General features: G+C 73.5%; 47 protein-coding genes and 1 riboswitch (1 of these 48 running past the window's edge). Of the genes, 28 read left to right on the top strand and 19 right to left on the bottom strand.

Annotated features, from left to right (window positions below):
* On the bottom strand, positions 1 to 62 hold the beginning of the coding sequence (locus DEF28_RS12420) for a LysR family transcriptional regulator (protein ID WP_114399002.1). The gene continues 904 nt to the left of window position 1, outside the view; the window shows 62 of its 966 coding nt (coding positions 1–62); its start codon is at positions 60 to 62; its stop codon lies off the left edge, out of view.
* Positions 63 to 199: 137 nt separating this feature from the next.
* Between DEF28_RS12420 and DEF28_RS12415 the strand changes: the two genes are divergently transcribed.
* A complete protein-coding gene (locus tag DEF28_RS12415) occupies positions 200 to 1,486 on the top strand; it encodes a pyridoxal phosphate-dependent aminotransferase (protein WP_114399003.1) in 1,287 nt (428 codons plus the stop codon).
* On the opposite strand, the gene DEF28_RS12410 is transcribed toward DEF28_RS12415, so the two are convergent.
* On the bottom strand, positions 1,446 to 2,651 hold the full coding sequence (locus DEF28_RS12410; protein WP_114399004.1) for a glycosyltransferase family 4 protein: 1,206 nt from the start codon (positions 2,649 to 2,651) through the stop codon (positions 1,446 to 1,448). The two genes, DEF28_RS12415 and DEF28_RS12410, sit on opposite strands and share 41 nt — an antisense overlap.
* 1,461 nt (positions 2,652 to 4,112) lie before the next feature.
* Here DEF28_RS12410 and DEF28_RS12405 point away from each other — a divergent pair.
* From DEF28_RS12405 to DEF28_RS12390, 4 genes are all read left to right on the top strand, one after another.
* Positions 4,113 to 5,648, top strand: a complete 1,536-nt coding sequence (locus tag DEF28_RS12405; RefSeq protein ID WP_233515259.1) for an OFA family MFS transporter — start codon at positions 4,113 to 4,115, stop codon at positions 5,646 to 5,648.
* Between the two features lie 42 nt (positions 5,649 to 5,690).
* Positions 5,691 to 5,948: a DUF6457 domain-containing protein gene (locus DEF28_RS12400; RefSeq protein ID WP_114399006.1), complete on the top strand. Its 258-nt coding sequence runs from the start codon at positions 5,691 to 5,693 to the stop codon at positions 5,946 to 5,948.
* Between the two features lie 181 nt (positions 5,949 to 6,129).
* Entirely contained in the window at positions 6,130 to 7,557 is a 1,428-nt protein-coding gene (locus DEF28_RS12395; protein ID WP_114399007.1) for an alanine/glycine:cation symporter family protein, read from the top strand.
* Between the two features lie 146 nt (positions 7,558 to 7,703).
* Positions 7,704 to 9,107 carry an alanine/glycine:cation symporter family protein gene (locus DEF28_RS12390; RefSeq protein ID WP_233515258.1) on the top strand — a complete coding sequence of 468 codons (1,404 nt, stop codon included), beginning with the start codon at positions 7,704 to 7,706 and terminating at the stop codon, positions 9,105 to 9,107.
* A gap of 31 nt (positions 9,108 to 9,138) precedes the next feature.
* On the opposite strand, the gene DEF28_RS12385 is transcribed toward DEF28_RS12390, so the two are convergent.
* The 5 genes from DEF28_RS12385 to DEF28_RS12365 all read right to left on the bottom strand — a co-directional run bounded on the left by DEF28_RS12385 (position 9,139) and on the right by DEF28_RS12365 (position 14,791).
* Complete coding sequence (locus tag DEF28_RS12385) at positions 9,139 to 9,573, bottom strand: hypothetical protein (RefSeq protein WP_114399008.1); 435 nt, start codon at positions 9,571 to 9,573, stop codon at positions 9,139 to 9,141.
* A gap of 133 nt (positions 9,574 to 9,706) precedes the next feature.
* Positions 9,707 to 10,513, bottom strand: a complete 807-nt coding sequence (thiD, locus tag DEF28_RS12380) for a bifunctional hydroxymethylpyrimidine kinase/phosphomethylpyrimidine kinase (RefSeq protein WP_114399009.1) — start codon at positions 10,511 to 10,513, stop codon at positions 9,707 to 9,709.
* Positions 10,503 to 10,599: riboswitch (TPP riboswitch) on the bottom strand. Its footprint overlaps the gene before it by 11 nt.
* Positions 10,600 to 10,855: 256 nt before the next feature.
* A complete protein-coding gene (locus DEF28_RS12375; protein WP_181874366.1) occupies positions 10,856 to 11,323 on the bottom strand; it encodes a DUF6228 family protein in 468 nt (155 codons plus the stop codon).
* 124 nt (positions 11,324 to 11,447) lie between these two features.
* Positions 11,448 to 12,974: a serine/threonine-protein kinase gene (locus tag DEF28_RS12370; protein WP_147280170.1), complete on the bottom strand. Its 1,527-nt coding sequence runs from the start codon at positions 12,972 to 12,974 to the stop codon at positions 11,448 to 11,450.
* A gap of 95 nt (positions 12,975 to 13,069) precedes the next feature.
* Positions 13,070 to 14,791 carry an AMP-binding protein gene (locus DEF28_RS12365; protein ID WP_114433362.1) on the bottom strand — a complete coding sequence of 574 codons (1,722 nt, stop codon included), beginning with the start codon at positions 14,789 to 14,791 and terminating at the stop codon, positions 13,070 to 13,072.
* 423 nt (positions 14,792 to 15,214) lie between these two features.
* Here DEF28_RS12365 and rocD point away from each other — a divergent pair, with 423 nt between their 5' ends.
* The gene (gene rocD / locus DEF28_RS12360) at positions 15,215 to 16,492 is read left to right on the top strand and encodes an ornithine--oxo-acid transaminase (protein WP_114398473.1); all 1,278 of its coding nucleotides are present in this window, start codon (positions 15,215 to 15,217) and stop codon (positions 16,490 to 16,492) included.
* A 319-nt stretch (positions 16,493 to 16,811) separates the two neighbouring features.
* On the opposite strand, the gene DEF28_RS29070 is transcribed toward rocD, so the two are convergent.
* Positions 16,812 to 18,347: an alpha/beta hydrolase-fold protein gene (locus DEF28_RS29070; RefSeq protein ID WP_199493246.1), complete on the bottom strand. Its 1,536-nt coding sequence runs from the start codon at positions 18,345 to 18,347 to the stop codon at positions 16,812 to 16,814.
* A gap of 100 nt (positions 18,348 to 18,447) precedes the next feature.
* Here DEF28_RS29070 and DEF28_RS12345 point away from each other — a divergent pair, with 100 nt between their 5' ends.
* Positions 18,448 to 19,059, top strand: a complete 612-nt coding sequence (locus DEF28_RS12345; protein ID WP_114398464.1) for a TetR/AcrR family transcriptional regulator — start codon at positions 18,448 to 18,450, stop codon at positions 19,057 to 19,059.
* Between the two features lie 221 nt (positions 19,060 to 19,280).
* On the opposite strand, the gene DEF28_RS12340 is transcribed toward DEF28_RS12345, so the two are convergent.
* On the bottom strand, positions 19,281 to 20,015 hold the full coding sequence (locus tag DEF28_RS12340; RefSeq protein ID WP_114398471.1) for an IclR family transcriptional regulator: 735 nt from the start codon (positions 20,013 to 20,015) through the stop codon (positions 19,281 to 19,283).
* A gap of 459 nt (positions 20,016 to 20,474) precedes the next feature.
* On the opposite strand from DEF28_RS12340, the gene DEF28_RS12335 reads away from it, so the two are divergent.
* The 3 genes from DEF28_RS12335 (at position 20,475) to DEF28_RS12325 (ending at position 24,078) form a co-directional block, all read left to right on the top strand.
* Positions 20,475 to 21,713, top strand: a complete 1,239-nt coding sequence (locus DEF28_RS12335) for a DUF6986 family protein (protein WP_114398470.1) — start codon at positions 20,475 to 20,477, stop codon at positions 21,711 to 21,713.
* 270 nt (positions 21,714 to 21,983) lie between these two features.
* On the top strand, positions 21,984 to 23,360 hold the full coding sequence (allB, locus tag DEF28_RS12330) for an allantoinase AllB (RefSeq protein WP_114398463.1): 1,377 nt from the start codon (positions 21,984 to 21,986) through the stop codon (positions 23,358 to 23,360).
* 406 nt (positions 23,361 to 23,766) lie between these two features.
* On the top strand, positions 23,767 to 24,078 hold the full coding sequence (locus tag DEF28_RS12325) for a hypothetical protein (RefSeq protein ID WP_147280144.1): 312 nt from the start codon (positions 23,767 to 23,769) through the stop codon (positions 24,076 to 24,078).
* A 98-nt stretch (positions 24,079 to 24,176) separates the two neighbouring features.
* Here DEF28_RS12325 and pucL read toward each other — a convergent pair whose 3' ends face one another.
* The 4 genes from pucL to DEF28_RS12305 all read right to left on the bottom strand — a co-directional run bounded on the left by pucL (position 24,177) and on the right by DEF28_RS12305 (position 26,652).
* Complete coding sequence (gene pucL, locus DEF28_RS12320) at positions 24,177 to 25,070, bottom strand: factor-independent urate hydroxylase (protein WP_114398461.1); 894 nt, start codon at positions 25,068 to 25,070, stop codon at positions 24,177 to 24,179.
* A 36-nt stretch (positions 25,071 to 25,106) separates the two neighbouring features.
* Positions 25,107 to 25,442, bottom strand: a complete 336-nt coding sequence (gene uraH, locus DEF28_RS12315) for a hydroxyisourate hydrolase (protein WP_114398469.1) — start codon at positions 25,440 to 25,442, stop codon at positions 25,107 to 25,109.
* An 11-nt stretch (positions 25,443 to 25,453) separates the two neighbouring features.
* The gene (gene uraD, locus DEF28_RS12310; RefSeq protein WP_114398460.1) at positions 25,454 to 26,020 is read right to left on the bottom strand and encodes a 2-oxo-4-hydroxy-4-carboxy-5-ureidoimidazoline decarboxylase; all 567 of its coding nucleotides are present in this window, start codon (positions 26,018 to 26,020) and stop codon (positions 25,454 to 25,456) included.
* A gap of 254 nt (positions 26,021 to 26,274) precedes the next feature.
* Complete coding sequence (locus tag DEF28_RS12305) at positions 26,275 to 26,652, bottom strand: winged helix-turn-helix transcriptional regulator (RefSeq protein ID WP_114398459.1); 378 nt, start codon at positions 26,650 to 26,652, stop codon at positions 26,275 to 26,277.
* A gap of 283 nt (positions 26,653 to 26,935) precedes the next feature.
* Here DEF28_RS12305 and DEF28_RS12295 point away from each other — a divergent pair, with 283 nt between their 5' ends.
* From DEF28_RS12295 to leuA, 6 genes are all read left to right on the top strand, one after another.
* Complete coding sequence (locus DEF28_RS12295) at positions 26,936 to 27,598, top strand: DsbA family oxidoreductase (RefSeq protein ID WP_233515257.1); 663 nt, start codon at positions 26,936 to 26,938, stop codon at positions 27,596 to 27,598.
* Between the two features lie 368 nt (positions 27,599 to 27,966).
* Positions 27,967 to 28,767 (top strand): hydroxypyruvate isomerase family protein, encoded by an 801-nt coding sequence (locus DEF28_RS12290; RefSeq protein WP_114398457.1) that lies wholly within the window; start codon positions 27,967 to 27,969, stop codon positions 28,765 to 28,767.
* 42 nt (positions 28,768 to 28,809) lie between these two features.
* Positions 28,810 to 29,625 (top strand): NAD(P)-dependent oxidoreductase, encoded by an 816-nt coding sequence (locus DEF28_RS12285; protein WP_114446142.1) that lies wholly within the window; start codon positions 28,810 to 28,812, stop codon positions 29,623 to 29,625.
* Positions 29,626 to 29,835: 210 nt separating this feature from the next.
* Positions 29,836 to 31,572 carry a glyoxylate carboligase gene (gene gcl, locus DEF28_RS12280; RefSeq protein WP_114398455.1) on the top strand — a complete coding sequence of 579 codons (1,737 nt, stop codon included), beginning with the start codon at positions 29,836 to 29,838 and terminating at the stop codon, positions 31,570 to 31,572.
* Between the two features lie 6 nt (positions 31,573 to 31,578).
* On the top strand, positions 31,579 to 32,745 hold the full coding sequence (gene alc / locus DEF28_RS12275) for an allantoicase (RefSeq protein WP_181874327.1): 1,167 nt from the start codon (positions 31,579 to 31,581) through the stop codon (positions 32,743 to 32,745).
* Between the two features lie 215 nt (positions 32,746 to 32,960).
* The gene (leuA, locus tag DEF28_RS12270) at positions 32,961 to 34,670 is read left to right on the top strand and encodes a 2-isopropylmalate synthase (protein ID WP_114398454.1); all 1,710 of its coding nucleotides are present in this window, start codon (positions 32,961 to 32,963) and stop codon (positions 34,668 to 34,670) included.
* A gap of 76 nt (positions 34,671 to 34,746) precedes the next feature.
* Here leuA and DEF28_RS12265 read toward each other — a convergent pair whose 3' ends face one another.
* Positions 34,747 to 35,604 carry a CAP domain-containing protein gene (locus DEF28_RS12265; RefSeq protein ID WP_114398453.1) on the bottom strand — a complete coding sequence of 286 codons (858 nt, stop codon included), beginning with the start codon at positions 35,602 to 35,604 and terminating at the stop codon, positions 34,747 to 34,749.
* A 226-nt stretch (positions 35,605 to 35,830) separates the two neighbouring features.
* On the opposite strand from DEF28_RS12265, the gene recO reads away from it, so the two are divergent.
* The 4 genes from recO to DEF28_RS12245 all read left to right on the top strand — a co-directional run bounded on the left by recO (position 35,831) and on the right by DEF28_RS12245 (position 39,122).
* Complete coding sequence (gene recO, locus DEF28_RS12260) at positions 35,831 to 36,562, top strand: DNA repair protein RecO (RefSeq protein ID WP_114398466.1); 732 nt, start codon at positions 35,831 to 35,833, stop codon at positions 36,560 to 36,562.
* Positions 36,559 to 37,383: an isoprenyl transferase gene (locus tag DEF28_RS12255; protein ID WP_114398452.1), complete on the top strand. Its 825-nt coding sequence runs from the start codon at positions 36,559 to 36,561 to the stop codon at positions 37,381 to 37,383. Before recO ends, DEF28_RS12255 begins: the two co-directional genes overlap by 4 nt.
* Complete coding sequence (locus DEF28_RS12250; RefSeq protein ID WP_233515256.1) at positions 37,380 to 38,195, top strand: SGNH/GDSL hydrolase family protein; 816 nt, start codon at positions 37,380 to 37,382, stop codon at positions 38,193 to 38,195. Before DEF28_RS12255 ends, DEF28_RS12250 begins: the two co-directional genes overlap by 4 nt.
* Before the next feature lie 117 nt (positions 38,196 to 38,312).
* Positions 38,313 to 39,122, top strand: a complete 810-nt coding sequence (locus DEF28_RS12245; protein WP_114398451.1) for an SGNH/GDSL hydrolase family protein — start codon at positions 38,313 to 38,315, stop codon at positions 39,120 to 39,122.
* Between the two features lie 16 nt (positions 39,123 to 39,138).
* Here DEF28_RS12245 and DEF28_RS12240 read toward each other — a convergent pair whose 3' ends face one another.
* Genes DEF28_RS12240 through DEF28_RS12225 form a run of 4 tightly spaced genes read right to left on the bottom strand, consistent with a single transcriptional unit; the run spans position 39,139 to position 41,662 of the window.
* Positions 39,139 to 39,534 carry a Fur family transcriptional regulator gene (locus DEF28_RS12240; RefSeq protein ID WP_114398450.1) on the bottom strand — a complete coding sequence of 132 codons (396 nt, stop codon included), beginning with the start codon at positions 39,532 to 39,534 and terminating at the stop codon, positions 39,139 to 39,141.
* Entirely contained in the window at positions 39,531 to 40,430 is a 900-nt protein-coding gene (locus DEF28_RS12235) for a metal ABC transporter permease (protein WP_114398449.1), read from the bottom strand. Before DEF28_RS12235 ends, DEF28_RS12240 begins: the two co-directional genes overlap by 4 nt.
* The gene (locus DEF28_RS12230; RefSeq protein ID WP_114398448.1) at positions 40,423 to 41,244 is read right to left on the bottom strand and encodes a metal ABC transporter ATP-binding protein; all 822 of its coding nucleotides are present in this window, start codon (positions 41,242 to 41,244) and stop codon (positions 40,423 to 40,425) included. Before DEF28_RS12230 ends, DEF28_RS12235 begins: the two co-directional genes overlap by 8 nt.
* Before the next feature lie 46 nt (positions 41,245 to 41,290).
* Positions 41,291 to 41,662: a DUF6703 family protein gene (locus DEF28_RS12225; RefSeq protein ID WP_114398447.1), complete on the bottom strand. Its 372-nt coding sequence runs from the start codon at positions 41,660 to 41,662 to the stop codon at positions 41,291 to 41,293.
* Between the two features lie 533 nt (positions 41,663 to 42,195).
* Here DEF28_RS12225 and DEF28_RS12220 point away from each other — a divergent pair.
* The 3 genes from DEF28_RS12220 to DEF28_RS12210 all read left to right on the top strand — a co-directional run bounded on the left by DEF28_RS12220 (position 42,196) and on the right by DEF28_RS12210 (position 47,902).
* Positions 42,196 to 45,903: a bifunctional glycosyltransferase/CDP-glycerol:glycerophosphate glycerophosphotransferase gene (locus DEF28_RS12220; RefSeq protein WP_114398446.1), complete on the top strand. Its 3,708-nt coding sequence runs from the start codon at positions 42,196 to 42,198 to the stop codon at positions 45,901 to 45,903.
* A 68-nt stretch (positions 45,904 to 45,971) separates the two neighbouring features.
* A complete protein-coding gene (locus DEF28_RS12215) occupies positions 45,972 to 46,271 on the top strand; it encodes an antibiotic biosynthesis monooxygenase family protein (RefSeq protein ID WP_114398445.1) in 300 nt (99 codons plus the stop codon).
* Between the two features lie 242 nt (positions 46,272 to 46,513).
* Positions 46,514 to 47,902: a glycine--tRNA ligase gene (locus DEF28_RS12210; RefSeq protein ID WP_181874326.1), complete on the top strand. Its 1,389-nt coding sequence runs from the start codon at positions 46,514 to 46,516 to the stop codon at positions 47,900 to 47,902.
* Between the two features lie 83 nt (positions 47,903 to 47,985).
* Here DEF28_RS12210 and trhA read toward each other — a convergent pair whose 3' ends face one another.
* Entirely contained in the window at positions 47,986 to 48,732 is a 747-nt protein-coding gene (gene trhA / locus DEF28_RS12205; RefSeq protein ID WP_374058162.1) for a PAQR family membrane homeostasis protein TrhA, read from the bottom strand.
* 390 nt (positions 48,733 to 49,122) lie between these two features.
* Between trhA and ppdK the strand changes: the two genes are divergently transcribed.
* The 5 genes from ppdK to araB all read left to right on the top strand — a co-directional run.
* Entirely contained in the window at positions 49,123 to 51,801 is a 2,679-nt protein-coding gene (gene ppdK, locus DEF28_RS12200; protein WP_114398442.1) for a pyruvate, phosphate dikinase, read from the top strand.
* A gap of 287 nt (positions 51,802 to 52,088) precedes the next feature.
* Positions 52,089 to 53,078, top strand: a complete 990-nt coding sequence (locus tag DEF28_RS12195; protein WP_233515255.1) for a YdcF family protein — start codon at positions 52,089 to 52,091, stop codon at positions 53,076 to 53,078.
* Positions 53,079 to 53,127: 49 nt separating this feature from the next.
* Complete coding sequence (locus DEF28_RS12190; RefSeq protein ID WP_114400650.1) at positions 53,128 to 54,372, top strand: deoxyguanosinetriphosphate triphosphohydrolase; 1,245 nt, start codon at positions 53,128 to 53,130, stop codon at positions 54,370 to 54,372.
* 513 nt (positions 54,373 to 54,885) lie between these two features.
* Complete coding sequence (locus DEF28_RS12180) at positions 54,886 to 55,941, top strand: LacI family DNA-binding transcriptional regulator (protein ID WP_233515254.1); 1,056 nt, start codon at positions 54,886 to 54,888, stop codon at positions 55,939 to 55,941.
* A 56-nt stretch (positions 55,942 to 55,997) separates the two neighbouring features.
* On the top strand, positions 55,998 to 57,671 hold a 1,674-nt coding region (gene araB / locus DEF28_RS12175; protein WP_114446144.1), incomplete at its 3' end, for a ribulokinase.

The following is a 57,671-nucleotide window of genomic DNA, read 5'->3' as shown; positions in this document are numbered from 1 at the left end:
CCCGCGATCGTGCCGCGGTGGGAGAACTCGCTGAGCAGTTGCAGCCGGCGAAGGTCGAGCATAAGGAAAGTTTACGCTGTCCATCGAAAAGACTCGCTTGTACTGATGGCCGGGAGTGGGCAGGGTTGATGGCGGGCCGGCCGCGCCAAGCGCCTGACCGGCCGTAACGTCCACCGGATCATGCGGAGCTGATCTCTCCATGTCTGTCACCGTGTCCGCCACACTCGCCGTCAACGAGGCCCTGAGCGAGCGGCGGCGCCAGGGGCTGCCGGTCCTGCCGATGGGTTTCGGCGAGGCCGGACTGCCCGTTCACCCCGCCATGCGGAACGCACTCGCGGCGGGGGGTGACAGGAACGCCTACGGCCCGGTCGCCGGGTCCCCGGAGCTGCGCGCCGCCGCGGCCGGGTACTGGGAGCGCCGCGGTCTGCCCACGGAGCCGGACCTGGTGGTCGCCGGGCCGGGCAGCAAGCCGCTGCTGTACGGACTGCTGCTGAGCATCGGAGGCGACGTGGCCGTCCCGGCGCCCAGCTGGGTGAGCTACGCGGCGCAGGCCCACCTGGCCGGCCACCGGCCGCTGCCGGTGCCGACCCTGCCCGGGCAGGGCGGCGTCCCCGACCCCGACCGGCTGCGGTCCGCGGTCGTCGAGGCCCGCTCCGCCGGACGCGACGTCCGCGCCGTGATCGTCACGACGCCCGACAACCCCACCGGCACGGTCGCGGCGCGCGACACCGTCGAGCGGCTGGCGCTGGCCGCGCGCGACCTGGACCTGGTGGTGGTCTCCGACGAGATCTACCGCGACCTGGTCCACGACGCCGCGACGACCGTGCACAGCGCCGCCGAGTTCGCGCCCGAGCGGACGGTCGTGACCACCGGCCTGAGCAAGAACCTCGCGTTGGGCGGCTGGCGGATCGGCGTCGCGCGGCTCCCGGACAGCGCGCCCGGCCACCGGCTGCGCGCCGAGCTGCTCGGCGTCGCCAGCGAGATCTGGTCCAGCCCGGCGGCGCCCGTCCAGCAGGCAGCGGCCCACGCCTTCACCGAGCCGGCTGAGATCACCGGGCACGTGCGGCGCAGCGCCCGGCTGCACGGCATCGTGGTGCGCGAGGTCGCCGCCAGGTTCGCCGCGGCGGGCGCCCTGGTGGCCGCGCCGCGGGCGGCGTTCTACCTCTACCCCGACTTCGAGGGCGCGCGGGAGCGGCTCGCCGCCGACCACGGTGTCGCGACCGGCCCCGAGCTCGCGCGGCTGCTGCTCGACCGGTACGGCGTGGGGACGCTGGCGGCCGCGGAGTTCGGCGAGGGCCCGCACGCGCTGCGGCTGCGGGTGGCCACCAGCCTCCTCTACGGCGACACCGAGGCGCAGCGCCACGGATCGCTGGCGGCGGAGGACCCGCTGGCGCTGCCGTGGATCCGGGCACACCTCGACCGCCTTGACGAGGTGCTCGCCGAGGTCACGCAGCCGGCGGCGGCCCCGCTGCCCGCAGCGCGTTGACCGGCACGCCGGCCGGCTGCGCGGCGCCGCCGGCGATGACCGCCTGGTAGTGCCCGAGCAGTAGGTCGTTGACCGACTCCCAGGTCCGCTCGCGCACGCTGCCGCGCGCGGCGGCGGCGAGCCGGCGCCGCAGCTCGACCTCCTCGGCCAGCCGGCGGACGGCCTCGCGCGGGCCGTCCGCCGCGTCGGCCGGGAACAGCAGGCCGTTGCGGCCCGGGGCGACGAGGTCGAGGGGCCCGCCCGCGGCCGGCGCCACCACCGGCACCCCGGAGGCCAGCGCCTCCTGGACGGCCTGGCAGAACGTCTCGTCGGCGCCGGTGTGCACGAAGACGTCGAGCGCGGCATAGGCCCGCGAGAGCTCGGCACCGGTGAGCAGGCCGAGGAACCGCGCGCCGGGCAGCGCGCGTTCGAGGCGGCCGCGCTCGGGGCCGTCGCCGACGACCACCAGGCGTACGCCGGGCAGCCCGGCGACATGCGCGAGCAGGTCCACCCGCTTCTCCTTGGAGAGCCGCCCGACGTAGCCGACGAGCAGCTCCCCGCCCGGCGCCAGCCGCCGGCGGAGCTCGGGATCGCGGTGCCGCGGGTGGAACCGCTCGCCGTCCACCCCGCGCGGCCACAGCCCGAGCCGCGGGAAGCCGCGGTCGGCGAGGTCGCGCAGCGTGGCCGACGACGGGGCGAGCGTCCGGTCCACCGCGGCGTGCAGCCGCTGGAGGTAGGACCAGATGAGATCGGTCCGGGGGATGCCGTGCCGGCGGGCGAACCCGGCGAGGTCGGTCTGGAAGGCCGCGACGGTCGGCCATGCCCACCGCTGCGCCGCCACCACGGCCGCGTGCCCCAGCAGCGCGGGCGACGCCAGGTGCACGACGTCGGGGGCGAACCCCCGCAGGAGCGCGGACACCAGCCGCGGTGCGGGTACGCCGACCGGGAAGGTGCGGTAGCCCGGCAGCGGCACGCTCGGCAGCCGCAGCACCGGGAAGCCGGCGTAGCTTGTGGGGCCGGTGCCCGGGGCGAGGATGACGGCGCGGTGACCGCGCTCGGCCAGGTGCTCGGCGACACGGCAGACGGAGTTGCTCACGCCGTTGACCTGGGGCAGGAACGACTCCGCCACCAGGGCGACACGCAACGGCGGCGTCGGAAGGGGGACGGGGGCGGGGGCGGCTGGCATGGGTCTCCTCCGGCAGCCGGGGAACGACCGGGCGGCGGCCCGGTCCGACGAACGCGCCGGCTCCGACGCTAGGCGCGCGACGTTAATGCGGCCGGGGGCGACGGTGAACACCCGGCACCGAGCACCCGATCGGGCGGCGACGCCGCCGCTGGCGGCTCTCGGCCGTGGAGCGCTTCTCCGCACGGCCGTCCCGGTCCCGGGGAGTGCGCCCGGCGCGTGGGCGTGTGGCTCTGGTGGTATCCGGTGGTGACGCGGTGCGGGCGTGGTCCGGACACGCGGGTACCGCCGCCGGCGGGGTGCGGGCGTCCCGGACTGGTGCGGTCCCGCCGGGTCCGCGGCACCAGCGCGTGCGGGATGCGTCGTGCGGTCCGGACCGTACGCGGAGGCGTCGCGGACGCCGGTGTCCTTCTGCGTCGCTGGTCTCCCACGGCGCTCGTTCGGCTGGCTCGGGGCGTCTCGTGGGGTTCGGGTCCGCTGAGCGTGTGCGCGGTACGCCTGTGGGCTCTGGCGGTGACCGATGGTGACGCGGGCCGCCGGGGCCGTGCGGGTACCGTCCGCCGCTCGCGCCGGGGGTCCGGGCCCGGGTGAGGCCGGACCTGCCTCCCCAGCGCGGGCGGGGGTGCGTCGTTCGCTCCGGACCGGGCGAGCGGACCTGCCGCGGACGCTGGTCTCCGGCCCCCTTGGTCCCCGGCGGTGGGGGCGCCGGCCGGGTGCGCGTCCTTGATCGATGCCGGCCGCGGCGGCGTGGAGCCCGGGCTCCGGTGGCCCTCCGCCCGGTATGCCGGCACCGGATCCGGGCAGCGGGCCGGGCAGGGAACTCCGGCCCGGCCCGGCGCGCTGGCACTGCGCGGCGTTCGCCGCCCGCAGCCGCGCGGGGCGCCCGGCGGGCGGCCGCCGGCCCCGGCGGCGCCATCATCGCTTGCGCCGCTGCGTAGCCCGGACGTCCGGGAAGGCGCCCGAGGAAGCCCGGGCTATGCGGCGGAGGCCCCGGTGGGATCGGGGGCGCGCGCGGAGCACGCGGGGTTCGGCGGGAAGAGCGCCGATGGCGGCGGCGCGGGTCCAGCGTCCGCGGAAGGCGAGCGTGGACCGGACGTCCGCCGGCAGGGGCCTCGGCCTGGCCGCCCGGAGGCGGTCCTGGCCCGGTGGACGCTGCGGCAGGCAGGTCTGGCGGCGCCCATGTGTCATCCGGTTCTCGGGCTGCGGTCGCCGCCCACTCGGGGAGCGGACCGCCGGGCCACTGGTGGGACGGCGGTCGGCGGGGCGCGCCGGACGTGGTGGCGCGTCCGGTCGCCGCGCGGGGGCTGCCCGTCGGGGCGATCGGGGGAGACGGCAGGTCGTGCCCGCTGGCCGGGTGGCCGGGTGAAAACGGCAAAGCGGCGATACCCGAATAACGTCTTGAAAACGGGCGTTGACCGTGTGCGGTCATGCGGTGAGGGTGAGGCTGTGTCCCTATTCACAGCATTGGACCGGAAACGCGCGGTCGCCCCCGCAGGGTACAGCCGGTGGCTCATCCCCCCGGCCGCCCTCGCGGTGCACCTGTCCATCGGGCAGGTGTACGCCACCAGCGTGTACAAGAACTCCCTGGTCGCCCACTTCGGAACCGGGCAGACCGCGATCGGCGTGATCTTCAGCATCGCCATCGTCATGCTCGGCCTCTCGGCGGCGGTCGGCGGAACCTGGGTCGAGCGCAACGGCCCGCGCCGGGCGATGCTGGTGTCGGCCGTGTGCTGGTGCACCGGCTTCCTCGTCGCCGCGCTCGGGATCGCCGCCGGGCAGCTGTGGCTGGTGTACCTCGGCTACGGCGTCATCGGCGGCATCGGGCTGGGGATCGGCTACATCTCACCGGTCTCCACGCTGATCAAGTGGTTCCCGGACCGGCCTGGTCTGGCCACCGGGCTGGCGATCATGGGATTCGGCGGCGGCGCGCTGGTCGCCTCGCCGGTCTCCAACCAGCTCATGGCGCTCTACGATCCCGGCTACGACCCCGCCGCGGCCGGCTCGGTCGCCTCCGGCGGTGCGCTCGTCGGCCTGTTCGTCACCCTCGCGGCAGGCTACGCGCTGCTCATGTCGATCGGCGTGCTGCTGGTCCGCGTGCCGCCGGAGGGCTGGCGGCCGGCCGGTTTCGACCCGGCGCGGCAGCGCTCGGCGCCGCTCGTCACCACCGCGAGCGTCTCCGCGCGCAACGCGGTGCGGACCCCGCAGTTCTGGCTGCTGTGGGTCGTGCTCTTCTGCAACGTGACGGCGGGCATCGGCATCCTGGAACAGGCCAGCCCCATGATCCAGGACTTCTTCCGGGGCGGCGACGGGGCCGCCGTCACGGCGGTGGCCGCCGGCGGGTTCGTCGGGCTGCTGTCGCTGTTCAACATGGCCGGCAGGTTCGTCTGGTCCGCCACCTCCGACGCCGTCGGCCGCAAACCGATCTACCTGCTCTACCTCGGCGCTGGGGCGGTGCTCTACACCCTCCTCGCCACCGCCGGCGGCGCCTCGCCGTGGCTGTTCGTGCCGCTGGCCTGCGTGATCCTGTCCTTCTACGGCGGTGGGTTCGCCACCATCCCGGCCTACCTGCGCGACCTGTTCGGCACCTTCCAGGTGGGCGCCATCCACGGCCGGCTGCTCACGGCCTGGTCGGCGGCGGGGATCGCCGGACCGCTCATCGTCAACGCCTTCCTCGACGCCAGGGGGGAGCCGGGCACGCTCACCCAGACGGCCTACCAGGCGCCGCTGTTCACCATGGTCGGGCTGCTGGTGGTCGGCTTCCTGGCGAACCTGTGCGTCCGCCCGGTCGCCGAGCGGTTCCACGAGCCGGCGCCCGCCGCCGGGACCGGCTCCGCGGCGGCACCGGCGCCGGAACCGGCGGCGAGCGGCCCGGGCGCGGAGCGGACCGCGCCCCCGCGCCCCCGCGTGCGGCTCCTCGCCTCGTGGGCGGTGGTGGGCGTCCTGTTGTGCTATGGCGTGTTCCGTGTCGTGCTCACGGCCACGCAACTCTTCGCGGGCTAAAGTGCCAGCTGAGCAGGTATGTGAGTTGAGAGGAGCCAATCGGTGACATTGACGGAATGGGCGCACCGCGTCTGCGCGGAACTGGAGCTGTCGGAGGAGATCGGCAAGGCCGACGTGGACCGCATCCTGGACCTCGCCAAGGACGCCGCGCACTCGGTGGCGCGGCCCGCCGCGCCGCTCACCACCTACCTGCTCGGGATCGCGGTCGGCCGCGGAGCCGACCCCGACGCGGCCGCCGCCCTGGTGAGCCGGCTGGCGCTGGCCCAGGCGGCTCCGGAGGAGGGCGCGGGCACCGGCTGAGCCGGCTCCGGCCGCCGCCCGGAACCGGGACGCGCGTTACTCGCGGCGCCGGGGCGACGGGGCGTGTGCCCCCGTCCCCGGCGCCGCGGCCGTGCCCGGCGCCCGCCTCGGCACCGGCCGTCCCCGCCCCCGCGCGGCGGGGACGGCCGAGCGCCCGCCCGACCGACGAAGGACGTCCTCCGTGGCACGACTCCAATCCATCCTCGACTCGGCGGTGGAGTTCATCTGGGGCCCCCAGTTGCTCATCCCGCTGCTGCTGGCGACGGGTGTCTACCTGACCGTCCGGCTGGGCGGGCTGCAGTTCCGCACCATCGGCCACGCCCTCTGGCTGGCCTTCTTCCGACGCAGCGAGAAGGGGGCCTCCGAGGGCGACGTCTCGCACTACCAGGCGCTGGCGACCGCCCTGGCGGCCACGGTCGGCGTGGGCAACATCGCCGGCGTGGCCACCGCCATCCAGCTCGGCGGCCCCGGCGCGCTGTTCTGGATGTGGGTGACCGGCCTGGCGGGCATGGCCACGAAGTACAGCGAGGCGCTGCTCGGCGTGATGTACCGCCGTCCCGACTCCAGGGGCGAGATGAGCGGCGGCCCGATGTTCTACCTCAGATACGGCCTGGCCGAGCGCACGGTGTTCGGCGTCAGCCTGCGCGGCCTCGGCGCCGTGCTCGGTGCCGCGTTCGCGCTCTTCGGGGCGGTCGCGGCGTTCGGCATCGGCAACCTGGTCCAGGCCAACACCGTGGCCGCCCAGCTGGACCGCACCTGGGACATCCCCGCCTGGGCCACCGGAGCCGTGCTGCTCGCCGCCACGGCGGCCGTGGGGCTCGGCGGGATCAGGTCCATCGGCCGCTTCGCCGGCGCGTTCGTCCCCTTCATGTGCGTGGCCTACATGCTCGCCAACATCGCGGTGCTGCTGGTCTTCCTGCCCGAACTGCCCGGCGCGGCCGCCATGGTGGTCACCGACGCGTTCACCGGAACGGCCGCCGCGGGCGGCTTCGCCGGCGCCACCCTGATGGCCGCCGTCCAGTACGGCGTCGCCCGCGGCATCTTCTCCAACGAGTCGGGCCTGGGCACCGGAGGCATCGCCGCCTCGGCGGCCAGGACCGACCAGCCCGTCCGGCAGGGCATGGTGTCGATGACGCAGACCTTCATCGACACGCTGATCATGGTCACCCTTACCGCGCTGGCGATCATCGTGACCGGCGCCTGGCGGGACTCCGGTCTGAAGGGCGCCCCGATGACCTCGTGGGCGCTGGACCAGGCGCTGCCCGGTCAGTGGGGCAGCTACATCATCGCCGTCGGCGTGCTGGTGTTCGCCTTCACCACCATCCTCGGCTGGTGCTACTACGGCGAGCGGTGCATGGACTTCCTGCTGGGCCGCCGGGCCGTGCTGCCGTACCGCCTCGCCTTCGTCGCGGTCGTGTTCGTCGGCGCCACGAGCACGCTGGAACTGGCCTGGGCGTTCGCCGACATCGCCAACGGCCTGATGGCACTGCCCAACCTGGTCGGGCTGCTCCTGCTCTCCCCGGTGGTCGCGGCCGCGACGAGGGCCTACTTCGCGAACCCGAACTGGCGCGATCCCGACGCGTCGCCGCCGCTGGTCGACGTACGCTGACCGCGGCGGGGACCCGCCGGCACGCGTCGGCAGGGTTCCCGTGCGTCTACCGCAGCCACAAATCCCCGCAAGTGGTATAAAAACCAGCATTCCGCCGCGTGATCACACGGCCAGCAGCGTCACGAGAACGGGGAGAGGCGGCGTCGGTGCAGCGACTCCTGGAGATGATCCCCCCGATCGTCTGGGGCCCCTTCGTGCTCATCCCGCTGCTGCTGCTCAGCGGCGCCTACCTGACCCTCCGGCTCGGCGGCGTGCAGTTCCGGACGCTCCCGCACGCCCTGTGGCTGGCGTTCGTGCGCCGCAGCGAGAAGGGGGCCTCCGAGGGCGACATCTCGCACTTCCAGGCGGTCAACACCGCGCTGGCCGCCACGGTCGGCGTGGGCAACATCGCCGGCGTGGCCACCGGTATCCAGCTCGGCGGCCCCGGCGCGCTGTTCTGGATGTTCGTCACCGGGGTGCTCGGCATGGCCACCAAGTACAGCGAGGCGCTGCTCGGCGTGAAGTACCGCCGCCCCGACTCCAAGGGCGAGATGAGCGGCGGCCCGATGTTCTACCTGACCCGGGGCCTCGGCGGCGGGCTGGGCTGGCTGCTCGGCGTCGCGTTCGCCGTCTTCGGCGCCGTGGCGGCGTTCGGTATCGGCAACATGGCCCAGGCCAACAGCGTCTCCAGCCAACTGGAGGCCGTCTGGGGCGTACCGCCGTGGGCCAGCGGCGCGGTCATGGTCCTGGTGCTCGGTGCCGTCGCGATCGGCGGCATCAGGTCGATCGGCCGGTTCGCCGCGGTCGTGGTGCCGTTCATGTGCCTGGCGTTCATCGCGTCCAACGTGCTGGTCCTCGTCGTGTTCGCCGCCGAGATCCCGGCCGCGGTCGCCCTCATCGTCAGCGACGCGTTCACCGGCACCGCCGCGACCGGCGGGTTCGCCGGCGCCACCGTGATCGCCGCCGTCCAGTGGGGCTTCGCGCGCGGCATCTTCTCCAACGAGTCCGGGATGGGCACCGGCGCCATCGCCGCGGCCTCGGCCCGGACCGACCACCCCGTGCGCCAGGCGATGGTGTCCATGACCCAGACCTTCGTCGACACCGTGGTCATGCTCAGCCTCACCGGTCTGATGATCGTCGTCACCGGCGCCTGGACGGCGGACCACGTCGAGGGCGCTCCCATGACAGCGCTCGCCGTCTCCACCGGCTACGAGCGCATCTCCCCGGAACTCGCGCCGCTGGGCGGCCACGTCGTGGCGGTCGGCGTCTGTTTCTTCGCCTTCTGCACCATCCTGGGATGGAGCTACTACGGCGAGCGGTGCGTGGACTTCCTCGCCGGCCGCCGCGCGGTCATGCCCTACCGGGTGGTCTTCCTGCTGTTCGCCTACGTCGGCGCCGTCCTGGAGCTGCGGACGGTCTGGCTGTTCTCCGACATCGCCAACGGCCTGATGGCACTGCCCAACCTGCTGGGTGTCCTGCTGCTGTCCCCCGTGGTCGTCGCCGAGACCCGGCGCTACTTCGCCCGCCCCGACTGGCGCGACCCGGACGCGCTGGTGGACGTCCGGGCCTAACGCGGGGTCCGCCGGCCGCTCCTCCCGGACCTCACCCCGGCTTCCCGCCGTCCTTCGGCTTGCGGCCACTCCCGGTCATGTCCGCGGTCAGGCCGATCGAGCCGAAGATGAACAAGCCGACGGCCAGCGGAACGCAGAGCCACGCCGCCCAGCCGCCCATGTTGACGGCCCAGATCCCGAGGGCGGACGCGGCCAGGATCACGCAGACGCCGAAGACGATCCCCACGGGATCGCGCCGGCGGTCCCGCTCCTCGGACAGCCGCCGGACCATCGCGTCGATGTGGTCCAGCATCTCCGTGCGCGCGCCGGACTCCGCCGGCAGGTCCCGCAGGATCTCCAGGTCCGCCTTGATGTCGTCGCGGAGCGTCTTCTTCGGGCTCGGGGTCACGAGCTTCGCGAGCGCCCCGATCAGGCCGATCAGTGCGATGGCGATCGTCTCGATGGACGTGAAGTCGATGAAATCCATGGTGCGCGGCGCCGTGTTCTGTTGTGGACGGGGGTACGCGGATTCTGCCCCGCCGCCCACCCGCCGGACAAGGGCGCTCCCGCCCCGGCGCGGGGCCCGGCGAGCCCCGCCGGAGTGCCCCCGCCGGCCGTCCTCACCACCACGCGTGGAAGTGGTGCACCGGCCCCTTGCCGTGTCCGACGTCGAGGTCGTCCGCGCGGCGCAGCGCCTCGGTGACGTAGCCCTTGGCCTCGCGCACCGCCTCCGGCCAGCCGGGGCGCCGCGGGCGCAGTGCGGCGATGGCCGAGGAGAGGGTGCAGCCCGTCCCGTGGGTGTTCTCGGTCGACACGCGCTCGGCCGTGAGCGTCTCGGCGGTGCCGTCAGCCCCGACGAGCAGGTCGACGCAGTGCGGGCCCGCCAGGTGGCCGCCCTTGAGCAGGACGCGGCGGGGGCCGAGCTTCAGCAGCCGCTCGGCCTGCGCGCGCATCCCGTCGAGGTCGCCGGCGGGCGGCTCGCCGAGGAGCTCGGCGGCCTCGGGGAGGTTCGGCGTCACGAGGTCCGCACGCGGCAGCAGCTCGGAGCGGACCGCGTCGATCGCCTCCGGAGCCAGCAGCCGGTCGCCGCTCTTGGCGACCATCACCGGGTCGACCACCACGTTGGGCAGCCGGTAGGCGTCGATCGCCCGCACGACCGCGTCCACGACCCCGGTGGAGTTGAGCATGCCGATCTTCACCGCGTCCACCCGGACGTCGTCGAGCAGCGTGGCCAGCTGGCTCGTGACGAACTCCGGCGGCACCTCCAGCACCTCGCGGACGCCCGTGGTGGTCTGCGCGACCAGGGCGGTCACCACCGTCATGCCGTACCCGCCGAGGGCGGAGAACGCCTTGAGGTCGGCCTGGATCCCGGCTCCGCCGCTGGGGTCCGTTCCGGCGATGGACAGGATGTTGCGGCTCGCTGGCATTCGGCGTCCCTTCGCTAGTGCGAGCTAGAGCAGGTTCCCGGGTGTGATCTCAGCCGGACCAGCGTCCGGCACCCCGCGCCATTCGCCCCCACGTTAGCGGACCCGGGCGGCGCCCGCCGGCTCCGCCTGGCGGTGGCGGGCCGCCCGCTGCGGTCTGCGGCGGGAACACTCCACCAGGGGCCTGGGTGGCAGCCCCGCCAGGCGGGGCCGGTGGCGTTTCCGGGGCCAGAGGCGGTCTGGTCCGGCCACGTGCGTCGGGCCGTCACCTCCGCCGGAGACGCCTCGCGCGCGGCCGGGCATGGAAAACCGCCACGGCGGGCGGCCAGGGGCGGTTACGGCCGTCTAGGGCTGCTCGATCTCTGCCGTGAAGAATTCCCGGAAATCGGAGGCGAGTTTCCGCATCTCCTCACCGGCCGCGTGCACGGTGGTGGTCGCGAAATCCCATCGCCCGTACGGGGGACGACCGTGGACGCCCCACGTCAGGTGGACGTGTCCACCGGACCGGTGCTCGGCCGAGAGCGTCAGCTGCCGCTCGATGGAATGCCAGGTACGCGCCCCTGCCCAGCCTCGGAAGTCCTCGGCCGCTGAGAAGAGGAAGGTGCAGAGGCCGTCGCCGTTGAAGGTCCGCACCGACGTCTGGACCCGCGCCCACTCTCCGCGCGCTGTCACCAAGAGGTCGAGTACCGGGTCGTCTTCTCCGTAATCCTCCCTGAACGGCCGTAGTCGATCCGAGAAGAGCAGATGGAGCGCACGGGATCCGGGCTGCCCCACCCGGAGGACCAGTCCCCCTGAAGCGTCGTAGTCGATCACACGGACAGGCTAGGCGCCTGGCGGGTGTCGCCGATCGGGAAGGGCGCGCTGCTCTCGTGATCTCCGCGTTAGCGGACCCGGGCGGCGCCCGCCGGCTCCGCTCGGCTGGAGTCCGCCGCGCGGCTCACTCGACGGGCCGCAGCGAATCCATGACGGCCTCGCGGGTGCCCGCTCCGCTCTGCCACCCGGCGGCGTCGTCGCCGTAGGCCACGAGGATCTCGGTGCCGTCGTCGCCGCGCACGAGCAGCCACGTCATCATGATCGTGGGGCCGCCCGCGTCGTTGCGCCACGTCCGCAGCGCCGCCTCGCCGGCCGGATGCCCGACCTCCTCCAGCCGAACGGGTTCGCCGTCGACCGCGTCGGTGCGCTCGGCGAGGAAGTCGTACGGGGCCATGCCGTCGAGGTCCACCTCGCGGAACCTTACGTGCGGATGCCCCTCGCTCGCGGTGAACTCCAGGCCGCCGTCGTCGCTCTCCCCGACCGACCACGTCTCCGGCACCGCGAGGCGGAACCCCGCGGTCTCGTGGTACACGAACCCATCGGGGGCCGCCGACGGCGAGACGGGGGACCCGGTGACGTCGGAGGTGGGCGTCGGCGTCGGCGGTGGATCGGGGAACAGCTCCTTGGAGAGGTACTCCACCACGAGCGGCGCGAGCACGAGCGACACCAGCCCGGCCGCCAGCGTGCCGAGTGCGGCCCAGAACCGGCGGCGGTGCGACCGCTCCCCGTCCGCCGGCTCCTCGTCGGAGGTCCCCCCGCCGCTCCGCGCCGGAACGGCCGGGCGCATGCCAGCCAACTGCGAGAGGTCGAGCCCGGTCGGCGTGGCGTCCGCCGCGCCGCCGGCCGCCGCGACCGCGGCCAGCGCCGCGTCGAGCTCCGGCGCGGCCGGGCGCAGCTCCGGGTCCCGCCGCAGCATGCCCTCCAGCACCGGCTGGAGCGCTCCGGCCCGCACCGGCGGGTCGGGCGGCTCGTCGATCACCGCCGCCGCCTGCGCGGCGGGCGTCGGGCGCTGGTGGGTCGGCCGGCCCTCCACCGCGAAGTAGAGCGTGGCGCCGAGCGACCACAGGTCGGCCGCCGGCGTCGCGGTGCCGTCCACCAGCCGTTCCGGCGCCACGTACCCGGGCGACCCGGGCAGCTGGCCGGTGAGGGTGAGCGGCTCCTCGGAGTCGGCGACGGCGATGCCGAAGTCGGTGAGCACCGCCCGCCCGTCGTCGAGCAGCAGGACGTTGGAGGGCTTGACGTCGCGGTGCACCACCCCCGCCGCGTGCGCCGCTCCCAGCGCCGAGAGCAGCTGCCGGCCGATCCCGGCGGCCCGGCCCGCCGGTAGCGGGCCGTCCTCGCGCACGACCGCGTCCAGGCCCCGGCCGGGGACCAGCTCCATCACGATCCACGGCCGGTCGCCCTCCCGCACGACGTCGTGGACGGTGACGATCGACGGATGGCTCAGCTTCGCGCAGATCCGCGCCTCGCGCATGGTGCGCAGCAGCAGCTCCTCGCGTGCCGCCGGCTCCAGGCCGGGGGAGAGCCGGACCTCCTTGACGGCCACCTGCCGCCCCAGGACGGCGTCCTCGGCCCGCCAGACGGTGCCCATGCCGCCATGCCCGACCGGTTCGAGCAGCCGGTAGCGGTCCGCGATCGTGGTGGGGGACATGACGTAAGACAGTAGTCGCGGCGCCGCTGCCCGCACAGGGGCCGTACGGAACCGGAACCGGCCGCGCACCGTCACCGCCGACGGCGACGCCCCGGTCAGCGCCCGGCGCCGGCGGCCGGCCCGGGGCCGTCCAGCAGGCCCGCCGATCCGCGCACCACCGCGGCCGCCCACCGGTAGTCCTGCTTGCCGACGGCCGTGCGCTTCACCTCGGGCACCACGTGGATGCGCCGCGGCACCTTGAAGCCGGCCAGCCGGTCGCGGCAGAAGTCCCGCAGCTGATCGCCCGACGGCCGGTCGTCGGCGGCGAGCGACACCACGGCCGCGACGCGCTGGCCGAGGCGCTCGTCCGGCGCGGCGACCACGATCGAGTCGGCGATCGCCGGATGCGCCTTCAGCACCGACTCGACCTCCTCCGGGTACACCTTTTCGCCGCCGGTGTTGATCACCGACGCGCCCCGGCCGAGCAGCACGATCGAGCCGTCTTCGGCCACGGCGCCGAAGTCGCCGGACATCACCCAGCGCCGGCCCCCGGGGTCGGTGGGGAACGTCCGCGCGGTCGCGACCGGGTCGTTGTAGTAGCCCAGCGGAATCCGGCCGGTGCGCGCGATACGGCCGACCTGCTCCGAGCCGGGCGGAAGCGGGCGCAGCTCCGCGTCCAGCACGGCGACGCTCGCGCCCATGGTGAACCGGCGCACGTCGCCGTCCCCGGCGTGGTCGGCCTGCGACGCACCGCACACGCCGGTCTCCGAACCGCCGTAGCTGTCGCGCAGCGCGATGCCCGGCCGCCACGACCGCCACAGCGCGCGCACCGCCGGCGTCAGGGGCGTGCCGCCCGACGTCACGGAGGCCAGTTCGGGGCAGCGGTCCGGCTCGGCGCGCAGGCGCAGCGCGATGGGCCGGGCCATCGCGTCGCCGACGCACTGGAGGACCTGCACCCGCTCCCGCTCCGCCAGGTCCAGCACCCGGCCGGGGTCGAAGGTGCGGTCGGTGTTGAGGACGACGGTCTGGCCGCTGAACAGCGTCGCCAGGGCGTTCCACTGGCCGGCGGCGTGCATCAGCGGGCCGAGCACCAGCATCGGGCGCGGCTCGGCCCGGCGGGCGCGCTCGCCCAGCTCCGCCGCGGAGCGGGCGCGCGGGGCTCCGCGCCGGCGGGGCTCCAGCGCGGCCCGGAAGATGTCCTCCTGCCGCCACAGGACCCCCTTGGGGTAGCCGGTGGTGCCTCCGGTGTAGAGCAGGTAGCGGTCCGCGCCGCTCGTGGGCGGCAGCGCGCCGTCCGGGGCGGCGGCGAGGGCAGCCTCGTAGTCGGTGCCCCCGGTGCCCCCGGTGCCCCCGGTGCCTGGGAGCGGGTCGGCGGCGGGCTCGGTGCCGTCGTCGAGCAGCAGCACATGCCGGAGCAGCGGCAGGTCGTGGCGGATGCCCGCGACCCGGCGGGCCAGCGCGCGCTCGGCGATGAGGGCGACCGCGTCGGCGTCGGCCAGCACATGCCGGAGCTCGCCGGGCACGTACCGGTAGTTGACGTTGACCGGCACCGCGCCGGCGCGTAGCGCGCCGAACGCCGACTCCAGCCACTCGGCCCGGTTGAAGGAGAGGACGGCGACGTGCTCGCCGGGGCTGATCCCCGCGGCCCGCAGGTGCCGGGCCATCCGGGTGGCGCGCTCGTCCAGCGCGGCGAAGGTGAGGCGGCGCCGCCCCGCGACGACGGCGGTGCGCTCCGGTACGGCGGCGGCGACGGCGGCCAGCAGGGCGGACAGCGAGAATCCGTCCGCGGCATCCCCGGACCCGGCCGCCACCGCCGCTGAACATCGAGTTTCGGTCATCCTCGCCCCTTGATCGCAGTCTTACCCCTGGACCGCTACAGGGACCGATCCTCCAGGTATGGGCCGCGTCACGTCCGGGCGGGGTGGGGCGTCGCCGGACGGCGCGCCGCCGCCGGATCCGCTGGTGGCGGGCGCCGTCCGGCGCCGCCGCGGGGAGGAGGCACGGACAGCGCCGCGCCGGCCCGCCGGCGCGATGTGGGGCACGTCACGTCCAATCCGGACGTCCGGCACACCTGCGCCTCCCCTTCGGCAAGAGCGTGATGTGCCAGCCGCTCCGCCGGTGCTCTGGCCAAGGCGCGCCCTTGTGCCGGGCGCGCGGCCTCTGTTCGACTGCTGGGGCCGCGCCCGCGCCGGCGCTTCACGCCGTCCGGCCGCGGGTATCCAATGATCGGACGACGATCAACGGTGATCGGAGGCAACTGGATGAGCGACACCCGCAGTCTGGGCCACGACACGGTCAGCGACGGCGATCCCGTCGGACCCTTCACCACGACCCCGCAGCACATCGGACTCGCCGAGCGGCACTCGGCGCACAACTACGCCCCCCTTCCCGTCGTCATCGCCGAGGGCGACGGCACCTGGGTCACCGACGTCGAGGGCCGCCGGTACCTGGACTGCCTGGCCGGCTACTCGGCCATGAACTTCGGACACCGCAACCCGGATCTGCTGGCGGCGGCGCACCACCAGATCGACCGGATCACCCTCACGAGCCGCGCCTTCTACAACGACCAGTTCGCCCCCTTCGTCAGCGCGCTCGCCGAACTCGTCGGCAAGGACCAGGTGCTGCCGATGAACACTGGCGCCGAGGCGGTCGAGACCGGTATCAAGCTCGCGCGCAAGTGGGGCTACGAGGTCAAGGGCGTCCCCCGGGACCAGGCCACCATCGTGGTCGCGGGCGGCAACTTCCACGGCCGCACCACCACCGTCATCTCCTTCTCCCAGGACCCCGAGGCCTACGGCGGGTTCGGACCCTACACCCCCGGCTTCCGTGTCGTGCCCTACGGCGACGCCGAGGCCGTCGCCGCCGCCATCGACGCCACGACCGCCGCGGTCCTCGTCGAACCCGTGCAGGGGGAGGCCGGCGTCATCGTGCCCCCGCCGGACTACCTGCCGCGGCTGCGCGAGATCTGCGACCGCGAGCGCGTGCTGCTCATCGCCGACGAGGTGCAGTCCGGCCTCGGCCGCACCGGTACCGTCCGGGCCTGCGAGCACACCGGGGTCGTTCCGGACGTCTACCTGTTCGGCAAGGCGCTCGGCGGCGGGATCCTGCCGGTGTCGGCGGTCGTGGCCGACGCCGACGTGCTCGGCGTCATCCGGCCCGGCCAGCACGGCAGCACCTTCGGCGGCAACCCGCTGGCCTGCGCGATGGGGCGGACCGTCGTGCGGATGCTGCGCGAGGGGCCGTACCTGGAGCAGGCCCGCCGGCTCGGCACGCTGCTCAGCGCCCGGCTCGCCTCCCTCGCCGGCGACGGCGTGGTCGCCACCCGCAGCATCGGCCTGTGGGCCGGCATCGACGTCGACGAGTCCCTGGCATCGGGCCGCGAACTGTGCGAACGCCTCGCCGCCCGCGGCGTCCTCGTGAAGGAGACCCGCCGGTCGACCATCCGCATCTCCCCGCCGCTGGTCATCAGCGAGGAGGAACTCGAATGGGCCCTCGACCAGGTCGTCGCGGTGCTCGCCGACCTGAGAGGAGCGCGCTAGGCCGCTGAGCGGTGTCCGCCGACCGCGGGGGCCCGTGGCGGCGGACACCGGGAACCCGCCTCTGACGGCTCACTTCGGTGCCCGGCGAGCGCGTCGTCCGTCCGGACGGCGGGTCGGCGCCTCCGGTGCGGCAGAGGCGCGCCCGCGGCCACGCGGACCAGCTCACCGACGCGGAGCCGGTCCGCGCGGCCGCGCTCGCGGCGTGCGCTCCGGGTTTCATCGGCCGTGCGGGTGCGCCGCCATGGGCTGGTCGAACAGGTCGTCGGACCTCCGTTCACGGCCGCGGATGAGCTATCGCGCCGCTCACGGCCGCGGCTGGCTAGCGCCTGTGGCATGTCTTCACGTAGCTGAGGAATGATGCTTGCAGCCCGGTGACGTGCGTCTCCTGCAACAGCACGTTCGAAACCTGCGCTGACCGCCCCTGGGTGTGCAGCTGTTCCACCGTCGTAAGGACGTTACGGGCCATTCCGCGATAGAACGGAATGTCTCCGAGCAGTTCGGCTTCGTTCAGCGTGATGTGCAGCCGTGGCGCGGCCGCGTCCTCGCCGAGTTCTGGCAGGGCTTCGACGAGGGTGAAGATCTGGCTGTCCGTACTGGCCACACCGGGGCTGCCCGCACCGATGCTCGCGAAGAGCCCGGTCTCGCGCAGCCATGCGTAGAGGGCGAAAAGACCTCCGTAGGAGTAGCCGAAGAGGCCGTGCCCGGACTCGCTGACACGCAGCTTCGACCGCAAGTGAGGGTGGAGCTCGCTGGTCAGGAAGTCGAGGAAGACGTCGGCGTGGGAGTCCTCCAGCTCCGCGAGGTAGGCGTCGACCTGCTCCTGGGTCATCGCACCCGCATCGCGAGCCGCCGTGAGGGTAGCCAGCATGTCGTCACCGACAGGTTCCCCCGGCGGCACGAGGTCGCGGTTGCGAATCTGGGCCCAGGCCGCAGCCTCCTCACCGGCATACCCGATGCTGACCTGGATGTAGGGGGCGATCGTCAGATACGGGTCCGCCTGGGTGACGATGAGGGGCGCGGTGAGGCCGACCGTCCAGTTACCGTCCAACACGTAGATCAGCGGGAGGGGATCCGTGGAGTCCGCATAACCGGGGGGTGTGGTCACCCATACTCCGTAGCGGTGCCCTGACCGGGCGGTCACCTCCAGGTACTCCGTGTCCGGCAAGCAGCCGTGCAATATCTCGCTCATCGGGTTCTTCCCTTCATGATGCGCCCGCCCTTGACGACGAGGGTGCGTGAACTGTGTGTCGTCGAGACGGTCGCGCCCCCCGACGACACCGCCCGTGACGCACAGCTTCAGGAAACTCGCGCCACGACGGAACGACTCGCGCACATTGCCCCGAAGCTCATCGGCATTACCCGACATCAGCGACAAGGCACAGAGCCCGGGAATGTGGTGAGCGTCCCACAGCCCGGTGGGCTCCCATGCGGCCCCGTAGTAGCCGTGCCCCCCGGTCTGGCACTGCACAGGACCGCACGAGAGCACCCGTGGACCTCGCACCTTGCCGTTCGCGATGACCCCGACGACTCCGCCGTCGATGCCACCGGTGTCGCACACCGTGGTGAAGCCCGCGTCAAGGGCGTGGCCCGCGGCGGCGAAGATGTCGGCAGCGAGCTCGGGGGCCGAGAGCTGGAACCCGAACTGCGCTCTGACCGGGCTCGCGAGACCCAGGTGGACGTGTGCGTCGATCAGTCCCGGGGTCACAGCCATGCCACTGAGGTCGACGACCGCCGCGCCCGACGGCGCGCGCCCGATCGCGGTGATCACGCCGTCCTGCACGCACACATCGATTGCGGTCGGGTCAGCGCCCGATCCGTCCGCGACGACACCGCCGACCAACCATGTACCGGTCACCGGACCTCCTCTCGCAGACCGCCCCCCACCATCCTCAACAGTGGTGAATTGAATATGCGGTAACGTACTCAACAGTGGTGAAACTGTCAACGGAGGCAACGTGCGATCGCCGGTGGGGGAAGGGAAGAAGCGTCTCCTGGAGGCGCTGTTCGATGAGTTCGGCGAGAACGGCCCCAGCCCGAACCTGTCGATGCGCCAGGTAGCAGAGCGGCTCGGTGTGCACCACACGTTGCTGACGTATCACTTCGGGTCGCGGCCGGGTCTGCTGCGTGCTGTGCTGTCAGAGGCGCGCCGCCGCGATAACCTCGTCATCGCCGCGACCGGCAACGAACTCGGGTTCGCGGCCCTGTGCAGAGCCATCTGGGACTTCTACTCGGACCCTGCGCACGAAGACCGCACCCATGCCTTCTTCCACCTGGTCGGGCTCGCGGTCTATGAACGCGACGCGTTCCAGGAGCTCGTCGTCGACATCGATGACCTGGCGCACCTGCTCGAAGCGGCAGCTCTTCGCGACGGCGCTACGGCGACCGACGCCAGGCGGCAGAGCATCATCGCCACCGCATGTCTGCGAGGACTCTTGCTGCAGAGGCTGCTGACCCCGACCGCCGAGGTCGACGCCGCGGCCGAGCGCTTCATCACCTCGTTGGCGGCATTCGAGGGTGGAAGTCACACATCGTCAACCACCGTGACCTACGGGCCGACCGGTCAGTAGGTCGCGCCGGCGCTGAACCCGGCGCACGGGGCGGTCCGCGTGCGTCTGGCGCGACCGGCGTGGTGGGACGCCGGCGGACAGGTGCTGCGCGGGCGCGGACCGAGGGGCGGGTGGGCCAGCAGGCCGGGTCGTGTTCCCGGAGGTCCGCGGCCGGCGGGTGCCGCTGCTCGGCACGGCCGGTGGCGTCAACGAGTGGCGTCCTGGGTGTCCGCGTGCCCCCCTCAGCTCTGGTTGTTGAGGTCGCACGCCAGGGCGGCGGCCGCCCGCCGCACGATGGGGGCGGCGCGTTCGACGAAGGACCAGGTCATGCGGGACTCCGGTCCGGAGATGGAGACCGCCATCATCGCCGGGCCGCCGCGCACCGGGACCGCCAGGCAGCGCACCCCGATCTCCTGCTCCCCGTCGTCGATGGCGTAGCCGCGCTCGCGGATGCGGGCCAGCTCCGCCGCGAACGCCTCGGGGGTCGTGATGGTGCGCTCCGTGGCGGCCGGCATCCCGGTACGCCGCACGGTGGCGAGCGCGTCGCGCTCCGGAAGGTGGGCGAGCAGCGCCTTGCCGACGCCCGCGGAGTGCGGCAGCACCCGCCGGCCGACCTCCGTGAACATGCGCATCGCGTGCGGGGAGGGGACCTGCGCCACGTACACGACCTTGTCCCCGTCCAGCATCGCGAGGTTGGCCGTCTCGCCGAGCTCGTCCACGAGCTGGGCGAGGTGCGGCCGGGCCCAGGTGCCGAGCATGCGCGACGCGCTCTCGCCGAGTCCGATCAGTCGCGGGCCGAGCGCGTAGCGGCGGGACGGCAGCTGCCGGACGTACCCGCTGCCCACGAGGGTGCGGATGATGCGGTGGATGGTCGGGAGCGGGAGGCCGGAGGACTCCGCGAGCTGGCTCAGCGAGATCTCCCCGCCCGCGTCGGCCATGATCTCCAGGAGCGAGAACGCCCGGTCCAGCGACTGCACGCCGCCGGAACGGCCGCGGGGAACGGCGTCGGCGGAGAGCAGCTCCGCGTCGGCGGCGCCGGTCGCCGGCTGTGAGGTTGCCAATGGTCCAGCTCCCATCAGACGGCCGGTACCGGGCGATCGCTCCGGTCGGCCGGTCGGGTCCAGGGTTCTCATTCTGCGATACGCCGAGGCCGGGTAGCCATCACCGTGCCCGGGCGGTACGGCTGGTCCGCCGCTGCCGCGATCCGGTGTGCCTGGCGTGTCGGCCGGGCGGGATGACCCGGGCGGCGGACACCGCCCCGCACGGTTGTTCTTCCGGATTGTAGAAGTTATCGTCCGGTAAGCAAGCTCCGCGGTGGGTAGGCCCGGCTTACGGCCCGCCCGAGCCGGGCGGCGCGACGGCGAGAGGGGCGAGCGGTGGGCGGACGGGGCACGCGGCCGGACCCGGCCGGGCCGGCACGGATCGACCTCGCCGGGATGAACGACGAACTGGACGCCCGGCTGGCCGCCGCCGACGCCCGGCTCCGCCGCGACTACCCCGGCCACCACGGCGGCCGCCAACCGGTGCACACCGTCTACGTGCCGGCCGACCAGGTGCGTCCGGGACTGGCCCGCGACTGGGGCGGGCGCGCGCTGCGCGTGCTCGACCGGCACGCCCCCGACCCCGCGGCCCTGGCCGTCGCCACCGGCCTGTCCGAGCCGCTCGTCGCCGCCTGCCTGCCGGCGGTGCGCGCCAAGCTGGGGCGCGAGCCGATCGAGGACCTGCGGATCGACCTTGAGGACGGCTACGGGGAGCGTCCGGACGACGAGGAGGACCGCGACGCCCGCGCCGCCGCCGCGGTGCTGCGCGACGAGGCCGCCGCCGGAACGGCCCCGCCCGGCAGCGGCATCCGCGTGAAGGGCTTGGACCCGGGCGGCCGGCGGCGCGGCACCCGCAGCCTCGCGCTGTTCCTCGACGCCCTGCTGGAGGGCGCCGACGGGCTCCCGGACGGGTTCGTCCTCACCCTTCCCAAGATCACGTCGGTGGACCAGGTCGCGGCGATGGCCTGGGTGACCGAGCGCCTGGAGCGCGACCTCGGCCTCGCGGACGGCGCGCTGCGGTTCGAGCTGCAGATCGAGACTCCGCAGTCGATCCTCGCGGCCGACGGCACCGCCGCGGTCGCCCGCATGGTGCACGCCGGTGCCGGGCGGGTCACCGGGCTGCACTACGGAACCTACGACTACAGCGCCGCCTGCGGGGTGGCCGCCGCCTTCCAGAGCATGGCCCACCCGGTGGCCGACCACGCCAAGGCCGTCATGCAGCTCGCCGCCGCCGGCACCGGGGTGCGGCTGTCGGACGGTTCCACCAATGTGCTCCCCGTTGGGGGCACGGCCGAGGTCCACGCCGCGTGGCGGCTGCACGCCGGCCTGGTGCGCCGCTCGCTCCAGCGCGCCTACTACCAGGGGTGGGACCTGCACCCGCACCAGCTGCCCACCCGCTACCTCGCCACCTACGCGTTCTACCGCGAGGCGTTCGGCCCCGCCGCGGCACGGCTGCGCGACTACCTCGGCGAGGTCGGCGGCGGCGTGCTCGACGAGCCGGCGACCGCGCAGGCGCTGGCGGACGCCCTGGTGCGCGGCCTGGACTGCGGGGCGCTCACGGACGCGGAGGTGACCGAGGCGGCCGGGGTCCCCCGCGCGGTGCTGGACGGGTTCGCCCGCCGCCGGGTGGGATGACGGCCGGGGGACGGGCTCCCCTCTCCTCCGGCCAGGAGGCCAGGAGGCCCGGAGGACGGAGGGCCTTTCCATCCAGACCGGCAGCGCTCTGCGGGGGCACCGCCGCGGGTGGCCGTCCTGCGCACCCCGCAGGACGCCCGCTCGCTTCACACCGGTACGAGCGCTGCCGCTGCGCGCGGGCGTGCGGCGAACCTGGTCAGCTGTCATTCCGGCCGACCCGACCGGAGCGGCATACTCTCGTGCGCCACGTGCGTCCGGTACGAACAGGCGATGGAGGTCGCGGACATGGCGACGGCGGACCCGACCGAGTACGACCTGGTGATCCGCGCCCCGCGGGCCCTCACCCCCGGAGCGGAGCGTGCCGTCGCGATCGGGGTACGCGGCGGCGTCATCGCGGCGGTCGCCGGTATCGACGCCGACCTTGGCGCCGCACGTGAGGAGCGGATCGCCGCCGACGAGGTACTGCTGCCCGGCCTGGTGGACAGCCACGTGCACGTCAACGAGCCGGGCCGCACGGAGTGGGAGGGCTTCGCCACCGCGACCGCCGCCGCGGCGGCCGGCGGGGTGACCACCATCGTCGACATGCCGCTGAACAGCGTGCCGCCCACCACAACGGTGCCCGGGCTGGCCGCCAAGCGGGACGCGGCACGCGGGCGGGTCGCCGTGGACGTCGGGTTCTGGGGCGGCGCGGTGCCGGAGAACAGCGCCCCGGGCACGACCGGGGAGCTGGCGGCGCTGCATGAGGCAGGGGTGTTCGGCTTCAAGGCGTTCCTGTCGCCGTCGGGTGTGCCGGAGTTCGGCCACCTCGGCTCCGCGGAGTTCGACTCCGCCGCCGCTGCCGTCGGCGCGTTCGGCGGCCTGCTCATCGTGCACGCCGAGGATCCGGACGTGCTGGCCGCCGCGCCGCAGCCGAGCGGGCGCCGCTACGCCGATTTCCTCGCCTCCCGCCCGGACGCCGCCGAGCACGCGGCGATCGCCCGCGTCATCGCCACCGCGCGGCGCACCGGAACCCGCGTGCACCTCCTGCACCTGTCCAGCGCCACGGCTCTGCCGCTCGTCGCCGAGGCACGCGCCGACGGCGTCCCGCTCACCGTCGAGACCTGCCCGCACTACCTCACCATCACCGCCGAGCAGGTGCCCAGCGGCGGCACCCAGTTCAAGTGCTGCCCGCCGATCCGCTCGGCCGCCAACCGCGACGCGCTGTGGCAGGCGCTGCGCGAGGGGACCATCGACTGCGTGGTCAGCGACCACTCGCCGAGCACCGCCGACCTGAAGCGCTTCGACACCGGCGACTTCGCCGCGGCCTGGGGCGGGGTGTCCTCACTCCAGCTCGGGTTCGCGGCGATCTGGACGGAGGCGTCCGAGCGCGGCTTCGGCCTCGCCGACGTGGTGCGCTGGATGGCGCAGCGCCCGGCCGAGATCGCGGGCGTCCCGCGCAAGGGCCGCCTGGCCGTCGGGTACGACGCCGACTTCGCCGTGGTCGCGCCCGAGGAGACGTTCCGGGTAGACGTCCGGCGGCTGCGGCACCGCAACCCGGTCAGCCCGTACGACGGCCGCGAACTGCGCGGCGCGGTGCGCCAGACATGGCTGCGCGGGGAGCGGGTGGACCCGGCCGAGCCGCGGGGACGGCTGCTGTCCCGGCCATAGGACGACCGGATCGCGAACCTACGGACTCCGCGTATTGACGCGCTGCGTTCCGTTTCGGTCCAGGACATCCGAATGCCGCCCTGGAATCACGGCGCTTTCTGACGCGGGCGGCCCACTCCCGGTTCCCCCATGGTGCTGTGATTCTGGGCCGAAAAATCTGCGACCGGGGATGAAACCGGGAGAAGCCGAGTGCCGTCTGTCCCTGTAGCACCTCAGCTCCATCGCCGCCCAAGCGGAGACGGGGCTCGGAGCGAAACGGCGTGGAATACGCTCGAACAGGAGGTCAAGGACAGCGCTTTCGTTCCCCCTGTCGTACGGCGCGCAGATGAGGGGCGCTGTGCGGGCATTTTTGACGGGCGACGAACAGGCGCTGTCCCGCGAATGAGAACGCGGTTTTCGTAGGTGCTTGGTCTGGCAGATCTTCGTCGACGTTCCAGGAGAAGCGATGAGTCAGATGAGGGATAACGAGCGCAGGTTGGAAGCGCAACTCGGGCGCAGACTGACCAAGGACGAAAAGCGTAGAGCCAGAGGGGTCGATGTGACGCTGGACGCCCTCCAGCACGGGCAGAAGGACGCGTTCGGTGAAGAGATTCCCGGCGCGCAGACCAGCCGGGACCGCAAGCAGATCGGTAGGCTCAAGGGCTCTCAGGGCAGGAGCAGCGAAGTCTCCAGCAGGAGCGTGCCCCAGAAGCCCAAGAGGCGGGGCCTCTTCGGCTAGCCCGTTCGTGGTCCGTGTTCGGGTGCGCCGCGTCCCCGAACACGGCCTCCCAGACCGTATCCCGAGGTGGGGGCCACTGAGCGCTCTGTCGACCCCGCCTACACGAACCCCGGCACCGACTCCCACGCCCGCCCCGCCTCCGGGGCGTCGTCGCGGTAGACCGCGGCCTCGATCAGCCCGTAGGGCCGGTCGGCCGCGTAGAACACCTCGTTGGGGTTGTCCACCCCGAATGGCGTCAGGTCCACCGCGAAGTGGTGCTTGTTGGGCGCCGACAGCCGGATCTCGGCGACCTCCGGGCGGGCCTCCAGCACGGTGCGGCCGATGGCGTACAGCGTCTGCTGCAGCGCGCGGCTGTGCGTGGTCGCGAAGGTCCCCAGGATGGTCGCGCGGATGGCCGCGTAGCTGGCGTCCCAGTCCGCGTCGGTGCCCGCGTAGCGCCAGCGGGCGGTCACCGACGTGGCGAGGATGCGGTCGGCGGTGTCGGCCAGCGTGGTGTACGCGGTCTTGGGGAAGCCCCGGAACTCCGATCCGGTGGACTTCAGCAGCACCAGGTCGCGCACTCCGGAGACCACCCACTCGCGATCGCCGTCCCTGGTGACGACGGTGGTGCGCACCTCGGCGCCGTCGCGCACGAAGGCGTGGTCGTGCGGGCCGTCGGCGGTGGTGATCCGGCTCCAGCCGTACTCCTCGACCTCCTGGCGGCTACCGCGCACGTAGTCGAAGCCGTCGACGAAGTGCCGGGCGAGCAGCAGCGCGAAGTCCTCGATCGCGCCGATCCGGTGCTCGCGGGCCAGCAGGTAGACGGTGTTCTTCTGGGTGTCGGTGGCCAGGCAGTTGGCGTTGTCGCCCTCGGTGTGCACCGCGTCGAAGTCGCCGCGCAGCTGCGTGGTGACGTTGAGGTCCCTGAGAATGTGCCGGGCGCTGTCGCGCGAGACGTGCACCAGCCGGACCTCGGCCTTGCCGTACTGGTTCTCTCCGAGCCGGATCGCCACGTCTGATCAGCTCCTTCACGCAGGGGACGGACGGCGTCAGCTGCCCCGGTAGGTGGAGTAGCCGAACGGACTGAGTAGAAGGGGGACGTGGTAGTGCGCCTCCTCGTCGGCGATCTCGAACACCACGGCGACCTCCGGGTAGAAGGAGCGCCGCCCCTCCCGCCGGAAATAGCCCTCGGTGTCGAAGACCAGCCGGTACACGCCGGCGGCCAGCCGGCGCGGACCGAGGTCGGTGATGCGGCCGTCGTCGTCCGTCCGGCCCACGGCCAGCGGCGTCCAAGCGGTCCGGCCGGTGTCGGCGGCGGCCTCCAGCGTCACGGCGACGCCCGCCGCCGGCCGGCCGGCGGCGGTGTCCAGGACATGCGTCGTCACGCGGGCGGCGGTCACGGCCGGGCCTCCGGCCGTCCCGCCGCGGCCTCCTGGGCGTCGAGGAGCTTCGCCAGGCGAACGAGCGCGATCGCGCGCAGCTCGCGGCCCGCCACCCGCAGTTCGGTCGCGGGGTCGTTGTCCAGCCGGGCGCGGAGGTCGGCCAGCAGTTCGGCAGCGGACCGGCCGCTCGCGCACACCAGGTAGATGTGCCCGAACCGCCGCTCGTACTCGGCGTTGCCGTCCCGCAGCGCCGCGCGTAGGTCGTCGTCGGCGCCCTCCAGCCCGGACTGCTCGTCGCGGGACCAGCGCGCCTCGGTGTGCTCGCCCTCGGCGCGTTCGCCGATCCGCGGGTGCCGGGCGAGCGCGTCCGCGATCTCCGTGCCGCTGACGGCCGCGGCGTACTCCCCGGCGGCCGCCAGGAGCTCCGCGCGGCTGGCGTAGGGGCGGCCGCGGGCCAGCGCCTCGACCCACGCGCCGACGTCCAGGCACCGCGCGAACTCGGCGCGGCACCGCTCGACCGGCAGCGCGTTGACCCCGGCCAGACCGGGATCCGCGGCCGATGCGGCGCTGCTCTCGGGCATGGACTCTCCAGGTGCGCTGGGTGTCGCGGCGGCTATGGCGACTATCTAGACCCGCACCGGGTGCGCATGTCAACCGTCCCCGGCGCCGGGCGGTCCGCCGATGGCGGGTTTCGTGCGTGCGGACGAACCGTGCCGGGCCGCCCGGCCGGATGTTCGTACCTTTCACGCCTTCCCGGCCGCCCGCTCGGTTTCGGGCCGCCGTTCCGCGCCGCGGGACCGCGGCAGGGCGCGTGCCGGTTCGAGGCGCCGACTGGCTAGGCGCTGTCGTGGCGCTGCCGGGCCGCCCGGATGTCGCCACGGTGAGTGTCGGCCCAGCCGCTGAGCGCGGTCAGTGGTTCGAGCAGGGTCCGGCCGAGGTCGGTGAGTTCGTAGTCCACGCGCGGTGGCACGGTCGCATAGGCGGTGCGGGCCACGAGCCCGTCGCGCACGAGCAGGCGCAGGGTGCGGGTGAGCATGCGCTGGCTGATGCCCTCGATGGAGCGGTGCAGTTCGTTGAAGCGGTAGCTGCGTCGACCGAGCAGGACCACGATCATCACGCTCCACTTGTTGCCGACGATATCCAGAACCTCGCGGACCGGACAGTCGTTGTCGGCCGGAACAGGCACGGGCACATGGAGGTGGGTGGCGGACATGAATGTGCCTCCTTACGTCGCGCTCCATACTTACGTATGTTGGGGCTACGCACCAGAAGTAACTATTGGCTGGAGCTGGTATGTCCGCTTTCCCACCGCGCAGCACCGCACTGCCCCACGCGCAGTCCTCCCCGCCGGCATCAGGGGCGGAGGAGAGTGACGTCACGCTCTCCTCGCCGGCCGGTGCACCCGCCGCCGGCGCGGCGCCCGCGACGGAGCCCGAACTCCTCCTCCTGGGGACCGGCTCGGCCGCCCCGGTCTGCGCGGACGGGACGTGTCTCCTGTGAGCGCGAACCTGCGTATCGACATCTGGTCCGACGTCGTCTGCGCGTGGTGCTACATCGGCAAGCGGCGGCTGGAGGCCGCGCTTGACCAGTTCGAGCACGCCGACGCCGTGGAACTGCACTGGCACAGCTTCCAGCTCGACCCCGCGCTTCCCCCGGGCCGGCGTGAGCTCGTCAGCGAGGTGACGGCCAAGAAGACAGGCGCCGGGCCGGAGCAGGTCCGGGCCATGCTCCGGCAGATCAGTGAGCTCGCCGAGGCGGAGGGGCTGGAGTACGACCTGGACCGTGCCATGTCGGTGAACACGCTGGACGCGCATCGGGTGAACCACCTGGCGGCCGAGCACGGGCTGGGTGGGCGGATGCATGAGCGCCTGCTCGCCGCCCAGCTCGCCGAGGGCGAGGCTGTCGACGACGCCGACACCCTGGTGCGGCTCGGCGGGGAGGTCGGTCTGCCGGAGGCGGAGGTCCGCCGGGTTCTCCTCGGCGACGCCTACGCCGCCGAGGTGGCGGCCGATATCCGCGAGGCCCGGCGGCTCGGTGTCAGCGGTGTGCCGTTCTACGTCTTTGACCGGACCTACGGTGTCTCCGGCGCCCAACCGGTCGGCGTCTTCCTGGAAGCGCTGCGTACCGCCTACGCCGACAGCGCGGTGCCGGACCGCTGACCGGACCGGCCGCCGGCACGGCGCACCCGCCGAAACGCGGCCAATGGCGCGACGGAGTGGGTCGGGCCGCGGCCGGTGCCTCCGGCGCCGGCCGCGCCGGTCACCGGGGAAGAGGCCGGGGCCCGTTGTCCAGGTGGGGGAGGAACGGAACCGGGCAGCGCGAGCGCTGCGCGGGACGGCCCGGAACCCGGGCGTGGGCACCTGCGAGACTCGGCACATGGTGGCGGAACGGCGCGGCCCCTGGAAACGGAGGCGGTTGACAAGAAGGCGGCGACCGCACAGACTCAGGGATATTCCCTAAAGCGAAAACTCTTTTCCACAATATGAAACAGTGGATGAGGGCATCCTGAGCGCCTGGAGGTGGGGCCGTGGGCCGCACGCTGCGGTACACCGTGAACTGCTCACTGCTCTTCACCGAACTGCCGCTGCTGCGGCGCCCGGCCGCGGCGCGCGCCGCCGGGTTCGACGCCGTCGAGTTCTGGTGGCCCTTCGACCGCCCGGTCCCCGAGGACTCCGAAGTGGCGGCGTTCACGGCGGCCGTCGAGGACGCCGGCGTCCAGCTCACCGGCCTCAACTTCTTCGCCGGCGACATGCCGGGCGGCGAGCGCGGCGTGCTCTCCTCGCCGACCCGCGCCGCCGAGTTCCGCGACAACATCGCGGTCGTCGTCGAGATCGGCCACCGGCTCGGCACCACCGGTTTCAACGCCCTCTACGGGTTGCGCGAGCCGGGCGTGCCCGCCGCCGAGTCCGACGCGGTGGCCGCCGAGAGCATCGCCGCGGCCGCCGAGGCGGTGGCCGCCATCGGCGGCACCGTGCTCGTCGAGCCGGTCAGCGGAGCCCCCGACTACCCGCTGAAGACCGCCGCCGACGCGCTGCGCGTCGTCCGCGCCGCGCACACCGTCGGCGCCCGCAACGTCGCGCTGCTCGCCGACCTCTTCCACCTCGCGGCCAACGGCGACGACGTCGCCGCCGTCGTCGACGCGCACGCCCACGAGTTCGGCCACATCCAGATCGCCGACCACCCCGGCCGCGGCGAACCCGGCACCGGCACCCTGCCGCTGGACGAGCTGCTCGCCGCCGCCCAGGCCCGCGGCTACACCGGCCGCGTCGGCCTGGAGTACCGGCCGACCGGGCCCACCACCGAGAGTTTCGCCCGGCTGCCGCACTGAGCGCGCCGCCGGACCGCATCAGCAGGAAGGACGATCAGCCACATGACCGCAGCGAACCCGACGCCGCCGACCGCCGGCGAGGCCCGGCCGGGCCGCGTCGCCTTCATCGGACTCGGCACGATGGGACTGCCGATGGCCCTCAACCTGGTCCGGGCGGGCTTCCAGGTGGCCGGGTACAACCGCTCGCCGCAGAAGACCGAGCGGTTCGCGGCCCAGGGCGGGATCGCCGCCGACTCCGTCGCCGCGGCGGTCAAGGACGCCCAGGTCGTCATCACCATCGTGCCGGACTCGCCCGACGTCGAGGCGGTGCTGCTCGGCGAGGACGGGGTGTTCGCGCACGCGGCCCCCGGCGCGCTCGTCATCGACATGAGCACGGTCCGGCCCGAAACCGCCCGCGCCGTCGCCACCGAGGGGGCCGCGCGCGGCTTCCGGGTGCTGGACGCTCCCGTGAGCGGCGGCGAGCCCGGGGCGGTGGCCGGCACCCTGTCGATCATGGTCGGCGGAGCGGAGGCCGACGTCGAGGCCGCGCGCCCGGTGCTGGAGGCCATGGGCAGCACCGTGGTCCGGGTCGGCCCGTCGGGGGCCGGGCAGACCGTCAAGGCGGCCAACCAGCTCATCGTGGCCGGCAACATCCAGCTCGTCGCCGAGGCTCTGGTCTTCCTGGAGGCGCACGGGGTCGACACCGAGCGGGCGTTCACCGTGCTGGGCGGCGGCATGGCCGGCAGCACGGTGCTGGAGCGCAAGAGCGCCAGCATGCGGGAACGCCGTTTCGAGGCCAGCTTCCGTGCCGAACTGCAAGTGAACGGGAAGGACTCTCCCGTGGCGAGTGAACGGGAAGGACTCTCCCGTGGCGAGTGAACGGGAAGGACTCTCCCGTGGCGAGTGAACGGGAAGGAGCCTCCCGTGGCGAGTGAACGGGAAGTCGTCTCTTCCCGTCCCGGGCGGGCCGCAGCCCCGTACGACCGACGACCGCCGGTGGGACCGGACGACCGGGACACCGGGTGTTGGCGCACCCGGCTCCCACCGGCGGGCAACCCCTCTCCCCGTATGAAGTGAAGGGCGTGCCACATGCTATCCGTCCCCGTCATGTCCGCCGTCGTCGACGTCCTGCGCTCCGAGGGCGTCGACACCGTCTTCGGCTGCCCCGGCGCCGCGATCCTGCCGTTCTACGCCGCGCTGCGCGGCAGCGGCGTCGACCACCTGATCGTCCGGCACGAGGAGGGCGCCGCCCACATGGCCGACGGCTGGGCCCGCACCACCGGCGGGGTCGGGGTCGCGGTGGGCACCTCCGGACCGGCCGGTACCAACATGATCACCGGTCTGTACACCGCGCAGGCCGACTCCGTCCCGATCCTGTGCGTCACCGGCCAGGCGGTCAGCTCCAAGCTGCACCAGGAGGCGTTCCAGGCGGTCGACATCGTGCGGATCGCGGAGCCCGTCACCAAGTGGGCCGTGCAGGTCAAAGAGGCCGCCCAGGCGCCGTGGATCTTCCGGGAGGCGTTCCGCACCGCCCGGTCCGGGCGGCCGGGACCGGTGCTCATCGACCTCCCGCTGGACGTCCAGCGCGAGGCCATCCCCTGGGACCCCGCACTCGACGCCCCCCTGCCGGTGCCCGAGGCCGCTCCGCACCGCCCCCGGGTGGTCCGGGCGCTGGACATGCTGCTGGCCGCCGAGCGGCCGCTGCTGCTCGCCGGCGGCGGGGTGATCTCCGGCGGGGCGCACACCGAACTCGTGGAACTGGCCGAGTACCTGCAGATCCCGGTCCAGGTCACCCTCATGGGCAAAGGCGCCCTCGACGAGCGGCACCCGCTGTTCGCCGGCATGACCGGCATCCAGACCTCCCAGCGGTACGGCAACGCCTCCTTCCTGGAGTCCGACCTCGTGCTCGCGCTCGGCGCCCGCTTCGGTGACCGGCACACCGGCACGCTCGACGTGTACCGCGGCGACCGCGCGTTCATCCACGTCGACATCGAGCCCACCCAGATCGGCCGGGTCTTCCCGCCCGACCTCGGAATCGTCTCCGACACCCGGCTGTTCCTGCGCGCCCTGCTGGAGGAGGCGCGGCGCCGCGGTGCCGGCCGGGCGCCCGGTCCCTGGGCGCGGCGCGTCCAGACGCTGCGGAGCACCCTGACCCGGCGCGACGACTTCGACACCGTGCCCATCAAGGCCCCGCGGGTGTACCGGGAGATCAACGAGGTGTTCGACGACGACACCTACGTGGTGACCGCCATCGGCCTCTACCAGATCTGGGGCGGGCAGCACCAGCGGGCGGCCCGTCCCCGGCGCTACCAGGTGTGCGGCCAGGCCGGCCCGCTCGGCTGGGAGATCCCCGCCGCGATCGGCGTGCGGCGGGCGCTGCACGCCACCGAGCCCGACGCCGACGTCGTCGCGGTCGTCGGCGACTACGGCTTCCACTTCATGGTGGAGGAGCTGGCCGTCGCCGCGCAGTACGACGTGCCCTTCGTCATCGTCATGCTGAACAACGAGTACCTCGGCCTGATCCGCCAGGCCGAGATCCCCTACCGCATGAACTACGAGGTCGACATCCACTACGACGAGTACGGGACCGACAACGTCCGCATCATGGAGGGCTACGGCTGCTCCGGCCGGCGGGTGACCGACCCCGGGGAGGTCCGGGCAGCCCTGGAGTGGGCGCGCACACGGGCCCGGGCGACGTCGCGGCCGGTCCTCGTGGAGATCATGATCGACCGCGAGGCCAACACGCCGCACGGCGCGTCCATCGACGCGGTCGTGGAGTTCGAACCGCTTCCCGAGCAGGAGACCGCGACAACAGGAGTGAGGTAACCCCACGTGCCCGACCACGATCCCCCGGCATTCCTCCGGCTGCCCGACCTCGCCCTCCGGACGCTCGGTGGCGCCGTCGTCCACGCCAACGACGAGTCCTTCGCCGAACGCGAGAACCTCGTCCGGCCCGGCGCCGCCGCGTTCGACCCGTCCGCCTTCGGCCACAAGGGCAAGGTCTACGACGGATGGGAGACCCGGCGCCGGCGCACCCCCGGTCACGACCACGCGATCGTGCGGCTCGGCATCCCGGGGGTCGTGCGCGGCGTGGTCGTGGACACCTCGTGGTTCACGGGCAACTACCCGCCGGAGGTCTCGGTCGAGGCCGCCGGCGTCGAGGGGTACCCCGGCGCGGACGCCCTCGCCGCCGCCGAGTGGACCACCCTCGTACCGCGGTCGCCGGTCCGCGGCGACGCCGCCAACCCGTTCCCGGTCGCCGACCCGCACCGCTACACGCACGTGCGGCTCTCGATCTACCCGGACGGCGGCGTCGCCCGGTTCCGGGTGCACGGCGAACCGGTCGCCGACCCCCGGTTCCTCGTCACGGAAGGGCTGGACCTCGCCGCGCTGGAGAACGGCGGCGGCGTCGCCGGGTGCAGCGACCAGTTCTACTCCTCACCCGCCAACCTCATCGCCCCCGGCCTCACCCGCAACATGGGGGAGGGCTGGGAGAACGCGCGCCGCCGCGGACCCGGGAACGACTGGGTGGAGCTCTGCCTCGCCGCGCACGGCGAGGTCCGGCTGCTGGAGCTGGACACGAGCTACTTCCTGTTCAACGCGCCGGGCGCCGCGCGGGTGGCGGGCTGCGACGAGAGCGCCGCCGACCCGGCGGACCCCGCGGCGTGGTTCCCCCTCCTGGAGCGCACCGCCCTGCTGCCGGACACCCGGCACCGGTTCGCGGTCGCCGACCCCCGCCCGGCCACCCGGCTGCGGCTGGAGGTCTTCCCCGACGGCGGGATGGCCCGGTTGCGCGCGTACGGGCGGCCCTCCGCGGCCGGTCGCGCGCGGCTGTGGCTGCGCTGGCTGAACACGCTGCCCGAGACGCAGCTGCGTGCGGCGCTCGCCGCCGCCGGAGCGTCGGAGGCGGGCGCGGCCGCCGTGCTCGCCGCCCGCCCGGTCGCCCGGTGGGCGGCGCTGCCCGCCGACGTCGCCGGCCGGCTCGCCACCGCCGGGTGAGCGCCCGCGGTCCGCGTGGCCCGGCGCCGGGCGTGAGCCCGGTCACGCGGACCGGTCTGCTACCGTGATGATCGTTATGCCGTGCGCGCTGCTCCTCCTTAGCGGCCGCGGCGGGGGCCGTTGAGGTAGGCCGGCTCCCTCGCCGCGGGGTTTCTGCGTGTTCTTGTCGGCCGGACACCACCGCGAGCGAAACCCTTTCCGAGGAGCCCTTTTTCATGGTGCCGCAGCAGCAGCCCAGTGGTATGCCCGTCCACCGCTACCAGCCCTTCCCGGCGGTCGACCTGCCCGACCGCACGTGGCCGTCCACGACCATCACCGCCGCCCCCCGCTGGCTCTCCACCGACCTGCGCGACGGCAACCAGGCGCTGATCGAGCCGATGGACCCCGCCCGCAAGCGCGAGATGTTCGACCTGCTGGTGCGCATGGGCTACAAGGAGATCGAGGTCGGGTTCCCGGCCGCCAGCCAGACCGACTTCGACTTCGTCCGGTCCCTGATCGAGGGCGGCGCGGTCCCCGACGACGTCGTGATCTCGGTCCTCACACAGGCGCGCGAGGACCTGATCGAGCGCACGGTGCAGAGCCTGGTCGGCGCGAAGCGGGCGACCGTGCACCTGTACAACGCCACCGCGCCGGAGTTCCGCCGCGTGGTGTTCCGGGTGGACCGGGAGGCCTGCAAGGCCATCGCGGTCGAGGGCACGCGGCACGTCATGAAGTACATGGCCGAGTACCTGGACGGCTCGGAGTACGTCGGTTACGAGTACTCCCCGGAGATCTTCATCGACACCGAGCCGGACTTCGCCCTGGAGGTCTGCGAGGCCGTCATGGACGTGTGGCGGCCCGGCCCCGGCCGCGAGATCATCCTCAACCTGCCGGCCACCGTGGAGCGGGCCACCCCGAACGTCTACGCCGACCAGATCGAGTGGATGAGCCGCAGCCTGTCCCGGCGCGAGCACGTGTGCCTGTCGGTGCACCCGCACAACGACCGCGGCTCCGCCGTCGCCTCCGCTGAGCTGGCGGTGATGGCCGGGGCCGACCGGGTCGAGGGCTGCCTGTTCGGGCACGGGGAGCGCACCGGCAACGTCGACCTGGTCACGCTGGGCCTGAACCTGTTCAGCCAGGGTGTCGACCCGCGGATCGACTTCTCCGACATCGACGAGATCCGCCGGATCGTCGAGCACTGCACCCAGCTGCCGGTGGCCCCGCGGCACCCCTACGGCGGGGACCTCGTCTACACCGCGTTCTCCGGCTCGCACCAGGACGCCATCAAGAAGGGCCTGGCCGCGCTGGAGGAGGACGCCGAGCGGACCGGGGTCCCGGTGGCGGAGCAGCCGTGGCGGGTGCCCTACCTGCCGATCGACCCCAAGGACGTCGGGCGCACCTACGAGGCCGTCATCCGGGTCAACAGCCAGTCGGGCAAGGGCGGCGTCTCCTACATCCTGCAGCGGGACCACGCGCTCGACCTGCCGCGCCGGCTGCAGATCGAGTTCTCCCGCGTGGTGCAGCAGTTCACCGACAGCGAGGGCGGCGAGTTCTCGGGTGAGCGGCTGTGGGAGATCTTCGCCAAGACCTACCTGGCCGAGGACGGCCCCGTGGCGGTGGTCGCGCACCGGTCCGAGACCACCGGCGACGGCGGTTACCGGATCTCCGCCGACGTCTCGGTCAACGGGGAGATCCGCGAGATCCGCGGCGCCGGCAACGGCCCGATCTCGGCGTTCGTCGACGCGCTGGCCGGGATCGGCGTCAAGGTACGGGTGGTCGACTACGTCGAGCACGCCATGAGCGAGGGCGGCGACGCCCGTGCGGCCGCCTACGTCGAGGCCGAGGTGGACGGCAGCACCGTCTGGGGGGTCGGCGTCAACGACAACATCACCACGGCGTCGCTGAAGGCGGTGTGCAGCGCGGTCAGCCGCGCCGCGGCACTCTGACAGGCGGCCTGACCTCTCCGTCCGGCACCTGGGTCGCCCCGGGTGCCGGACGCGTGCGGGGCGGGCCGCCGCCGGGCTACTCCCGGCCGAACATCTGGGTCCAGTAGCGGTCGGCCTCGCCGACCCCGATGGCCCGGTTGTCGCAGTTCAGGATGTTGGCGCGGTGCCCGTCGCTGTTCATCCAGCCGTTCATGACGTCCTGGGCGGTGCGGTAGCCGGCCGCGACGTTCTCGCCGGACCACGCCGAGTAGCCGACGGCGGCGGCGCGGTCGCCCGGCCCCTCGCCCTCGGGGCTGACGTGGTCCATGTAGTCGCGTCGGGCCATGTCCTCGCTGTGCCCCTGCGCGGCGGCGGTCAGCCGGCCGTCCACCCGGAGGTCGGGGCAGCCGGCCCGGGAGCGCTCGTCGTTCACCAGGTCCACCACGGCCGCGGTGAGCGAGGAGCCACCGGAGGGGCCGTCGGGCGGCGACCAGTCGCCCCGGCCGGGCCGGCCGCCGCGGTCGGAGTCGTCCGAGCCGCCGTCACGGGGCTCCGCGTCCTCGGGGGCGGAGGAGCCGGTGGGCGAGGCGGACGGCTCGACGTTGATCTCGGCGCTGGTCTGCGCGCTCTCGTCCGCGGGGTCCGAAGGGCGGGTGGCGGGCGGCGCGGAGGGGTCGGTGCTGGGGAAGAAGTCCTCCTCGGGCGTCAGCGCGTCGTCGGGGACGGCGGCCTGCTGGCTGCCGGGGTCCCGGGCGGCGTCCTGCGCGGGAAGCCCAGCGAAGGTGAGTGCTGCCGCGAGGCCGAGTCCGACGGGGATGGCGGCGGCCGCGCCGATGAGCGGTCGCCGCCAGGTTGACGGCCGTTTCGGCGCGCGGCGTGCGGCCCGCCGCCGCCGTCGCGCGCCGCTCTCTCGGCCTGCCGCGGATCTTCGATGGCTTCCGTAACCGCGTGGCATCGTGCCCCCGTTCCGTTCTGGGGAGGGTGGGAAACTCGGGACTGCTGAAAACGGTGCAATTGGTAGAGAGTCACCATTTGTCGCTTCGGGCGCTGATCGTAGACCACTTCGCGGCGAGAGGCGTTACCAATCGGTGATGTCGCTGGTGGGGCGCCGGTGGCCGCGGTCCCGCCGGCCCCGCGCCGCCCGGTTCGCCCGGGAGCGCGCGATCGGCGAGAATGGGCACGTGAGCCTCTACCGCGACGAGGGCGTCGTCCTGCGCACCCAGAAGCTGGGGGAGGCCGACCGCATCGTCACCCTGCTGACCCGGCGCACCGGGCTGGTGCGGGCGGTCGGCAAGGGGGTGCGGCGCACCAAGTCCCGGTTCGGCGCCCGCCTGGAGCCCTTCACCCACGTGGACCTGCAGCTGCACACCGGCCGCACGCTCGACGTCATCACCCAGGCCGACACGCTGCGGGCCTACGGGGAGCCGCTCGTCGCCGACTACCCGCGGTACACGGCGGGCACCGCCATGCTGGAGACGGCCGAGAAGATCGTCATCGTCGAGAAAGACCCCGCGCTGCGGCAGTTCCTGCTGCTCGTGGGCGGCCTGCGCACGCTGGCGGAGGCCGCCCACGACCCGCGCCTGGTCCTGGACGCCTACCTGCTGCGCTCACTCGCCGTCGCGGGGTACGCTCCGGCGCTTGAGGAGTGCGCGCGCTGCGGGTCGCACGGATCCCACCGTTCCTTCGCGGTGCACGCCGGCGGTACCGTGTGCTCGGTGTGCCGACCGGCGGGTTCGGCCGCTCCGGCGCCGGAGACGGTCCACCTCATGGCGGCACTGCTGCGCGGCGACTGGGCCCAGGCCGACGCCAGCGACGGCCGGCACCGCACCGAGTGCAGCGGGCTGGTCGCCGCCTACCTGCAGTGGCACCTGGAAAACGGAATCCGATCCCTGCGCCTCGTGGAGCGTACGTGAGCCTGTACAACCCCCTTTCGTCCAAGTCGGCCGGCCGCAAGGCCGAGCCGCCGCGGCCGCACCCCAGCGGCGCGCGGCCGCCGGAGCTGCCGCGTGAACTGGTGCCCCGGCACGTGGCCATCGTCATGGACGGCAACGGGCGCTGGGCCAAGGAGCGCGGGCTGCCGCGCACCGAGGGGCACAAGGCGGGCGAGAACTCCCTGTTCGACGTCATCGAGGGCGCGCTGGAGCTCGGCGTCCCCTACCTCTCCGCCTACGCGTTCTCCACCGAGAACTGGAAGCGCTCGCCCGAGGAGGTCCGCTTCCTCATGGGCTTCAACCGCGAGGTCATCCGCCGCCGCCGCGACGAGCTGCACGCCCGCGGCGTGCGGGTCCGCTGGGCGGGGCGGAGGGGGCGGCTGTGGAAGAGCGTCATCTCCGAACTGGAGGACGCCGAGGAGATGACCAAGGACAACAGCACCCTCACCCTCCAGTTCTGCGTGAACTACGGCGGGCGCGCGGAGATCGCCGACGCCGCCGCGCGGATCGCCCGCGCCGCGGCCGAGGGCCGGATCAATCCGGACCGGGTGACCGAGGCGACCGTCGCGAAGTACCTCGACGAGCCCGAGATCCCGGACGTCGACCTGTTCGTCCGCTCCTCGGGCGAGCAGCGCTTCTCCAACTTCCTGCTCTGGCAGTCGGCCTACGCGGAGTTCGTCTTCCTCGACACCCTCTGGCCGGACTTCGACCGGCGGCACTTCTGGCACGCGTGCGAGATCTACGCCAGCCGGGACCGGCGCTACGGCGGCGCGGTGCCCAACCCGGTGGAGCCGACCCCGTGAGCCGGGCCGAGGTGCCGGAGAGCCCCCTCGCGGGACGCACCGACCTCGCCTACGTCGCCGTCGGGGACAGCTTCACCGAAGGGGTCGGCGACCCCTATCCGGACAGCGACGGCCACCCGCACGGACACTTCCGCGGGTGGGCGGACCGGTTCGCCGACCACGCGGCCGCGCACGTCGGCCGGGTCGGCTACGCCAACCTCGCGGTCCGCGGCAAGCTGCTCGGCCAGGTGCTGGCCGAGCAGCTGCCGCGCGCGCTGGAACTGCGCCCGGATCTGGTCACGTTCAGCGCCGGCGGCAACGACCTGCTGCGGCCGGGCGGCGACCCCGACCGGCTCGCCCGGGGCGTGGAGCACGCCGTGCGGCAGCTGCGCGCGACCGGCGCGGAGGTCGTGCTGTTCACCGGCGTCAACTTCGCCACCGGCTACATGCGGGCCCGCATCGGGGTGTTCGCCCGCTTCTACCTGAACATCCGGACGATCGCCGACCGCCACGGCTGCCACCTCGTGGACCAGTGGCGAATGGACGTGCTCACCGATCCGCGCGCCTGGCACGCCGACCGGCTGCACATGTCCCCCGAGGGGCACCGCCGGCTGGCGCTGGGAGTGTGCGAGGCGCTCGGGGTGCCGGCCGAGGGCCGGTGGGACGAGCCGTGGCCGCCGGCCGAGGCCGTGGACTGGCGCACCGCGCGCCGTGCCGACCTGCGGTGGGCGCGCGGCTTCCTCGTGCCGTGGCTGGGGCGCCGGCTCACCGGGCGGTCCTCCGGTGACCACGTCACCGCCAAGCGCCCGGAGCTGACGCCGGTCGTGCGCTGAGCGGAGGCGGCGAACAGCCGCCACCGCTGGCCTGAAACGTGAGGAGCGCGACAAAACTCGCGAATACCGCAACCTACTGTCGCGTAACCATGGATTCGCCCGGCATCATCGAATACCATGACCGACTTTCACGGAGGGCTCGACCTCACCCAGGACGTCATCTCCTACGTGGCACTCGGCGACAGTTTCACGGAGGGGCTGAACGATCCCGTCCCGGACGACAGCGGCGCTGCCCGCGGCCGGTTCCGCGGCTGGGCCGACCGGGTGGCCGAGCACCTGGCCGACCGCGTTCCCGAGGTGCGGTACGCGAACCTGGCGGTGCGCGGCAAGCTGATCCGGCAGATCACGGCCGAGCAGCTGCCGCGCGCGGTCGAACTCCACCCCGACCTCGTCACGCTCTGCGCGGGCGGCAACGACATCATCCGGCCCGGCGGGGACCCCGACCAGGTCGCGGCGGTCTTCGAGGCCGCCGTCGCCCGCCTGGCCGGCACCGGCGCCGCCGTCGTCGTCTTCACCGGGTTCGACACCGGCTTCCAGCCGGTCATGCGGCACCTGCGCGGCAAGGTCGCCACCTACAACATGCACGTACGCGCCATCGCCGACCAGTACGGCTGCGCGGTCGTCGACCTGTGGAGCATGCGGGTGCTCCAGGACCGCCGGGCGTGGAGCGCCGACCGGCTGCACCTCTCCTCCGAGGGCCACCGCCGGCTCGCCCTGCGCGTCTGCGAGGTGCTCGGGGTGGCCGCGGAGGGCGACTGGCGCCAGCCCTGGCCCGAGGAGCTGCCCCGGGACTGGCGGCTGGCCCGCCAGGAGGACCTGCACTGGGCGCGCGAGTACCTGGTGCCCTGGATCGGGCGCCGGCTCACCGGACGGTCCTCGGGCGACGGCCGGGCGCCCAAGCGGCCGAACCTGGAGCGCCTGCGGTGAACGGGGAGGCCTCCGGTCAGGAGGCCTCCGCGGTCCTCCGCGCGCAGCAGTCGGCGCAGGTGCCGAAGATCTCGACGGTGTGCGTGAGGTTGACGAAGCCGTGCTGCACCGCGATGCTCTCGGCCCACTTCTCCACCGCGGGCCCCTCGATCTCGACCGCCTTGCCGCAGGACCGGCAGACCAGGTGGTGGTGGTGCCGCTCGGTGGCGCAGGCGCGGTAGACCGCCTCGCCCTCGGCGTTGCGCAGCACGTCGATCTCGCCGGCGTCGCTGAGCGCCTGCAGCGCGCGGTACACCGTCGTGAGCCCGATCTTGGAGCCCTCGGCGCGCAGGTCGGCATAAAGGTCCTGGGCGCTGCGGAAGCCCGTGCTCTCGTTCAGCGCCTGACGTACGGTCTCGCGGCGTGTGCTCATGTCCTCATGCTCCCCGACTCGGTCCCGGGAATGCTACCGAGCGCGGCCGCCCCGCGCGTCCGCCGGACCGCGCCGGCGCGCCCGCGCCGGCGGCGCAGCACCCGGCCGGCCGCGACGGCCGCCGCGAACACCCCGAGAGCGATCAACACGATGGTCGAGCCCGGTGCCACGTCGGCGTAGAAGGCCGTGCTCAGTCCGCCGATCGCCGAGAGCACGCCCACCAGCATGGCGACCCCCACCGTGGCCCGGAAGCCGCGGGTCAGCTGCTGGGCGGCGGCCACCGGTACGACCATGAGCGCGCTCACCAGCAGCACGCCCACCACGCGCATCGCGACGACGACCGTCAGCGCCGCCGTCACCGCGATCACCAGGCTGAGCAGCCGGACCGGCAGCCCGTGCGTCCGGGCGACCTCCTCGTCCTGGCACAGCACGAACAGCTCGCGGCCGAAGTACGCCAGGACGCCAAGCACCAGCACCGCGAGCGCGGCCATGATGGTGACGTCCTCCTCGCTGACGCTGGTCACCGAGCCGAACAGGAACGAGGTGAGGGTGCCGGTGCTCTGCCCCGGCGCCAGGCCGATCAGCAGCACGCCGCCGGCGATGCCGCCGTAGAAGAGCAGCGCGAGCGCCACGTCGCCGCTGGTACGGGTGCGAGCCCGGACCACCTCGATGAGCGCGGCGCCCAGCGCCGACACGATGAGCGCGGTGATCACCGGCGACGAGCTGGTCAGGTAGCCAAGCGCGACCCCGGTCAGCGCGACGTGCCCGATACCGTCGCCGAGCAGCGCGAGCCGGCGCTGCACCAGGAAGGTGCCGATGGCCGGCGCGGTGAGCCCGACGAGCACGGCCGCGAGCAGCGCGCGGCGCATGAAGTCCAGTTCCAGCAGCTCAGTCACGGCGGGGGACCTCCAGGCCCGGCACCGCCGGGGCGAGCAGCGGCGCGCCGGCGTCCGGGGGCGCGTGGTCGTGGTCGGGACGGGCGGGTTCGCCCGCCGGACGGGGCGGTTCGCCGTCGTGGGCGATCCGTCCGTGTGCGAGCACGACGGCGCGCTGGATCAGCGGACGCAGGGGTCCCAGCTCGTGCAGGACCAGCACCACCGTGTGGCCGCGCCGCCGCAGTTCGGCGACCGCCCCGGCCAGGGCCCGCTGGCTGGCCGCGTCCACGCCGGCCATCGGCTCGTCCATGACGAAGGTGTCAGGGCGGCCCGCCAGCGCGCGGGCGATCAGCACCCGCTGCTGCTGGCCGCCGGAGAGCTCGTGGACGGAGTCGCGCGCGCGGTCGGCGAGCCCCACGGCGGCCAGCGCCTCGTCCACCGCCGCGCGGTCGGCGGGCCCCGGCAGCCGGAGGCGGCGCAGCCGCGCGACCTGCCCGGAGGCGACCACCTCGCGCACGGTGGCGGGCACCCCGCCGCCAGCCGGGAGGCGCTGCGGCACGTAGCCGACGCGGCCCCACTGCCGGAACCGCCGGACCGGGACGCCGTGGAGTTCGACGCCGCCCCGGTGCAGCGGCACCAGGCCGAGCATGGCGCGCGACAGGGTCGACTTCCCCGAACCGTTGGGCCCGAGGATGGCGAGCACCTCGCCGCGCGGGACCTCGAAGGAGACGCCGTCCAGCACCGGCCGGCCGTCGTACTCGACCACGGCCCCGGTGACGCGGAAGGCGGGCGGCGCGGGTTCCGGTCGCGGATCCGCGACAGCTACCTCAGACACCTCTCAAGTCTGCCGACAACGAAAATGATTGTCAAAATGTCCGGTTTCATGATCCGGTCTGCAGGACGGCCAGCCCGGTGAGTGTGGCCACCACCACGACCCGCATGGCGCGCTCGCCCCCGCGCAGCCTGGGCCAGGCCAGGAACGCCAGCCACGCGAAGAACAGCGCTAGCACCGCGAGCAGTACCGCGCCGATGAGCCCCGCGATCAGCAGCCCGGCGATGAACACGCCGGCCATCCCCACCGGCAGCACCCACCGCGGCGCGTTGTGCAGCCACACGAGCGGCACCGCGCTGCGCCGCTCCACCGCGCGCCGCAGCGCGCCGGCCTCCGGGGTGAAGAAGGCGTCGCCCTCCGGTAGCGGGCGCCTCGGCGCGGCGGCGGGGCGGCGGGAGGGCTTCTTGCGCTTACGTGACACGCGGCTCCTTCGAAACGGGTGCGGGTGCGAACGAGTGGGCGGGCGCCGACCGGCACTCCGCGCGTCGCGCGGGGCCGGGGCTGCCCGCGGGCCGCCGCTCCCGGCGGCCGCCGGAACGGGGGGAGCCGGGGAGGCGCGGCACGGGCGTCCGCCGCCCGTCGACCGGCATCGTCCCGCGCATCCCCGCACCTCCCTCCGGCATCCGCCGCCGCGGCGCCCGCGGTGCCCTCCGGTGACGGACGCCGCCCGCCCCAATTCTCGCCGACGCCGGCCGTCCCGCACGAGCGCCCGGGCGCGGCGCCCGCCTCCGCGTCCCGCCTGCCCGGCGCCGAAACCCCGACCGGCCGACAGCGGCCACGCATACCGGTATTTTTGTGGGAGAGCGACGGCTCGTCGCGGTCGGCTCCCCGATAACGGGAACTTACGAGCCGCTTACTCAACGTGGTTTAGGTTGGCCCACCAACCGCCGGGCCCGATCGGGTCCGGTCTCTGTGACCCCGCTCCAGCAGAGAAGACCGGGAGACTGTTTTTCCGTGCCCAAGCTCAGCCTCATCGTTCCCTTCGACGTCACCGAGCCCCGCCTGCGGGACTGCCTGGACTCACTGGCCGGGCAGAGCGCCGACCTGGCCGACGCCGAGATCGTCCTGGTGCCGATCGAGGCCCGCACCGGGCCCGCCGACCCGGCGGAGCCGCGGGCTGACGGCGTCGCCGCCGCGGACGCCGCCAAGGACGAGGGGGAGGACGAGGACGCCGACGGCGAGCCCGCCGCCCGGGCCGCGACCGACGCCGACCCCGACACCGACCCCGACGCCGCCAAGGACGACGGCGAGGAGGAGGACGGCGAGTCGGTCGGCGCGGCCCGCACCGAGGGGCTCGACGTCGCCCGCGACGTCGCGGGCACCCGCATCGGCGGCGCCACCGTGACGCTGCTCACCGCCGCGGCCGGCGGGGACGCCGCCGCCTGCCGGCTGGGCGCCGGAGCCTCCTCGGGCGAGTACCTGCTGTTCGTCCGGGGCGACGACGCGCTGCCCGGCTACGCCGTCCGCTACCTGCTCGACTCACTGGAGAGCAGCGGGTCGGACTTCGCCGCCGGCAACCTGTACCGCTTCAACGAGCTCGGCTCCCGGCCGTCCAGCGCGCACCGCCGCGCCTTCGACCGCGTGCGCGTCGGCACGCACGTCCGCGCGACCCCCGCGCTGCTCGCCGACCGGCTGCTCGGCAACAAGCTGTGGCGGCGGACGTTCTGGGAGAGCCTCCCGCCCCTCCGGGACGAGGAAGACGCCGACCTCGCCGTGCTGCGCGCGCACTTCGCCGCCCGCGCCGTCGACGTGCTGCCCGCCCCCGTCTACCTGCGCCGCGACCGCGAGGCCGTCGACGACCTCAGCCGGATCGAGAACATGAGCCGGCGCGTCGCCGCGATCGCCGACCTCAGCGCCTCGCTCGCGGGCGCCGACCGAGCCCTGTGGGACGACCACGCGCTGCGCCGCGACCTGCGCCGCGTGCTGCTCCGGCTGGACGACGCCGACCAGGCCGCCCGTGAGCGGTTCCTCGACCTCGCCAACGCCTACCTCGACACCGTCGACCGAGCCGTACTGGACGGTGTGGGGGTGCTGCACCGGCTCAACTACCACCTGGTGCGCAAGCGCCGGCTCGACCGCCTCATGGAGGTCATCACCTTCCAGAAGAGCGTCGAGCTCAAGAAGGCGCCGGTGGTCCGCCGCGGCCTGCACTACTACATCCGCTACCCCTTCTTCGAGGACCCCGAGACCGGCGTCCCCCGAGAGCTGTACCGGCTCGACACCGAGCTCAAGGTCCGGCAGAAGACCGAGAGCGTCCAGTGGCGCGACGGCCGGCTCGTCGTCGGAGGGCGCATCGGCATCCGCCACCTGCGCGCCGGCCGGCGCTGGCAGCAGCAGCTGCTGGCGTTCGCGGTGAACGCCGACACCGGTCGGCGGGTCCCCGTCCCGGTCAAGGTCCGGCTGGCCGCCGAGTACCGGCTGCCCGACGTCCCCGACGCCGCCCGGCACGACTACGGCGGCTTCGAGGTCTCCCTCGACCCCGCCAAGCTCCGGATGTCCGGGCAGTGGCGGGCCACCGAGTGGCAGCTGGAGCTGGTGGTCGTCAACCGGGGCCTGGTGCGGCGCCGGATCGTCGCCAACCCGGTCTCCGGGCCGCCGGAGCGGCCGCCCTACCACCAGGTGGCCGAGGATGTCTGGGTGCGGCCGGTCTGGGACGACGACCAGCAGCTGCGCATCCGGGTGGCGCCGGTGCGGGCCCGGGTCCGCGGGCACCGGCTCGACGCCGCCGCGCCCGCCCCCGAACTGGAGATCAGCGGCGAGTTCGTCGCACCGCCGGCCGCCGAGGCCCGCGTGCTGCGGCTCACCCGGCTGCCCGGCACGGCCGTGCTGGAGCGCCCGCTGCAGACGGTCGGCGACCGGTTCAGCGTCCGGATCCCCGCCGCCGAACTGCTCAACCACATGGTGAACGAGGGCAACGGCGCGCTCCGGCAGGAGCGGTGGCGCGCCGAGCTGCGCACCCCGGTCGGCACCGCGGTCCCGCTGGTGCTGCCCGAGGACGTCGAGCCGGCCGCGCACCCGGCCGGTGACGGCTACCACGAAGTCGTCGTGCAGCGGACCAGCGACGGGCACCTGCGGCTGCGCGCCGGCTGGGCCCACCCGGTGATCCGCGCCGCGGAGTGGGCCGGCGCCCAGGGCCGCGAGCTCGTGCTGACCGGCCAGTACGCGGCCGACTCCCAGCTGCGGCTGGTGTTCAAGGCGCGCGGGCGCGACGAGGAGCACGTCTTCGACGTCACCCGCGACGGCGACGCCTTCCGCGCCGTCTTCACCCCCGCCGCCATCCGGACCCTGTCCGGCACCCTCCCGCTCTCGGCCGGCTCGTACCAGCTCTGGGCCCGGGTCCGCCACGACGGCAGCGAGGGCACCGACGTCCGCGCCGAACTCGACTCCGCCTTCGTCCGGTCCCTGCCGCTGGAGATGGAGACGCCCGAGCGCGGCTACACCTTCGCCGACAGCGGGTTCGACACCCCGGTGCTCCGGGTGGGCGGCGACCTGCGCCCCGACGAGCGCGGCAGCTTCGCGCAGCGCCGGCTGCGCGAGGAGAGCTACCCCGCCATGCGCGAGGAGGAGCTGCGCGAGGAGATCCTCTTCGACAGCTACACCGGCCGGCAGTTCTCCGACAGCCCGCACAGCGTCTACGCCGAACTGCGGGCGCGCGGCGGACGCTGGGCGGACTACCCCATGTCCTGGCTGGTGCGCGACGGTCAGGTCAACCTGCCGGCGGACCTCACCCGGGTGCGGCACAACGGCCGCGACTTCTACGAGTCGCTGGCCCGCGCACGCTACCTGGTCACCAACTCCCGCCAGCCCGCCTGGTTCACCCGGCGGCCGGACCAGACGGTCGTGCAGACCTGGCACGGCTCGATGCTCAAGCGGATCGGCTTCGACATCGAGAACATCCGCGGCAAGTCCCGCGACTACCACGAGAAGCTGGCGTGGGAGACGCGGCAGTGGGACTACCTCGTCTCGCCGAGCCCGTGGGCCACCCCGATCCTGCGCCGGGCGTTCCGCTTCGAGGGGGAGATCCTGGAGACGGGCTACCCCCGCAACGACATCTTCTTCTCCGCCGAGCGGGAGGCGCTCGCCGAGCGCACCCGCCGCAGACTTGGGCTGCCGGAGGGCCGGAAGGTGATCCTGTACGCGCCGACCTGGCGGGACGACAAGTACTACACCCGCGGCAAGCACAAGCTCGACCTGCACCTCGACCTGCGCCGCATGTACGACAAGCTGGGCGATGACCACGTGCTGCTGGTCCGCCGGCACCCGCGGGTGGTCGACAGCGTGCCGATCGTCGGTGAGGACTTCGTCTACGACGTGTCGCTGTACCCGGAGATCATGGAGCTGTTCCTGATCACCGACATCCTGGTCACCGACTACTCGTCGATGATGTTCGACTTCGCCAACACCGGGCGGCCGATGCTGTTCTTCACCTACGACATCGAGAGCTACCGGGACAACCTGCGCGGGTTCTACTTCGACTTCGAGGAGACCGCGCCGGGACCGCTGCTGCTGGAGTCCGACGACGTGATCGCCTCCGTGCTCGGCATCGACGAGGTGGCCGGGAGCTACGCCGACCGCTACCGGGCCTTCGTGGACCAGTTCTGCCCGCTGGACGACGGCCGCGCCGCCGCCCGGGTGGTGGACCGCGTCTTCGGCGGGGGCTGAGCCTCCCGGAGCCGGGGTGCGCGGCGGGCGGGGCGCGGGCGGCGCCCCCGGCATGCCACCATGGGGGCGTGATCGTCATCACCCGCTACACCGTCGCTCCCGAGGACTCCGACGACTTCGTGGCCCGCGCCACCGGAGCGCTGGACGCGCTCGGCCAGCGGCCCGGCTACCGCTCCGGGACCGTCGCCCGCGCGGCCGACGAGCCCACGCTCTGGACGGTCGTCACGGAGTGGGACGGCCCCGGAGCCTACCGCCGGGCCCTGTCGGACTTCGACGTGCGCGTCGCGGCCGTGCCGCTGCTGTCCATGGCACGCGACGAGCCCAGCGCGTTCGAGGTGGTCGCGCGGCACCCCGACGCGCCGGCCTGAACCGCGCGCGCCGGGCCGTCCGCCCGCTGCCGGGTGCCGGGCGGCCCGCCGCCTGCGACGCGCCCGCCGGGTTTATCCGTTCGAACCCGGCCGCCGGCGGGCGTATCGTCGTTGGTGCATGTCAGTGGCCGCGCCTGGATAGGCTGGTCACTTCCGCGCACCGACCGTCGCGGAGTCCCGTTCACGAGCGTCGCGTTCCGCGATCCGCCGACCGCCAGCCGGATGGAGAGTCTGAGAAAACTATGGCCGCCAAGTCAGAGGCAATGGACACCCTGGTCAATCTCGCCAAGCGCCGGGGTCTGGTCTACCCCTCCAGCGAGATCTACGGGGGTCTGCGCGCCTCGTGGGACTACGGCCCGCTGGGCGTGGAGCTGAAGAACAACGTCAAGCGCCAGTGGTGGCGCGCGATGGTCCAGGAGCGCGAGGACATCGTCGGCCTCGACTCCAGCGTCATCCTGGCCCGCGAGGTCTGGGAGGCGTCCGGCCACGTCAAGGAGTTCGTTGACCCGCTCACCGAGTGCCAGTCCTGCCACAAGCGCTTCCGGGCCGACCACCTGATCGAGGGCTACGCCGAGAAGCACGGCCGCGAGCCCGAGAAGGGCCTCGCCGACATCGCCTGCCCGAACTGCGGTGCCAAGAGCTCCCTGATGGAGCCGCGCATGTTCAACGGCCTGCTGCGCACCTACCTCGGCCCGGTGCAGGACGAGAGCGGCCTGGCGTTCCTGCGGCCGGAGACCGCGCAGGGCATCTTCATCAACTACCTGAACGTGCAGCAGTCGGCCCGCCGCAAGATCCCGTTCGGCATCGGCCAGATCGGCAAGTCGTTCCGCAACGAGATCACCCCGGGCAACTTCATCTTCCGCACCCGCGAGTTCGAGCAGATGGAGATGGAGTTCTTCGTCAAGCCCGGCGAGGACGAGGACTGGCACCAGTACTGGATCGACACCCGCCTGCAGTGGTACGTCGACCTGGGCATCGCCAAGGACAACCTGCGGCTGTACGAGCACCCGAAGGACAAGCTCTCCCACTACTCCAAGCGGACCGTCGACATCGAGTACCGGTTCAACTTCGTGGGCGGCGAGTGGGGCGAGCTGGAGGGCGTCGCCAACCGCACCGACTTCGACCTGAAGACCCACTCGGAGCACTCCGGCGCCGACCTCTCCTTCTTCGACCAGGAGAACAACGAGCGCTACACGCCCTACGTCATCGAGCCGGCGGCCGGCGTCGACCGCGCGCTGCTGACCTTCATGCTGGACGCCTACCACGAGGACGAGGCGCCCAACGCCAAGGGCAAGCTGGAGAAGCGCGCCGTCATGCGCCTGGACCCGCGGCTCGCGCCGGTCAAGGCCGCCGTGCTGCCGCTGTCCCGCAACACCGACCTCTCGCCCAAGGCCCGCGACCTCGCCGCGCGGCTGCGCCGGCGGTGGAACGTGGAGTTCGACGACGCGGGCGCGATCGGCCGCCGCTACCGCCGCCAGGACGAGATCGGCACGCCCTTCTGCGTGACCGTCGACTTCGACACCCTGGAGGACGACGCGGTGACCGTGCGCGAGCGCGACTCGATGGGCCAGGAGCGCGTCTCCCTGGACCAGGTCGAGCGCTACCTGCTGGAGCGGCTGCCGGGCTGCTGACCCGCCGCACACGGCGCCGGCCCGGGCACGCGGGAGCGTGTCCGGGCCGGCGCCGCCGCATGTCCGGGGCGGGTGCGCGCTCCTCAGCCCGCGACGGTGTAGACGACGAAGGACACCGCGACGTAGTGGCAGACGTAGGCGGCGATGGTCAGCGAGTGGAAGATCTCGTGGAAGCCGAACCAGCGCGGCGCCGGGTTCGGCCACCGCAGGGCGTAGACCACCGCGCCGACGCTGTACAGGATGCCGCCGACCAGGATGAGGATCCAGGTGGCCGGGTGCGTGCCGCCGACGAGCTGCGGGATGAAGAGTACCGCCACCCAGCCGACCGCGATGTAGAGCGCGGTGGAGAGCCAGCGCGGCGCGTTCAGCCAGCACATCTTGAAGACCACGCCGGCGATGGCCGCGCCCCAGATGAGCGCGGTCATCGCCGTGCGCAGCGTGCCCTCCAGCACCAGCAGCACGAACGGCGTGTAGGTGCCGGCGATGATCAGGTAGATGTTGGAGTGGTCGAGGCGGCGGAGCACGGCCATGCCGCGGCTGGTCCAGCGGCCCACGTGGTAGACGGCCGACGTGCTGAACAGCAGCACGGAGCTGAGCGCGTAGACGGCGCTGGCCAGCCGGGACAGGCCGGTGGGCGCCAGGGCGACCAGCACGATCCCGGCCGCGAGGGCCAGCGGCGCGGTGCCGAGGTGCAGCCAGCCGCGCAGCCGCGGCTTCACCGCGCGCAGCAGGTCCGCGGGGGACGGAACCGCCCGCTGCTCGGTGTCCGCCCGCGCACCGTCCTCGGGGGTGCTCGGCTGCGTGTGGTCCCTCTGCTCCACTGACACGATCGCTCTTCTCTCCTCGGGCTCGGGCGTCCCGCTCAACGACTGTACCTACGGTACCGTAGGTTACTCGCGAGTTGCCCATGTGTCGCTCGGCACATCAGGCGCCGGTGCCGGGACGGCGACGCGCCGGATTGGACCAGCTCGCGCCGCGTCGACCGCCCGGGGGTGCGTGCACCGGCTCTGACCTGGGGGGACGATGGCGGAGTGCGGCTCAGGGGGTGTGGGTGTGACCTGCGTCGCTTCGCGCGTCTTGCCTAGACCACTGGACTAAACCAATACACCTCATCTGATCTGGGGAAACTCGGGTATATAGGCGTGCTGAGGAAGATTTTTTCTTCGGCTGTGTAGAGTCGCGCGCATTCGAGGTCGAGCGGCCGTGAAAAGGAGCTTGCGGTGCCCAAGTACGTCTACGAATTCGCCGAGGGCAACAAGGACCTCAAGGACCTCCTGGGAGGTAAGGGGGCGAACCTCGCCGAGATGACGAATCTCGGCCTGCCCGTCCCACCGGGGTTCACCATCACCACCGACGCCTGCCGGTACTACCTCGATCACGGTCGCGTACCCGAGGGGCTGGACGCCGAGATCGACGAGAAGCTGGCCGCGCTGGAGGCCGTGATGGGCAAGCGCCTGGGCCAGGCCGACGATCCGCTGCTCGTCAGCGTCCGCTCCGGCGCCAAGTTCTCCATGCCCGGGATGATGGAGACCGTCCTCAACATCGGCCTGAACGACGACTCGGTACGCGGGCTCGCCGCGCAGGCCGGCGACGAGCGCTTCGCCTGGGACTCCTACCGCCGGCTCATCCAGATGTTCGGCAAGACGGTGCAGGGCATCGAGGGCGAGCTGTTCGAGGACGCCATCGACGCCGCCAAGCAGCGCAAGGACACCACCGACGACCTCGACCTCGACGCCGGCGACTTCAAGGAGCTCGTCCAGACCTTCAAGGACATCGTCCTGGAGCACACCGGCGAGGAGTTCCCGGCCGACCCGCGCGAGCAGATGCGGCTGGCCATCAAGGCGGTCTTCGACTCCTGGAACGCGCCGCGCGCGATCCTGTACCGGCGCCAGGAGCGCATCCCGTCCGACCTCGGCACCGCCGTCAACGTGTGCTCCATGGTCTTCGGCAACCTCGGCATGGACTCCGGTACCGGGGTGGCCTTCACCCGCGACCCCGCGTCCGGCCAGCAGGGCGTGTACGGCGACTACCTGCAGAACGCGCAGGGCGAGGACGTCGTGGCCGGCGTCCGCAACACCGTGCCGCTCGCCGACCTGGAGCGCATCGACCCCGAGAGCTACCGCCAGCTGCTCGCCATCATGGAGAAGCTGGAGAACCACTACCGCGACCTCTGCGACATCGAGTTCACCATCGAGCGCGGCAAGCTGTGGATGCTGCAGACCCGGGTGGGCAAGCGCACGGCGGCCGCGGCGTTCCGTATCGCCAACCAGCTCGTGGACCAGGGCCTGATCACCCTGGACGAGGCGGTCGGCCGCGTCACCGGCGACCAGCTCGCCCAGCTCATGTTCCCGCGCTTCGACGAGACGGCGGAGCGCACCCGGCTCGGACGCGGCATGAACGCCTCGCCGGGCGCGGCCGTCGGCAAGGCCGTGTTCGACTCCTACACGGCCATCAAGTGGTCGCGCAGCGGCGAGGACGTCATCCTGTGCCGGCGGGAGACCAACCCCGACGACCTGGAGGGCATGATCGCGGCGCGCGGCATCCTGACCAGCCGCGGCGGCAAGACCTCCCACGCCGCCGTGGTCGCCCGCGGCATGGGCAAGACCTGCGTGTGCGGCGCCGAGGAGCTCGACGTCGACACCAAGAACCGCCGGCTGGTCGCCCCCGGCGGCCAGGTGATCGAAGAGGGTGACGTCATCTCCATCGACGGCACCACCGGCGAGGTCTTCCTCGGCGAGGTACCCGTCGTGGCCTCCCCGGTCGTGCGCTACTTCGAGGGCGAGATCGACCCCGCGTCGGACTCCTCCGACGACCTGGTGCGCGCCGTGCACCGCTTCATGCAGTACTCCGACGCCGCCCGGCGGATGAACGTGCGCGCCAACGCCGACAACGCCGAGGACGCGGCCCGGGCGCGCCGCATGGGCGCGCAGGGCGTCGGGCTGTGCCGCACCGAGCACATGTTCCTGGGCGACCGGCGCCAGCTCGTCGAGCGGCTCATCCTCGCCGACACCGACAAGGAGCGGGACGAGTCGCTGGCCGCGCTGCTGCCGATGCAGCGCGACGACTTCGTCGGCATCTTCGAGGCCATGGACGGCCTCCCGGTCACGGTGCGGCTGCTCGACCCGCCGCTGCACGAGTTCCTGCCCGACGTCACCGAGCTGTCGGTCCGGGTGGCGGTGGCCGAGGCACGCGGGGAGAAGCACGAGAACGACCTGCGGCTGCTGCAGGCCGTGCACCGGCTGCACGAGCAGAACCCGATGCTCGGGCTGCGCGGCGTCCGGCTCGGCCTGGTGGTCCCCGGCCTGTTCACCATGCAGGTGCGCGCCATCGCCCAGGCCGCGGCCGAGCGGCTGCGGGTCGGCGGCCGGCCGTGCCCGGAGATCATGATCCCGCTCGTGGGCACCGTGCAGGAGCTGGAGATCATCCGCGAGGAGTCGCTGAACGTGCTCCGCGAGGTCGGCGAGGAGTACGGCGTCACGCTGGACTACCCCGTCGGCACCATGATCGAGCTGCCGCGCGCCGCGCTGACCGCCGGGCAGATCGCCGAGAACGCCGAGTTCTTCTCCTTCGGCACCAACGACCTCACCCAGACGGTGTGGGGCTTCTCCCGCGACGACGTCGAGGCGTCGTTCTTCTCCGCCTACCTGGAGAAGGGCGTGTTCGGCGTGTCCCCGTTCGAGTCGCTGGACGTGGACGGCGTGGGCCGGCTCATCAGGCTCGCCGTCGAGGAGGGCCGCCGCGCCAGGCCGGGCATCAAGCTCGGCGTCTGCGGTGAGCACGGCGGCGACCCGGCGTCGGTGCACTTCTTCCACGAGGCGGGCCTGGACTACGTGTCGTGCTCGCCGTTCCGGGTCCCCGTCGCCCGGCTGGAGTCGGGGCGCGCGGCCGCCCGCGGCTGACGCCCGATGACGAGGGTCGTGCGGCGCACATCACGTGCGCCGCACGACTTTTTCGGCCCGGTGTGCGCCGAGCACACCGCCCCGGCCGGTCACTTCTCGTAGCATGAGGCCGGGCCTGTCACCAAACGCCCGGAAGCCCTTTCGGGACAGGCTTCGCACCTATGCCATCCAGTACGCTGTGCCAGGTCGGAGCCGGACGGCCGGACGCGGGAGCGGGCGTTTCGCTCCGTGCCCGGCACGGCCCTTCTCAGCCGAGCCATCAGCGAGGTCCTCACAGGGGGTGGGACGTGCCGGCAGCGGACGAAGAGCGCGGCAACGAGCCGCGCGAGGAGTCCCCGCTCGGTGCCGCACCGGATCTGGAGGCGACGCGGACGTTCGCCCGGGAGCCCCGGAGCTCCGGCGCGCCCGGCGACGCCGCCGTCATCGACGTCGTCGGCGTCGAGGCCGACGGTCCCGCGGAGCGCACCCGGGTCTTCACCCGGGCCGCCGACGGCCCGGCCGCCCCGGTGCCGCCCGACCGGGCCCCGCCGGGCCCCGACCCCACCCGCACCATGACCCGGCCGCGCCTGGACCCGGACCGCGCCGAGCCCGGGCCCGATCCGCCGCCGCGCCGGAGGCGCCCCCGGCCCGCAGCAGGGCCGGACCGCCCGGCACGCCGGTGGGGGAGACGCATCGCGTGGACGCTGGCGCTGCTGGCCGTCACCGCCGTCCTGGTCCCGTGCCTGACCTGGGCCTGGGTGTGGTACGTCGCCCGCCAGGATGAGCGCCCGCCCTCCGACGCCATCGTGGTGCTGGGCGCCAGCCAGTACAACGGCCGGCCGTCGCCCATCTTCGAGGCGCGGCTGCGGCACGCCGCCGACCTCTACGAGCAGGGCGTGGCCCCCGCCGTCGTCACGGTCGGCGGCAACCAGCCCGGCGACGCCTACACCGAGGGCGGCAGCGGCCGCGACTGGCTGGTCAATGCCGGGGTGCCCGCCGAGGACGTCGTGGCCATCGGAGAGGGCAGCGACACCCTGCAGAGCATCGAGGCGGTCTCGCGGGTCTACCAGCAGCTCGGCTGGACCTCGGCGGTGATCGTCACCGACCCCTGGCACTCGCTGCGGTCGCGGACGATGGCGGAGGACTTCGGCATCGAGGCGGCCACCTCGCCGGCGCGCTCCGGCCCGGCCGTGCTCGAACGGGAGACCCAGCTCTGGTACATCACCCGGGAGACGGCCTCCGTCTGGTACTACTGGATCTTCGGTGACAGTTCAACACTGCACGTCGACGCGGCCTGAGCCGGGCGCCTGCCGGCCGCGGGGCCGCCCCTGAGAGTTGCGGGACACCATGCCGGGCATCACCGAGCCGCCTCCGCCGCCCTACACCGAGCGGGACCGGGAGCGCTGGGCCGCGGAGCCGCCGAAGAGCGGGGCCCGCGGCCCGTTCGAGCGCGACCGCGCCCGCGTGCTGCACAGCTACGCGCTGCGCCGGCTCGCCGCCAAGACGCAGGTCGTGCAGCCGGGGGCGAGCGACTTCCCGCGCACCCGGCTGACGCACTCGCTGGAGTGCGCGCAGATCGGCCGCGAGATGGGGCGCTCGCTGGGCTGCGACCCCGACCTCGTCGAGGCCGCCTGCCTCGCGCACGACCTCGGGCACCCGCCCTTCGGGCACAACGGGGAGAGCGCGCTCGACGCCGCGGCGGCCGCCTGCGGCGGCTTCGAGGGCAACGCGCAGAGCCTGCGGCTGCTCACCCGCCTGGAGGGCAAGGTCACCACGCCCGGCCGGCGCAGCGCGGGGCTGAACCTCACCCGGGCCACGCTGGACGCCACACTCAAGTACCCGTGGCAGCGCGGCGGCGGCTCCGGGAGCAAGTTCAACTGCTATCCGGACGACGCCGCGATCTTCGCGTGGGTCCGCGAGGGCGCGCCGGAGGCGCTGACCTGCTTCGAGGCCCAGATCATGGACTGGGCCGACGACGTCGCCTACTCGGTCCACGACCTGGAGGACGGGCTGTTCGCCGGGCTGGTCCGGTTCGAGGCGCTGCGCAGCCCAGGGGAGCGCGACGCGGTGTGCGAGCTCGCCGCCCGGCTCTACGCGGACGCCGACCCGGCCGAGCTCGGCGAGACCTACGACCGGCTGCTCGCCGAGCCGTTCTGGCCGCAGGACTTCGACGGCGACCTCCGGTCGCTGGCCGGCCTGAAGAACCTGACCAGCGAGCTCATCGGCCGGTTCTGCCGGTCCGCGGAGCGGGCCACCCGCGAGCGCTTCGGTCCGCGTCCGCTGGTGCGCTACGCCGCCTCACTGGTGGTGCCGCGCCGCTCGCTGCTGGAGTGCGCCCTGCTGAAGGCGGTCGCGGCCCACTACGTGATGGCCCGCGTGGAGGCCCGCGACTACCAGGCGCGCGAACGCGCCGTCATCGCCGACCTGGTGACCGCCGTGCGCCTCGGCGCCCCCGACACCCTGGAGCCGCCGTTCCGCGCCGACTACGCGGCCGCCGGCGACGACGCCGCGGCGCTGCGGGTGGTCATCGACCAGATCGCCTCGCTCACCGACACCTCGGCCATGGCCTGGCACCGCCGGCTGGTGGGCTAGGGCGGACGAAGCACCGCCGCACCCCCACTCCTCGTCCTGCGACGGGTGAACGGTCTCCGCGCCGCTGTTCCGCATGACCGCATGACCGCAGAGGCCGCGTCCACGTCGTCCACTCCGACACTCATGCCGGGGGCGACCGGGGCGGTCTTGCCGCTGGCCATGACGCTGACGTGCGCCGCCGGAGCGACGGGCAGGCGAGCGGCATGGTCCAGCCATGGTCCATGACCTCCTCGAAACCCGGCAGGCCATAGCACGCCCGGCTCTCCTACGGTGGCCGCCCGATGTCGGCGCCCGGGGCGGGGCCCACGCCAGGCGGCCACCAGGCCGGTCGGCGTCCCGGAAGGCCGATGGGCGGTCGGAGGCGGCGGGCGGGCGTCCGGTCGCCGGCGGTCCGAGGCCGCTTCCAGGGCACCGGAACCCTTGACGGGGAGAGATGTTAGCGCTAACAATGTAGCCCACGTCACAGTCCCGCCGTGAAGTCCCCCACATGAGTTGGCGAGGTGTTGCTCCGTCATGCCCTCCCCGAACGGCCACGGCCCGGTCATGGCGGACGTCGCCCGGCTCGCGGGGGTCTCCCACCAGACGGTCTCCCGGGTGCTCAACGGGCACCCCAACGTCCGCGACGCGACCCGGGAGCGGGTGCGGGCCGCCATCGAGGAGCTCGGCTACCGGCGCAACTCCTCCGCGCGCGCCCTCGTCACCCGGCGGACCAACGTGCTGGGAGTCATCGCCGTCGACACCACGCTGTACGGCCCGGCGAGCACGCTCTTCGGCCTGGAGCAGGCCGCGCGGGCGGCCGGGTACTTCGTCAGCATCGTCAGCCTCAAGTCCGGCGACACCGTGAGCCTGGCGCCCGCGATCGGCTACCTCGCCGAGCAGTCAATCGAGGGGCTGGTCCTCATCACCCCGAAACGGGTGACGGCGGAGTCGCTCGCCGCGCTGCCGGAGACGCTGCCGGTGGTGGCCGTCGAGGGCGGCCAGGCCCCCGACATCCCGGTGGTCTGCGTCGACCAGTTCACCGGCGCCGTCACCGCCACCCGCCACCTGCTCGACCTCGGCCACCGCACGGTGTGGCACGTCAGCGGACCGGCCGGCTGGCTGGAGGCCGAGGGGCGGATCCAGGGGTGGCGCTCGGCGCTGCGCGCGGCCGGGGCCGCCGCACCCGACCCGGTCCCCGGCGACTGGACACCGCGGTCCGGCTACGCCGCCGGGCTGCGCCTCGCCCGGGACCCGGAGGTCACCGCCGTCTTCGTCGCCAACGACCAGATGGCCCTGGGCGTGCTGCGGGCGTTCAGCGAGGCCGGGGTGCGGGTGCCCGACGACGTCAGCGTGGTCGGATTCGACGACATTCCCGAGGCGGAGTTCTTCACCCCGCCGCTGACCACCGTGTGGCAGGACTTCACGCAGGTGGGCGAGCGCAGCATCGAGGTGCTGCTGGAGCAGATCGACGGTGCGGCCGGCCGGGGTGGCGACCCCGCGCGGGTCGTCGTGCCCACCCGGCTGGCGGTGCGGGCCAGTACCGCGCGGGCGGCGCGGAGCAGGCGAGACCAGGGAGGAACGCGGCAGTGACCCAGGACCGGCCGACCACGGCCCATGATGTGAGCGCTCACACCGATCCGGACGCGGTGGTCGTCGGCGTGGACTTCGGCACGCTGTCCGGCCGGGCGGTCGTCGTCCGGGTCGCCGACGGCGCCGAGCTGGCGAGCGCCGTGCACCCCTACGAGCACGGGGTGGTCTCCGCCGCCCTGCCGGGCTCCGACCGCCCGCTGGCCCCCGACACCGCACTGCAGGTCCCCGAGGACTACCGGCAGGTGCTGCGCCAGGCGGTGCCCAAGGCTCTGGCCGCCGGCGGCGTGGCCCCCGAGCGGGTCGTCGGTATCGGCACCGACTTCACCGCCTGCACCGTCCTGCCGACCACCGCCGACGGCACCCCGCTGTGCGAGCTCCCCGGCCTCGCCGACCGGCCGCACGCCTACCCCAAGCTGTGGAAGCACCACGCCGCCCAGCCCGAGGCCGACCACATCAACGCCACCGCCCGCGAACGCGGCGAACCCTGGCTGGCCCGCTACGGCGGCCGGATCTCCTCGGAGTGGCAGTTCGCCAAGGGCCTGCAGGTGCTCCGGGAGGACCCCGAGACCTACCGCCGCACCGAACGCTGGATCGAGGCCGCCGACTGGATCGTCTGGCAGCTCTGCGGCCGCGAGACCCGCAACGTCTGCACCGCCGGGTACAAAGGCATCCACCAGGACGGCGCGTGGCCGTCCCGGGAGTACCTCGCCGCCCTGCACCCCGGCTTCGCCGGGTTCGTCGAGGAGAAGATCGCGCACCCGCTCTCCCAGCTCGGCGGGCGGGCCGGCCGCCTGGGCGCCCGCGCCGCCGCCTGGACCGGGCTCCCCGAAGGCATCGCGGTGGCGGTCGGCAACGTCGACGCCCACGTCACCGCCGCCGCGGCCCGCACCGTGGAGCCCGGCCAGATGCTCGCGGTCATGGGCACCAGCACCTGCCACGTCATGAACTCCGACGTGCTCGCCGACGTGCCCGGCATGTGCGGCGTCGTGCGCGACGGGATCGTGCCCGGACTCTGGGGCTACGAGGCGGGGCAGAGCGGGGTCGGCGACATCTTCGGCTGGTTCGCCGACACCGCCACCCCCGCCGCCTACGCCGCCGAGGCCGCCGCCCTCGGCGTCGACGCCCACGAGCTGCTGTCCCGCAAGGCCGCCGGCCAGGCCGTCGGCGCCCACGGCCTGGTCGCACTGGACTGGCACAGCGGCAACCGCTCCGTGCTGGTCGACCACGACCTGTCCGGAGTGGTCGCCGGCCTCACGCTGGCCACCCGGCCCGAAGACGTGTACCGCGCACTCGTCGAGGCCACCGCGTTCGGCACCCGCACGATCGTGGCGGCCTTCGAGGACGCCGGCGTCCCGGTGCGCGACGTCACGGTCGCCGGCGGGCTCGTCCGCAACCCGTTCGTCCTCCAGATCTACGCCGACGTCCTGCGGCGGCCCCTCAACGTCATCGGCTCCGAGCAGGGGCCGGCCCTCGGCTCCGCCATCCACGCCGCCGTCGCCGCCGGGGCGCACCCCGACATCCGCACCGCCTCCGCCGCCATGGGCAACGTCCGCCGCGACGTCTACCGGCCCGACCCCGGGCGCGCGGACCGCTACGACGAGCTGTTCGCCGTCTACACCGACCTCCACGACCACCTCGGCCGCGGCGGCAGCGACGCCCTGCACCGGCTGCGGCGGATCCGCAACGCGGCCGAGGTGGTCGTGGAGGTCGGTGTAGACGGCGAACAGCTC

The organism is Marinitenerispora sediminis, assembly GCF_003336425.1.
GTDB classification, from domain to species: Bacteria; Actinomycetota; Actinomycetes; order Streptosporangiales; family Streptosporangiaceae; genus Marinitenerispora; species Marinitenerispora sediminis.
This window is presented reverse-complemented; position numbering and strand designations above follow the sequence as displayed.

Bases quoted from the DNA above. Each gene is read 5' to 3' on its own strand.
- DEF28_RS12415 (WP_114399003.1), top strand. From the start codon at position 200: ATGTCTGTCACCGTGTCCGCCACACTCGCCGTCAACGAGGCCCTGAGC.
- DEF28_RS12410 (WP_114399004.1), bottom strand. From the start codon at position 2,651: ATGCCAGCCGCCCCCGCCCCCGTCCCCCTTCCGACGCCGCCGTTGCGT.
- allB (WP_114398463.1), top strand. From the start codon at position 21,984: ATGGAGGTCGCGGACATGGCGACGGCGGACCCGACCGAGTACGACCTG.
- uraD (WP_114398460.1), bottom strand. From the start codon at position 26,020: ATGCCCGAGAGCAGCGCCGCATCGGCCGCGGATCCCGGTCTGGCCGGG.
- DEF28_RS12180 (WP_233515254.1), top strand. From the start codon at position 54,886: ATGCCCTCCCCGAACGGCCACGGCCCGGTCATGGCGGACGTCGCCCGG.
- DEF28_RS12265 (WP_114398453.1), bottom strand. From the start codon at position 35,604: ATGCCACGCGGTTACGGAAGCCATCGAAGATCCGCGGCAGGCCGAGAG.
- DEF28_RS12190 (WP_114400650.1), top strand. From the start codon at position 53,128: ATGCCGGGCATCACCGAGCCGCCTCCGCCGCCCTACACCGAGCGGGAC.
- DEF28_RS12335 (WP_114398470.1), top strand. From the start codon at position 20,475: ATGAACGACGAACTGGACGCCCGGCTGGCCGCCGCCGACGCCCGGCTC.
- DEF28_RS12385 (WP_114399008.1), bottom strand. From the start codon at position 9,573: ATGGATTTCATCGACTTCACGTCCATCGAGACGATCGCCATCGCACTG.
- thiD (WP_114399009.1), bottom strand. From the start codon at position 10,513: ATGCCAGCGAGCCGCAACATCCTGTCCATCGCCGGAACGGACCCCAGC.
- DEF28_RS12285 (WP_114446142.1), top strand. From the start codon at position 28,810: ATGACCGCAGCGAACCCGACGCCGCCGACCGCCGGCGAGGCCCGGCCG.
- DEF28_RS12210 (WP_181874326.1), top strand. From the start codon at position 46,514: ATGGCCGCCAAGTCAGAGGCAATGGACACCCTGGTCAATCTCGCCAAG.
- DEF28_RS12370 (WP_147280170.1), bottom strand. From the start codon at position 12,974: ATGTCCCCCACCACGATCGCGGACCGCTACCGGCTGCTCGAACCGGTC.
- DEF28_RS12245 (WP_114398451.1), top strand. From the start codon at position 38,313: ATGACCGACTTTCACGGAGGGCTCGACCTCACCCAGGACGTCATCTCC.
- rocD (WP_114398473.1), top strand. From the start codon at position 15,215: ATGAGCGACACCCGCAGTCTGGGCCACGACACGGTCAGCGACGGCGAT.
- DEF28_RS12365 (WP_114433362.1), bottom strand. From the start codon at position 14,791: ATGACCGAAACTCGATGTTCAGCGGCGGTGGCGGCCGGGTCCGGGGAT.
- DEF28_RS12240 (WP_114398450.1), bottom strand. From the start codon at position 39,534: ATGAGCACACGCCGCGAGACCGTACGTCAGGCGCTGAACGAGAGCACG.
- gcl (WP_114398455.1), top strand. From the start codon at position 29,836: ATGCTATCCGTCCCCGTCATGTCCGCCGTCGTCGACGTCCTGCGCTCC.
- DEF28_RS12305 (WP_114398459.1), bottom strand. From the start codon at position 26,652: ATGTCCGCCACCCACCTCCATGTGCCCGTGCCTGTTCCGGCCGACAAC.
- leuA (WP_114398454.1), top strand. From the start codon at position 32,961: ATGGTGCCGCAGCAGCAGCCCAGTGGTATGCCCGTCCACCGCTACCAG.